Below are 57671 nucleotides of genomic sequence, written 5' to 3'. Positions count from 1 at the left end.
ACCGGCTTGTCGTCGATGAGAACGATATTTGCGAGATGGAGGTCGCCGTGGCAGCGCTTCACGTGCCCCTCTTTTGCGCGTTGCTCGAGCAGGGGACAGAGCCGTGTGAAGGCCGAGTGGCAAAGAGCGCGGAGTTCTTCGATCTGCGTAGCGTCAAATAGTGGGACGTTTCGAAAGCTGGCGACGAACGCGTCGATCCAGACTGGAAGCGACTGCGTCCACGCGTTGGACGGCATCCGGGTGGCCACGGCATGCGACGCCGCGATCGTCTCCGCCAGACGTTCGCCCAAGCCGATCTCCAATTGCTGGTGGCGAGCGAGGTGATCGAGTGTCCGGCTGTCATCGAAGCGACGCATCTCGACGGCATATTCGACCGGAGTGCCGGATCCATCGACTTCGAATGATCCGTCTGGCGCCTTGGTGATGGCGACGACACGCCGATAGATGTCTGGAGCAAACGGGTGATTCATCTCCATTTCCTTCGCGCACGCTGCCTTGCGCCGATCGAGCGTCGAATAGTCCAGAAATGGCAGCTGAACGGCGCGCTTGATCTTCAGAGCGCGGTCGCCGATCAGAAACACTGAAGCCGCGTGCGTGTCGATCCGGCGGACACCTGGATGTCGGGTGGTATTGCCCAAGAAGGAGAAGACCAGTTCCTGATCGGATGGTGATGCCATGGGCGGGGTTACCACATTCACTTCAAAAGTCCGGGATAAGCACCGCCGCGCCGACGACGTCACCCCGCCTCAGGCGGGCCAGAACGTCATTTGCGTCGGACAGCGGATAGGGCGTCGTATGGGTCCGTATCTGAGCCTGCTGCGCGACCTGCAGGAAATCGAGACCGTCCTGTCGCGTCAGGTTGGCGACGGACACCACTTGGCGTTCTCCCCAGAGAACGGAATAGGGAAACGTCGGAATGTCGCTCATATGGATACCTGCGCAGACCACCCGGCCACCCTTCCGAACAGCCCGCAGAGCGGCCGGAACAAGCTCGCCAGCTGGCGCATAGATGATGGCCGCGTCCAGAGCAACATCGGGACGCTGGCCCGCCGCTCCGGCCCATGTGGCGCCAAGTTGGCGAGCCAGATCCTGCGCAGCCTCGTCGTGCTCGCGGGTGAACGCATAGATCTGACGCCCCTGCCAGCGGGCCACCTGGGCAACGATGTGACCCGCCGCGCCGAATCCGTAGATGCCAAGCCTCTCGGCTTCCCCTGCCATGACCAGAGATCGCCAGCCGATCAGGCCGGCGCACAACAGTGGTGCGGTGGCGATGTCATCCTCCAGACCATCGAGCGGGAATGCATAATTTGCGTCGACGACGGTGTGGGTCGCATAGCCGCCATCGCGCGTATAGCCGGTAAACGTCGGCTGGTCGCAGAGATTTTCCATACCACGTGCGCAGAACGCGCAATGGCCGCATGTATGCCCCAGCCATGGAATTCCGACGCGTTCGCCGAGCCTGTGCGTCGTCACACCAGGACCAATCTGATCGACATGACCGACGATCTCGTGTCCGGGGATGAGCGGATACCGGATGTCGGGAAGCTCACCGTCGTACACATGCAGGTCAGTGCGACACACGCCGCATGCCCTGATCTTGACGCGGATCTCACCGGGACCAGGATCGGGGTCCGCGAGTGTCTCGGGCTGCAGAGGCGCTCCAGGCTTTCGCAGAACCATCGCTCGCATCGGAGAGCCTCCCGGACGAATTTGCAGGGTAATAAGATAATCAGCCCGGCAATCGTTTGATGCTCATCAAGGACTTGGTCCGAATACTGCGGCCTACCGAGCAGAACCGGCAGGCGCAGTCAGGGAACGCAGCGGGGTTGCATCCGTCACCATGCTGGGATGATAAGTCGCGCTAGACCGGCTGCGGATTGAAACTAAGATCAGTCTCCGGGATTCACCCGCCTTTCACCGACTGATGTTGGACGTGCAAATGTCGACCTACCGAATGCGGAACCTGCTTTTGCCACGCTCCATCGCTCTGATCGGAGGAAGTCCGCGACCGAACTCGGTAGGGAAGGCCATCCTCGACAATATCGTCAAGGCGCGGTTCGAGGGCAAGCTTGGCCTGGTCAATTCTCGCTATCGGGAAATATCCAATATCGCAGCCGTTGGCAGCCTCGCCGAACTGGCGTTTGTGCCGGAACTGGTGGTGATCACGACGCCCCCCCCTTCGATCCCGGATCTCATTCATCGCGCAGGCGCGTTGGGGACGGCAGGGGCTTTGATCATTACCTCGGGTCTCGGGCACGGAGAGGGGTCGCTCGCCGACCAGGCCGAGAAGGCGGCGCAGAAATACGGCATGCGTCTCATCGGGCCGAACTGTCTCGGAATCATGATGCCTACCATCAAGCTCAATGCGAGCTTTTCGGCACACATGCCGGTTGCAGGAAGCCTAGCGCTCATTTCCCAGTCCGGCGCTATCGCGGCGGGGATGGTAGATTGGGCTGCTCAGCGCGGTGTTGGGTTTTCTGGAATCGTCTCGATCGGCGATCAGTTGGACGTCGATCTCGCAGATCTTCTGGACCACTTCGCGTTGGACGGTGGGACCCGCGCGATCCTGCTCTACATCGAAGCCGTCAAGGACGCGCGAAAGTTCATGTCCGCGGCGCGAGGGGCGGCAAGGGTCAAGCCGGTTGTGGTCGTAAAGTCCGGCCGCGGTGCCGTCGGTGCGCAAGCTGCGGCGACACATACGGGCGCGCTGGCGGGAGCCGATGCCGTCTATGATGCGGCTTTTCGCCGGGCCGGCGTTCTGCGGGTCTCCGATCTGCGCGAGTTGTTCGACTGCGCCGAAACGCTGGGGCGGGTGGAGTCGCCCATGGGCAAGAGGCTCGCCATTCTCACGAATGGCGGCGGGATCGGCGTGCTCGCCGTGGATCGACTGGTCGAGCTCGGAGGCGTGCCTGCCGCACTTTCGCCGGTCGTACACGACAAACTTGACGCCATCCTGCCGCCGACCTGGTCCGGATCCAACCCGGTCGACATCGTCGGCGATGCCGATGCCGCACGCTACACGCTCGCGCTCGAAGCGCTGCTCGCCGATCAAGCCAACGATGCAATTCTCGTCATGAATGTTCAGACCGCGATTGCATCCGCGAGCGCCATCGCCACGGCTGTCACCGAGTTCGTCAGTACCTATCGAAAGCAGCACCGGCGCTGGGCAAAGCCGGTTCTGGCGGCATGGGTCGGCGCGGAGCAGCCGGTCATCGAGACCTTGAGCGGGGCAGGAATTCCGAACTATCCAACCGAGGATGATGCCGTTCGCGGCTTCATGCATCTCGTTCGTCATCGGGAGGTGGTCGAATCGCTTGCCGCTGTCCCGCCGGCCATGCCGAGCTCTTTTGCGCCCGACGTCGACGCAGCCCGCGGAATCATAGCGACAGCCCTTGCCGACGGGCGGACCTGGCTCGATCCGGTCGAGATCAGTCGCCTGCTGGAGGCTTACGATATTGCGATGGTGCCGACGTTCGCTGCGTCCTCGGTCGACGAGGCGGTCGGGTATGCGGAACAGTTGTTCGCTCAAGGCACAACTGTCGTTCTCAAGATTCTGTCGAGAGATATCATTCACAAATCCGACGTCGGCGGTGTCGTGCTCAATCTCACCACGGCCGAGGCCGTGCGTAACGCGGCGAACGAGATCATGGCCCGCGCGAAGGCCCTTCGGCCCGACGCACGGATTTCCGGCGTGATCGTGCAAGCCATGATCGTCCGCGCCAAGGCGCGGGAGCTGATCATGGGCATTGCCGACGATCCGATCTTCGGAACCGTGATCGTGTTCGGCAGGGGCGGTACCGCCGTCGAGATCATCAACGACAAGGCGCTCGGTCTGCCTCCGCTCGATCTCCATCTGGCGCGAAACCTCATCGAGCGGACGCGCGTCTCACGATTGCTGCGCGCTTATCGTGATGTCCCCGCGGTCAAGCCCGATGCAGTCGCACTGGTGCTGGTCAAGCTTGCGCAGCTTGCAGCAGACGTTCCCGAGATTCGCGAACTCGATATCAATCCGCTGCTCGCCGACGAGAGCGGCGTCATGGCCGTCGATGCGCGCGTCGCCGTCGGCAGGGTTCCGCCGAAATTCAAAGGCTCTGGTCCGTCGAATTTCGCCGTTCGGCCCTATCCGAGCCAATGGGAACGGCATCTCCAGGTCAAGGACGGCTGGCGGATCCTTGCGCGGCCGATCCGACCCGAGGATGAGCCAACCATTCATGAGTTCCTCAAGCATGTCACTCCGGAAGACCTGCGTCTTCGATTCTTTGCCCCCATGAAGGAGTTCACGCACGAGTTCATCGCGCGCCTGACGCAGCTCGACTATGCGCGCGCGATGGCTTTTGTGGCGCTCGATGAAGCGACAAACGAACTGGTCGGCGTCGTGAGGATTCACTCCGACTCGGTTTACGAGAGCGGGGAGTACGCAATCCTGTTGCGGTCGGATCTCAAGGGACGCGGACTCGGCTGGGCATTGATGCAGCTGATCATCGAATATGCCAAGTCGGAGGGCCTGAAGATGATCTCCGGTGACGTCCTGCAGGAGAATGTCGTCATGCTGGAGATGTGTAGGAACCTCGGTTTCGAGGTCAGAACCGATCCAACCGAGCGCGACCTTTGCAATGTCAAACTCAGGCTCTAAGCTTAGGTGTTTGGTGTCCTCTCACCGGATACATCGGTTCAGGTCGGATGGTGGTCGTCATTGGACGGTGGCCTCGCCGCCTCGCCTTCGGAGGCGCCATGCGAGCGGAGAGTTCTGATGATCATCGTCGCAATGGGAACGATGAGCAGCGGAATGAGGCTGTTGAGCGGATGGTTGACCACGCTCGATATCCGGGACTGCAAAGCTCGTGCTTCCAACTGCAGCGAGTCCATCGCCGAGGAGTGAATCTCGTTGGCTAGTTCGAGTTCCCGGCCGGACGGTGCACGGGATGCGATGATCAGGAGGATCGCCGCAATCGCGATATTGCAGGCTCCGAGTGCTGCGGCTGCCACGACCGCAGAGGTGATCTGGACCAACGCAAGATAGGCCGCCAGCTCGAACATCAGGAGGCCAAAGACGGCGATCAGCGCCGCAAAGGCCCGGAGGCCGAGCCCGACGAGCAGATGCCGGAGCCTGATGTCGGCAATGACCCGGTCCGTCCGCCAGAGAAGGCGCAAATGTTTAACGACATTTTCGGTATCCACTTAAGTTCTCCGCAGCAGGAGGCCAACCGCAAGCCCGAAGGCGAAGGCCGAAGCTGTCGCGACGATCGGACGATCCCTGATCATCCGCTCCACCTGAACGTCAGCCTCGCTTAGACGCATGTCTAGCGCCTCGATCGCTGCAGCGAGCATTCCAGCAGCTGGTTGCGCGTCCGGGTTGTCGCGCGGCGCACCCGCGCCCCGCAACAGCTGGCTTAGCTCACGCGTCAGGCTCTCCAACTCGGTCCGGAGCGTCGTCGGGTCGATGGCCATGTTTTGTCCTCGGCTCAAAATCACTGTAGAACGTAGCTCGGCACGATGCTTGATTTCGCTCAACCCGTGGCGTTGACGGGATTGACGCAGATCAAGCGAGGCAGATCGGCGCGATTTAGGAACGGGTGTGCCTCGGCACGCCGACTGAGGGAGACATCCAATTGCGTGCTCATCCGGGACTTACCGCCGCGACCACGGAGGATGTGCTCGAGCTTCGTCCGAGCGGATCATGGGTGTCCCTGAACGTGGCAGAGCTCGAGAGCTTGACCAGCTCTGTCGGCAACAGCATCAACAGCGCGACTGCCGTGAAGCTTGATCTTGGAGCCGTCAGCGAAATCGATACCGTGGGTGCTTGGTTGCTTGAGAAGCTCGGCCGCCGGGCTGCTGTTGGCGGTCGGCGGGTCGAGACGACCGGGGTGGCAGAAAACTACGTCGGCCTCGTCGAGGAGGTCCGGCAGGTCAATCGACGAGCCGTCGCGCCGGCACCGAGACTGAACCCGATCCTTGCCAAACTCACCGACCTCGGTCGTTCGAGTCTGGGGGCCGCCCAGGATATCAAGGTGTTTCTGGACATGTTGGCCGCGCTGTTCTTTGCGCTGCTGCGGACGCTGCGCCGGCCGCGATCTCTGCGCGTGACCTCCCTCGTCTATCAGATGTACCGCATCGGATGGCAGGCCATTCCAATCGTGGTGTTGATCACTTTCCTGATCGGCGCCATCATTGCCCAGCAGGGGATCTTCCATTTTCGACGTTTCGGTGCCGAGTCTTACGTCGTCGACATGGTCGGAATTCTGGTCCTGCGCGAGCTTGGCGTTCTGATCGTCGCGATCATGGTGGCAGGACGGTCGGGAAGCGCCTACACAGCCGAGCTTGGATCGATGAAGATGCGCGAGGAGATCGATGCGCTGGTGACGATGGGACTTGATCCTGTCGAGGTGCTGATCCTGCCCCGTATCGTTGCGTTGATCTTGACCTTGCCAATTCTCGCCTTCATTGGCTCGATGGCTGGCCTGTATGGAGGAGGGCTGGTGGCCCAGCTCTATGGCGGCATGGGACCGGCAATCTTCATCGCCCGGTTACACGATGCCATCTCGGTGACGCACTTCGAAGTGGGAATATTGAAGGCGCCGTTCATGGCCTTGGTGATCGGCATTGTTGCCTGCAGTGAGGGACTTCGTGTGAAAGGTAGTGCCGAATCGCTGGGGCAACAGACTACGACATCCGTGGTGAAATCCATTTTCCTGGTCATCGTGCTCGATGGTCTTTTCGCCGTGTTCTTTGCGTCCATTGGAATGTAGCAATGGATGATCTTGGCGTGTCCAGCGCGATCCGCGTGACCGATCTCGTTGTCGGGTTCGGCCGGCAGCTCGTTCTGAACGATCTTTCGCTCGACGTTCGTCGCGGTGAGATTCTCGGGTTGGTTGGCGCGTCAGGCGGCGGAAAATCCGTCCTGATGCGGACGATCATCGGGCTCATTCCTCGGCGCAGCGGGTCTATCGAGGTCATGGGGACAACCCTTGGGAGCGCCGAGGAGCGGACGACGCAGGCTGCAGCGAAGCGCTGGGGAATTCTGTTCCAGCAGGGAGCTCTGTTCTCGTCACTGACGGTCAAGCAGAACGTTCAGTTTCCGCTGCGCGAGAGCCTGCAGATGTCGCAGGAGTTGATGGATGAGATCGCGATAGCCAAGCTCGAAATGGTCGGCCTTCGCGCAGAGGACGGTGATAAATTCCCAGCCGAGCTATCCGGTGGCATGACGAAGCGCGCCGCGCTGGCGCGCGCCCTCGCTCTCGATCCGGCGATCGTATTTCTTGACGAGCCGACCTCCGGCCTCGATCCGATTTCCGCCGGCGACTTCGATGCCCTGATCAAGACGCTCCAGCTGACGTTGGGATTGACGGTGTTTATGGTGACCCATGACCTCGCCAGCCTCAACACGGTCTGCGACCGTGTCGCTGCGTTGGCCGATGGCAGGATCGTGGCGATTGGTCCTATGAGCGACCTCCTCCGATCAGAACATCCATGGGTCAAAGCCTATTTTCACGGCAAGCGATCCCAGATGCTGCAACCAAAAGCGAGTTGAAAGATGGAAACCCGTGCACCCTTCGCTGTCATCGGCGGCTTCGTGCTGGCGGCCATCGTCGCGATCTTTGGCTTCGTTTACTGGCTCAACAACACCGGAGGACTCGGTCCTCGCACGACCTATCACGTGCAGTTCGAGGGCTCGGTGCCCGGCCTGCTGGTCGGGGCTGCCGTTCTGTTCAATGGAATCCGGGTCGGCGAGGTGACCGAGCTCGGTCTGGCGGCGAACGATCCGCGTCGGGTCAACGCAACGATTTCCGTGGCCTCGACGACTCCCGTGCGCGCCGACACCAAAGTAGGGTTGGAATTTCAGGGGCTGACAGGAGTGCCGGTGATCGCGCTGGAGGGTGGCGCGTCGGCAGGAGCGGCGAGTGCCGTATCGACCTTGATTGCAGAACCGGGCGCCGGACAAAGCATGACGCAGGCCGCCCGGGACGCCCTGCGGCGTGTCGATGCAGTTCTTGCGGAGAATGCAGGGCCGCTCAAAGATACGATCGCCAACCTCAAGACATTCTCAGACGGCCTTGCGCGGAATACCGGCAAGCTCGATGGAATCGTCTCGGGTCTGGAGAAAATGACGGGAGGCGGTGCTCCAGCACAGAAAGTCACCTATGATCTGAGCGCGCCGCGAGAACTGGGGCCGGTCAACAAGACCATCAAGGGGCAGCTTGCGATACCTGAGCCCACGGCCGTGGCGATGCTGCAGACTCAGCGCATGCTATTCACGCCAACAAAGGATTACCCGGGGTTCGGTGATTTCCTGTGGGCTGACAGCATCCCCAAGTTGTTGCAATCACGTCTGATCGATGCCTTCGAGAATTACGATGTGGCCCACGCTCCGCTGCGGACATCCGATCTGGGCCAGCCGGATTTTCAGCTGCTGATTGATGTCCGCCGTTTCCGGATCAATGCCGATACCGCCGCGGTGGAGATCGGCCTGTCGGCTCGCCTCGTCGACAAGAACGGCAAGGCCATCGCGTCTCGGCTGTTTGACGAAAACCAGCCCGTTGCCCGGCTTGATCCTGCTGATGCCGTGTCCGCCTTCGACGAGGCCTTCGGCCGGATTGCCAAATCGATTTTGACCTGGACGATACAGGCGCTCTGAATCGACGGGGCTATTCCAAGCTCTTCAAATACGAGAGCAGATCGTGGATCTGCGGCGGCGCGAGCTGGAATTGGGGCATGGCCGGGTGACCAGTCATGATCCCCTCCGCGAGCGCTTCGCCCAACGATTCGATCGGGTAGCGGAGATGCAGGCTGCGGAACGGAGGGGCCGGTTCGAAGGGGCTCTCTCCCGTTCGACCGATGGCGTGACATCGTGCGCAGTGGGCCTTCGCGAAAGCCTGTCCGCGTTGCTCTGCTGTCGACGCTGCGTATGACGGTGTCGCCAACATCGTGGCGGCGAGAAGGTGGCACAGAACAAGCCGCTGCATTCACGATATCCATTGGTGTTGGGAGTGGCGGCCACGATAGGGCCCGGATTGTTGGTTCGTTTGATTTGAATCAATCGGAACTTCGAGCGTCCGTTAGAATGCAACCATTCGCTTTGCGCTTGGCCCACCGGAGCCCTCGTATGAAGACGTCTCTTGTTGCAATCGATTTCCACGGGCAGGCCTGTGCCGATTGTGCCGTGCGGGGATTCAGTGTCTGTGCGTCGCTCGACCAGTTTGAGATGCGCGAATTCGAGCACCTCAGCCGCCGAGCCCATTTTGCGACCTGCGAGACGGTTTTCGCGCAAGAAGATACGTCGTCCTGTTTCTACAATTTATTGGATGGGGTCATGAGGCTCTACAAGCTTCTCCCCGACGGACGCAGGCAGATCGTCGGATTTGCGCTGCCCGGCGACTTCGTCGGCATGACGACGGAGGAACGGCACGGATTTTCGGCTGACGCGATCGGTCCCGTCACCGTCTGCCAGTTCGCGAAGGGACCGTTCGGACGCTTTGCCGAGGACAAGCCGAATCTGCTGCGCCGGATGAACGAACTGGCCGTGCAGGAGCTGAATCAGGCGCGTGATCACATGGTACTTCTCGGACGCCGATCAGCCGAGGAGAAGGTCGCGACATTCCTCGTTGGCTGGAGGGATCGGCTGGTGGAGCTTCGGGGGGCCTCTAACATGGTACCGTTGCCGATGAGTCGGCAGGATATCGCCGACTATCTCGGGCTCACCATCGAGACCGTCAGTCGAACGTTCACGAAGCTCGAACGGGAGGGCATCATCGCGATCCTGCCCGGGGGCGTCTCGCTTCGGGACTCGGCGCGAGCTGAAGCAATGGCTGCTGCCTGACATCGCGGGCGAAATCCGCATTGCATTGATCTGGATCAAGGACTGTCGCGCAGCCGATAGGGAACTGTGTCTCAAACTCGAACAGGGGGGAGAGAGACATGCCGCTGGACGCTATGATGGTCAGCTTTGCAGTTGTGGGGGTTTTTGTCGGGTTCGCTGCGGTCCTGCTTTGGGCTGATTCACAGACAAGGCATCGGGTGTGAGGTACAGGCTGCCCTTGGGCTGCGGCATCTTGCGCTCAGAAGAGTAGCGCTGCCGGTCCGACGGGGCGGCTGGACGACTCTCACGCGTTGCACAATGTATGCAGGGCCCGTCCCGGCGGCGTAAACGCCTCCGGCGTCGATTGGCACATGGCTTCGCCGTTGAGCGTTCGCCGCATTTTCTTGGACAATCCGCCGATCTGCCGTATTCCGAGATGCAATGAAATCGAGGATCGGTGGTCGCAAGTCCGAGGGATCGTTTTTGCTGGTGGCTGTAGGCGTGTCCATAGTCCCCTGACATCCGCGGGGCCTTGGCCACCAGCTTTGGACATTTCCCTTGGGCGGCGGTATTCGGACGCCTGGGAGATGCGGTGTGACTGAGGAAAAGCGGGCGAGCGTCCGACCTACCAATAACGGCAAACTGTCGGTGCTGCGTCAGCATCCGATTTTTCGTGAGCTCGAGGCTGATGCGGTCGATCAGCTCTGCCGCTACGCCAAGCCGACATCGCTCAAGCGCGGTGCAACCATCTTCTCAAAAGGCGATCCTGGCTCGAGCTTATATGCCGTGATCAGTGGCACCGTCAAAATCAGTGTCTCGTCGCCCGACGGCCGCAATGCCATCCTGAACCTGATCAGCGCGGGTGAGATATTCGGCGAGGTCGCCGTGCTCGACGGACGAGAACGCACAGCCGATGCAACGGCCAACACGAATTGCGAGATACTGGTCATCGATCGGCGCGAATTCCTGCCGTTCGTGAAGAGCCAACCGGTGCTGGCAATGAAATTCATCGAGCTGCTTTGCGATCGGCTGCGCTGGACCAGCGACCAGGTCGAGCAGGTCATCCTTCAGGATCTTCCTCGCCGCCTTGCCAGTGCACTGCTCGGCCTGACCGACAAGCGCAAGCTGGATGCCGCGAGCCGCACCATTGCCATCACTCAGCAGGAGATCAGCGAAATGGTCGGCATGACGCGGGAGAGCATCAACAAGCAATTGCGTGCGTGGGCCGCGCGGGACTGGGTCCGCCTCGAGCACGGGGCGATCGTTCTTCTGAATCCCGAGCCGCTACGCGGATTGGCAGAGACCGGTCAAGACGAGGACGAGTAGGGGCCGAGAGGCATTTTCCGGCGTCCTGCTGAACCGATGATGGCCGCATCCGGCCAGCGATCGATCGTGATCTTGACCGCATCCTTGGCTGGAACCTGCCGGCTGTGGGGATGGTCTTCGCGATAGGCGAACACGGTACAGAGCAGGATCCGCGAGAAGCCGAGCAGCAGTCCCGGGAATATACCCGCCATGAGCAGCGCGCTGATCGAGAACGCCCCACCGGTCGCGAGCGAGTACAGGACGGCGTTGTGGCTTGGTGGCGCCAGTACAACAGGACGGCCATCGGTTCGGGCCAGAAGGTCGCGCTGTTCAGGACGTAGGCGCGTGAAGACCGCCCAAAGGATGAGGGCTGAGATCAGCACGAGCGCCGTCACGCCCGCGATGACGCAGGCGAGATGCAGCGCATCCATCGCCGGAGATGAAGTCCGGCCATCGTAAGCCTCCCGATCGTCCGAACCGAGCGCGCGGTCTACGCGATGTCCTGAATGCGCTTGATCAGTTCTTGGTGCTTCGGACCGTATTTGTCCCAGACCGGCTTTACGGCCTTCTGGAACGGCGCCTTGTCGGCGATTTCGACGATTTCGGAGCCGGCGGCCCTGGCCTTCTCCGTCGCTTCCCGCTCGTAGACCTTCCAGAGTTCGCGTTCCTCCATCTGTGCTTCGCGTGCGAACTTCTTGATCAAGGTCTGGTCGTCGGTCGACAGGTTCGCCCAGGCGCGCTTCGAGAACGCGAGGACTTCTGGAATGACGAGATGCTGGGTGAGCGAATAGTACTTCGCGGCCGTGTAGTGATTGCTGAAGACGTAGCTCGGTAGATTGTTCTCGGCCCCGTCGATCACGCCGGTCTGCAGCGCGCTGAAGACCTGATCGTACCCCATCGCGACGCCGTTGCCGCCGAGCGCGTTCATCATGTCGATGAAAATAGGATTGCCGATCACGCGAATCTTCAGCCCCTTGACGTCCTCCACCGTCCTGATGGGCTTCTTGGTATTGTAGATGCTGCGCGCACCCGAATTCATCCAGCAGAGTGCGACGAGATTTGCGCTGGCATTGGCGCTGACGCGGTCCAGAAGGTCCTGACCGATCGGACCGTCCATCATCTTTTCCGAATGTTCGATGCTCTTGAACAGGAAGGGCATGTTGACGACGTTGACGTCATCGACGATCGGGCCGAGCGCGCCGGCGCTGACCCGCAGCATCTGGATCGCCCCGATCTGGGTCTGCTCGATGGTCTCTTTCTCGCCGCCGAGCTGAGCGGACGGATACATCTGGATCGACAGCCTGCCGCTGGTGGCCGCCGCAAGCTTCTTGCCGAGGTTTTCTGTTGCTGCAACCGTCGGATACCCCGGCGGCTGAACGTCGGATGCCTTGAACACCGCCTTCGATTGCGCAAGGGCGGCCGAGATCGGCGGCAGCGTTGCAACGCCCGCAAAGCCCACGCTCAGTCTGATGAAATCGCGTCTTTTCATGGCGTCTCTCCGCCGAAGTGATCGTGTCGCCGCAAGGTTCGATGCGATCATCTCGTTAGCTTGGTTGATCGAAATACTCTGGATTCTTGGTCTGAATTTCAGAGATGTCGTCGAGCAGGCGTTCCAGATGACTCGCCATGGCAGCCCGGGCACGATCCGGATCGCGCCGTTCGATGGCCTGAAGGATTGGTTCGTGCTCTGCGATCACTTCGGCCATCCGTCCGATCTGCGGCAAGGTCAGGCGGCGATAGCGGTCGACGTGAACCTTGACCTGAACGATCAGCTTCCAGATACCGGGATAGCCGGCGACCTCGGCGATGCCAGCGTGAAACATCTCGTCGGCCTGGTGGAAGGCTTCGCGATCCTTTGCGGCGCAGGCCTCGCGCTGACGTTCGAGGGTCGCATGCAGGTTGAGCAACTGGCTCGATGTTGCATGCTCGGCCGCCATCCGTGCGGTGGTCTCTTCGAGAGACTTTCGGATGATGATGGTCTCGGGGAGTGCTGCGACCGGAATGCGCGAGACGAAGATGCCGGACTGCGGAAAGATCTCGACCAGCCCTTCGTCCGAGAGTTTCAGAATGGCCTCGCGGACCGGTGTCCTGCTGACGCCATAGGCCGTCGCGATCTGCGCTTCCGAAATCGGTTCGCCCGGCAGGCGCACGAGCGACACGAGTTCCGACCTGAGATCGGTGTAGATGCGTGACGCTGCTGTCGCGCCGCGGGGTCGACCATTGCGGCGCATGCGGGCCACCACGGGCCGTGGCGCTGCGGCCAATTTCCTCGGGGGGCGACCGGACATTTTCGTTTCCTCAACTGATATATTAATATATGAAACTCGCTTTGCAATCGAAATTGCCGTCAGCTGAGGGCTCGTGATGGTGCGCTGCGATGTAGACCGTCGCAGGCAGCAAACACGAGCACGCAACAAAGCCTATCGTCTTTTCTTGCCGTCTTCATCTCGCCCCTAACGGCGGATCAGCCGTCGTCGGCGGCGACTTGTCCACGTCCAGAACCAGATCTGCGGTGATGCGGACACGTACGAATCTTGTTCATGCGAATGCCTCGCGAATGCTCTCGGCGGATGCATTCTTTGATGCTACCAATCGGGCATGAACCAGCAGACCCGCGTCGATATCCGCCATTCCACCTGCCCGCACGATTGTCCGTCCGCCTGCGCGCTCGACGTCGAAGTGCTCGATCGGAAGACGATCGGCCGCGTTCGCGGCTCGAAACGGCAGACCTATACGGCTGGCGTGGTTTGCGCCAAGGTCGCGAGATATGCCGAGCGGATTCATCATCCTGAAAGGCTGATGCATCCGATGCGTCGCGTCGGTCCGAAAGGATCAGGGCATTTTGCACGCATCTCCTGGGACGAGGCATTGGACGAGATCGCGGAGCGGTTTCTCCAGGCGGAGCGGGATTTTGGCGCTCAGTCGGTATGGCCGTATTATTACGCAGGCACGATGGGTCTCGTGATGCGCGACGGCCTCAATCGTCTCACCCATGTGAAGAAGTATTCGCGATTCTACTCGACGATCTGCGCCAATGTCGCGCGTATCGGCTTTGCCATCGGCACCGGGAAGATCGCCGGCGTCGATCCGCGGGAAATGGCGCTCTCGGACCTGGTCGTGATCTGGGGCACGAACCCGGTGAACACGCAGGTCAATGTCATGACTCATGCCGCGCGCGCCCGAAAAGAGCGGGGCGCCAAGATCGCCGCGATCGATGTCTACGACAATGAGACGATGAAGCAGGCCGACATCAAGATCATCCTGCGCCCGGGCACCGACGGCGCCTTTGCCTGCGGCGTGATGCACGTGCTGTTTCGCGACGGCTTTGCCGACCGCGCCTATATGGAGAAGTACACGGACTGCCCTGCGGAACTCGAAGCGCATCTGCAGACGCGGACGCCGCAATGGGCATCGCAAATCTCTGGCGTTCCCGTGGCCGAGATCGAGGCGTTCGCCCGTCTGGTCGGAGAGACGAAGCGCACCTTCTTCCGGCTGGGTTACGGCTTCACCCGTAGCAGGAACGGTGCCACGCAGATGCATGCGGCATCCTGCATTCCCGCGGTGACGGGCGCCTGGCAGTACGAAGGAGGCGGGGCCTTCTTCAACAACGCCGCGCTTTGGCACTTCGATGAGTCGATCATCGAGGGCCATGACGCCGTGGATCATTCCACCCGCTTCCTCGATCAGTCCCAGATCGGGCGCATCCTGACGGGAGACGCGGTGGCCCTCTGTGGAGGCCCGCCAGTCAAGGCGATGCTGATCCAGAACACCAACCCGATGACGGTGGCGCCCGAGCAGGAGCTGGTTCGCAACGGATTTGCGCGCGAAGACCTTTTCGTCGCCGTCCACGAGCAGTTCATGACCGAGACGGCGCAGATGGCGGACATCGTGCTGCCCGCCACGATGTTCATGGAGCATGACGATCTCTATTACGGCGGCGGCCATCAGCACATCTCGGTCGGACCGAAGCTGATTGATCCACCGGGTGAGTGCCGCTCCAACCACGAGGTGCTGCAAGGCCTGGCGCGGCGGCTGCGGGCTGTGCATCCGGGCTTCGAGATGTCGCCGCGCGAGCTGATCGATGCGACGTTGAAGAAGAGCGGCCATGGCGATATCGCCGGGCTCGAGGCCGATGTCTGGCGTGACCTTCAGCCGGACTTCCGCACGTCGCACTATCTCGACGGCTTCGCGCACAGGGACGGCAAATTCCACTTCAAGGCCGACTGGGCTCATCCGCCATTCGGACGCGTCATGGGCAATCCGGAGCGCATGCCGTCATTGCCCGACCATTGGGCGGTGACCGAAGAGGTCGATCAGCAGCATCCGTTCCGGCTTGCAACCAGTCCCGCACGCTCGTTCCTCAACACCTCCTTCAACGAGACGCCATCGTCGCAGGCGCGGGAAGGGGCCCCCTCCGTCATGATCCATCCGCTGGATGCAGCCCCGCTCGGCATCGTCGACGGCGACATCGTCACGCTCGGCAATGAGCGCGGACAGACCTCGCTTGCGGCCCGGCTGTTCGACGGAGTCCGGCGCGGAGTGTTGATCGCCGAATCGATCCATCCCAATCGCGCCCATGTCGGGGGACGCGGCATCAACGTGCTCACCGCCGCCGACACCGTCGCCCCGATCGGGGGCGCGGCCTTCCACGACAACAAGGTCTGGCTGCGCAAATCGGCAGGCTGACCCACTGGGGCAAGCCGAGTTATCGAAAATCCCTTCTGATTCGAGGGCCCTAATTGCCCCTCACGCCGAGGGGCGGCGCCTCGCAGGATCATTTTACCCTTCTTTGACGTTTTACATTCTCTTCTTGAGCGCCGCTCAAAAGCGCGATATATATTTTGAGCGTTGCTCAAAATATGGAGAAGTCTCATGCAGGTTCTCGACTCTCGCGCTCCCCATTTTTTTTTCGACCAATGCGCCGACAGGACTGAACGGTCTCGCGCGGTTCGCGTCTCACCTTTTGACGGCGCGCGTCGAGCGGATCGCAAATGCTTGTGATGTTGCCGGTCTGCTGGCTGCGCGGCGAACGAGGCGGCTGGCGGGACAACGTCTGTTTCGTGCCGCCGGGCGCGAAGGGCACCGGCTGCGCCGTGGCGGCCTGTTCGGCTGCTTCCACTACCTGAGCGAACTGACCTGACCTCGTCTCAAATCCCGATCTGATGCGCAACGAAGCGGTCACCATGTCCTCGCGTCCCACCCCCTCCGTCCCGTTGCCATCGGTCTGGATAAGCCTTTTGCACACGACCTTCGCGCTATTTTCCATCCTGGTCGGCGACCAACAACAGAACGCCTAACCGCATGACCGCGTCTAACGGGATGCATCGCCGGCTCCGCCTCATTTCATCACCAACCTTCAAGACTCTTGCGATCCTTGCGGCCAAGCCGCTGCAGCACATCAGGAATCGATCATGATCAAGCAGTTGATGTCGTCGCGCCGTTTTGCCCCGCTGTTCTGGGCTCAATTCTCCTCGGCGCTGAACGACAACGTCCTGAAGAATGCGCTGGTCATCATGCTGCTCTATGGCGCCGTGGCAACGCATGGCGACGCGCTTGTGACCGTGGCGGGCGCCGTCTTCATCTTTCCGTTCTTCATCCTGTCCGGGCTCGGCGGCGAGCTGGCGGATCGATATGTTAAGGGAATCGTGGCGCGCCGGCTCAAATTCGCGGAGATCTTCGCCGCAACCTTTGCGGCGCTGGGCTTCTTTCTGCATTCGATCCCGCTGCTGTTCGTCGCCCTCGGCATGTTCGGTGTCATTGCCGCGCTGTTCGGTCCCGTGAAATACGCCATGCTGCCCGATCAACTGACGGTCGGTGAGCTCGCAACCGGCAACGCGCTGGTCGAAGGCGCGACCTTCATGGCCATCCTGATCGGCACCATCGCCGGCGGCCAACTCGTCTCCGGCTCGTCGCACATGGGATGGGTCGCTCTCGCCGTCATCGGCCTCGCGTTGATCTCCTGGGCGTCGGCCTCGCGCATTCCGCACACGTCGCCGTCGGCCCCCGATCTGCGCATCACGGCCAATCCCTGGACCTCGACCTCGCACCTTCTCAAGTCGCTGTACGCCGCGCCGCGGCTGTGGGACGGCATGGTGATCGTGTCCTGGTTCTGGCTGGTCGGCGCCGTCGTGCTGTCGCTGCTGCCGGCGCTGGTCAAGGATGTCGTCGGCGGCACCGAGGGCGTGGTCACTCTCTGCCTCGCCATCTTCGCGATTGGCATTGCCATCGGCTCGCTGTTCGCAGCGCATCTCAGCCACGTCAGGCCGAATCTCGCGCTGGTGCCGATCGGCGCCATCCTCATGGGCGTGCTCGGCCTCGATCTGTCCTGGGCGATCGGGACGACCGAGGCCGCAAAGGGCCTCACGCCGCTCGCCTTCGTCGGCTCTTGGGCGGGCGCGCGCATGCTGATCGATTTCGCCGTTTTCGCCTTTGGCGGCGGCCTGTTCGTGGTTCCGGCGTTCGCCGCCGTGCAGGCCTGGTCGGAGCCGACCGAGCGCGCCCGGGTCATCGCTGCCGGCAATGTGCTGCAGGCCGCCTTCATGGTGGTCGGCTCGCTGGGCGTAGCCGGCCTGCAGGCCGCGGGCGTCTCGATCGCCTGGATCTTCTTCGGTCTGGCTTTGGCCAGCTTCGGCGCCGTCTGGTTCGTGCTCAACAAATGGGGCAGGGAGGGCGTGCGCGATTTCGGCGCGATGCTGTTCCGTGCTCTGTTCCGCACCGAAGTGCGCGGCCTGGAGAACCTGCCGCCAGCCGGCACCCGCATGCTGATCGCGCCGAACCATGTCAGCCTGATCGACGGTCCGCTGCTACACGCGGTGCTTCCGATTGATGCGACCTTCGCCGTGGACACCGGGATCTCCAAGGCCTGGTGGGCGAAGGTCTTCCTGAAGCTGGTGAGCCACATCACGATCGACCCGACCAAGCCGCTCGGTGCTCGCGACCTGATCAAGCTGGTCGCCAGCCAGGAGCCGGTGGTGATCTTCCCCGAGGGCCGCATCACTGTGTCGGGCTCGCTGATGAAGGTCTATGACGGCACCGCAATGATCGCCGACAAGGCCGACGCCATCGTGGTGCCCGTTCGCATCGAGGGCGCGCAGCGCTCGCATCTCAGCTATCTCAAGGATGGCCAGATCAAGCGCTCCTGGTTTCCCAAGGTGACGGTGACGATCCTGCCGCCGGTGAAGCTCACCATCGATGCGGCTCTCAGGGGCAAGACCCGCCGCAATGCGGCCGGCGCGGCGCTGCAGGACGTGATGATCGACGCCATGGTCAAGAACGCCATGCTGGATCGGACGCTGTTCGAGGCGCTCGCCCATGCCCATCGCGACCACGACACCGGCAAGGTGATGATCGAGGATCCGCTCGGCACCAAGCTGACCTATCGCAAGCTGCTGCTCGGCTCGCAGGTGCTCAGCCGCAAGCTCGAGCAGGGCACGATGGTGGGCGAGAACATCGGCCTGTTGCTGCCGAACTCCGCCGGCGTCGCCGTGGTGTTCATGGCGCTGCAGTCGATCGGCCGCGTGCCGGCAATGCTGAATTTCTCCGCCGGCCCGGTGAATGTGCTGGCGGCAATGAAGGCGGCGCAGGTCACGACCGTTCTGACGTCGCGGGCCTTCATCGAGAAGGGCAAGCTCGACAAGCTGATCGCGGCGATCGAAGGACAGGCCCGCCTGGTCTATCTCGAGGACGTCAAGGCCTCCGTCAGCCTGGCCGACAAGATCAAGGGGATGATCGACGGCACCAAGCCGCGCGTCGCCCGCAATGCCGACCATCCGGCGGTGATTCTGTTCACGTCCGGCTCCGAAGGCACCCCGAAGGGCGTCGTCCTGTCCCATCGCAACATTCTCGCGAATGCCGCGCAGGCATTGGCGAGGGTCGATGCCAACGCTAACGATCTTGTGTTCAATGTTTTGCCGGTCTTTCACTCCTTCGGCCTCACTGGCGGCATGATGATGCCCATGTTGGCGGGCATCCCGATCTACATGTACCCGTCGCCGCTGCATTACCGGATCGTGCCCGAACTGATCTACCAGACCGGCGCCACGATCCTGTTCGGCACCGACACCTTCCTGACCGGCTACGCGCGCTCCGCTCATGCCTACGATTTCCGCACCCTGCGGCTGGTCATTGCCGGCGCCGAGCCGGTCAAGGATCGGACACGGCAGATCTACATGGAGCGTTATGGCATCCGCGTTCTCGAAGGCTATGGCGTCACCGAGACCGCGCCGGTGCTGGCGATGAACACGCCGATGGCCAACCGTGTCGGCACCGTCGGCCGCCTGTCGCCGCTGATGGAGTATCGGCTCGACAAGGTGCCGGGCATCGAGGAGGGCGGACGGCTTTCGGTCCGCGGCCCCAACGTCATGCTCGGCTATGTCAGGGCCGAAAATCCCGGCGTGCTCGAGGCACTGCCGGAGGGCTGGCACGACACCGGCGACATCGTCACCATCGACGCGCAGGGCTTCATCACGATCAAGGGCCGCGCCAAGCGCTTTGCCAAGATCGCCGGCGAGATGGTGTCGCTGACGGTGGTCGAGCAGATCGCCGCGGCTTTGTGGCCGCAGGCAGCCTCGGTCGCGGTGTCGATCCCCGACCAGCGCAAGGGCGAGCGCATCGTGCTGATCACGACGCAGAAGGATGCCGAACGCTCCGCGATACAGCGTCAGGCCAAGGCGCAAGGCGCGCCGGAGCTTGCGGTGCCGGCCGTCGTGATGGTGGTCGACAAGATCCCGCTGCTCGGCTCGGGCAAGACCGACTATGTCGGCGCCAAAGCGCTTGCCGAGGCGAGTGCGGCAACCGCTACGACGGAGCGCGAGCCGGAGGAGCGGGAAGTCGCGTGATCGCATCGCTGCGCCGGCGTTCTCAGCACAGTGGCCCCCGCGACGCGGGGGGTGTGCTGCTGCATGGCATCGCCGGCCGGTCATTGATGCTGCGTCCGCTGGAAAAGCGGTTGCAGCGCGCAGGTTTTGCGACGCTGAACCTCGACTATGAGAGCCGCAAGAAGCCGCTCGAGTTTCTTGCTGACGACATCCGCCCGGCGATCGCCGATTTCGCCGCCGGGATCGACGGTCCGGTCCATTTCGTCACCCACTCGATGGGCGGGCTGCTGGCACGGGTCGCGATCGCGAAGCATCGGCCGGCGCGGCTCGGCCGTGTCGTCATGCTCGGAACGCCCAATGGCGGCAGCGAGCTCGCCGACCGGCTGCAGAACGTCGGGCTGTATCGCGCCTATTTCGGGCCGGCAGGCCTGCAACTGGTGACCACGAAAGACGTCACGCTCGCCTCCTTGCCGGCCGCCGACTACGAGATCGGCGTGATCGCCGGCAACCGTTTCCTCGACCCGATCGCCGGGCTGTTCCTGCTGCCATGGCCGAACGACGGCCGCGTCTCGGTCGAGAGCTGCAAGCTCGTCGGGATGACGGACTACACGACCGTCAAGGCCTCGCACGTGGGACTGCTGGTGCATCCGACGTCGTTCCGGCAGACCATCGCGTTCCTGCGTACCGGCCAGTTCGAGCCTGCGCGTCCGCTGCTGCGCGGCGTCATCGATGAGATCGGCCGCCGCGCGGCCTCCTGACGCAAGTTTTCCTTGCTCCTCGCGGCTATCCCGCGACAATCTCGCATCCGACAGCAAGCGACAGGCAAGGCGATGACCGACGACAGCGTGATTCTCGACAAGCGTGGGCAGGCCCTCTGGATCACCATCAATCGTCCGGAGAAGCGCAACGCGCTGAATGGCGACGTCATCGCCGGCATCTCGCGCGGCTATCGCCAGGCGCATGACGATCCCGGGGTGCGCGTGATCGTGCTGACGGGGGCGGGCGACAAGGCGTTCTGCGCGGGCGCCGACCTGCAGAACTCCGGCGCGGCGTTCGCGATGGATTTCTCCCGTCCCAATGTCGACTATGCCGATCTGCTCAGGCTGTCGCAGAATGCCACCAAGCCGGCGATCGCGCGGGTCGGCGGCGTCTGCATGGCCGGCGGCATGGGCCTGCTGTGCATGACCGACATGGCGGTCGCGGCCGATCACGTCCTCTTCGGCCTTCCGGAGGTGAAGGTCGGCGTGTTCCCGATGCAGGTGCTGAGCCTCTTGCAGAGCATCGCGCCGCCGCGGCTCGTCAACGAATGGGCGCTCACGGGCGAGCCGTTCGACGCCAAGGTCGCGCAGGCCGCCGGGCTGCTCAACCACGTCGTTCCCGCCGCCGAGCTCGACGGCAAGATCGACTGGCTGATCGGCCGTCTCGTCGACAAGTCGCCGACAGCCATCCGCCGCGGCAAATACGCCATGCGCGCCATCGCCTCGATGTCGTTCGACGAGTCCATCGCCTATCTCGAAAGCCAGATTGCGCTGCTCGCGATGACCGAAGACGCCAAGGAAGGCCTGAAGGCATTTGCCGAGAAGCGCAAGCCGGTGTGGCCGGGGAAATGATTTCGCTCGTATGATGAGGTCGTCATTCCGGGGCGCGCGTAGGGCGAGCCCGGAATCCATACTCCCGATGGCGGTTATGGATTCCGTGCCCACGCGTTGCAGGCGCCGTCCGGAATAACGCTGGTGGAGACGTGCGCGTGTTCTCAACATCGTCGCCATCGTCAAGCAACAGAATATATTCGTCAGCAATCTCGCGGCGCCGTGCGCCCGAGTCCCGTTCTGGTCTCAGCACTCAGAGATGAAGAGGGCGCAGGGCAGGTGAATCGGCTTATACGTGATCTCTCTGGTGCCCCGGGCTTTCTGGTCACCGTCACGTGCGTGCGGCCTGCCGTCTTTGAGGAGCACCTGTTCCTCGGCTAGCGTGCAACTCTACGCCCGCCACGGGGACCCACTCCCGGCGCTCGTTTCTGCACAGGCCAAGCGCTCTGAGCGGCATCAATCGGATCATGGGTGACGAGATCAAGGATCTCGTTGTTGGCGAAGCCGATCGCCATGGGGCGCACCACGTCTGCCACCACGCCCAGATCGTAGAATTCGGTTACCGCCCCGTCGATCCGAAACCAGTTTTCGCAGACACCGGTATCGAGATTGATCAATTGGATTCCGCACCACGGTTCGGAATCGGTTTCGGCTAACCGGCGATCCAGTGCGAGACCCTCGAACCGCTCATAGCGAGGTTTCGACAAGCCAACGAAGGCATAGTTGCCGAAAAACGCGAGCCCGCGCACGAAGCCGGGACAGAAGGCCAAAACCTGGAACGTCGCGCCGGCTGCTGAATGCGCGATCCACCCGATCTCCCCTGTGCCCGAGTTAAGCACCCACAATCTCCCGCGATAGAGTCGGGGGGAATGAGGCATCGAGAGACCGCCGATCACTATCTCGTTGGAGTGCACGTCGACGACGATGCCGCCATCGGAGCGACGGTCGCGCCAGCCATCGACGGTATCCGATTTGCTGATCGCGGTAACGTAGCGAGGGGTGCCGTCTTCGATGGCAAGTCCGTTCAGGTGACATCGGTCCTCCTTGACGATCTTCGAAATGAATGAAGGCTTCCACAGCGGCGTGAAGCTGTGCCGTTCCGATATTGAAGCAAGACAATTGTAAAGCGTGTTGACGAAGACGATGCGGCCATCGCTCAGCACCCCGACGTCGTGAACATCGAGCTCGCCGGTGGTGAATATCTGGCGCGGGACATAACAGGCATCGTGCAGATCGTTGATCCGCTGGCCGGGCGCAAGCACGTTCCTGAATTTCAGGATTTGGAACATCGTGGCGAGCAGAATCGTGTCTCTGTCCACGACGCAGAGTCCCATAGCCTTGTGAAAGAGGCGCTCGTGGACCAAGAGCCCGCCATCGACGTTCTGACCGAGGAAATAGAGTTTGCCGGATTGATAGGACGAACCCACGATGGCGATGCGCTGAGAACCAAGAAACTCGGGCAGTCCGGGGGACATGGAGTACCGAAGCGCCTCCCCGCCGGCTTGGCCGACCTGTTCCGCGGGAAGGCGCAGGCCAGTTTGATCGGCGGGCAAAATCTCGTTTGATTCGAATGTCGGCACATCGTCACGACAGCACATGGATGCTTCCCCAAACGGCGGTGGACCCGACAAGAGGCCGCGCCTCTTCAGCGCGGCCCAGGAGAGCGCCTCGAAAGACGGGATCGACCTACGACTTTGTGATCGAAGTGCGGCATCTCCTGGTTGTCGAGTGATTTTTGACATATAAAGGTTGAATTTCCCAGCCCAAGGAGGGGGGCGCTTGTCCGACAGGTCTCTATGCCGGCAGCTGGTGCTGTCGTCTTCGATGCTGGTGGGTGCTGTTTCCGGCTATAGCCGCCGGGCCTACTCTGCTTGCGCCAATGTGGGCGGTTCCAATTGGGAATGCTCGGGGGCCAGCACCGCCCAGACGATTTCGGGCGCCAACGCGCACGTGACTGCGCTATCGGGATTCCGCATTACCACTGTCTCCGCGAATGCCCTCACGATCACCGGCGCTGGCGACCTTTCATATACCGACACGAACTCCTCTCCGTTTACCGCGAGCGCCGGTAACGGACTCAATATGACGACGACAGCCGGCGTTCTGGGCAGCATCACAGTCAATACCAACGGTGATATCACCGCCCTCAACTACGGCATTCGGGGCCGCAACCAGGGCACCGGCGCGCTCAACATCACGACCAATGGCGATGTCGTCAGCACGGGCACAACCGCGGTATCGCGGGGAATCGTGGCGATCAATTTCGGCACTGATCTGACCGTGACAACCGGCGCGGGCTCCAACGTTAGTGGCGCACGCTACGGAATTCTGAGCCGCAACTACGGCACTGGATCGACGACCGTGACGGTCAATGGTGACGTCACAGCCGCCGGCACGACCGGCAGCGATTTCGCGCTTCTCGCGAGAGGGAACGCGGATGTCACGGTGACCACAACCGCCGGAACCGCCGTGAGCGGCCAGGAGAGCGGCATCTTTGCGCGGAGCGATGGTAATGGCGCGGTAAAGATTACCATCTCGGGCGACGTCACAGGAACCAATACGACGGGCATATATGCGAGAAGCGGAACGAGCGGATCGATTGCGATTGCGATCGGTGCCAGAAGCCAGGTGACCTCGAATGGTACGGGGGCGGATGGTTTCGCCATTGATACATCGAGCCTCGTCGTCAGCCCCACGACTCTCACTGTGGCCGGCACGCTCAACGGCGGTGCAGGCGGCGCGGCGCGATTTCATGGTTCGGCGAACCGGCTTGAGCTTCATCCAACCGCTGTGATCAACGGCAACGTCTTCGGCGGCGGCAGCGACACCCTTGCACTGGGCGGCACGGGTACAGCGAGCTTCAACGTCGCAACGGTCGGTGCAGGCCTGCAATACCAGGGCTTCGGGACGTTTCTCAAGGAGGGCAGCAGCCACTGGACGCTTACGGGCGCCACTCCGCTTATCTCCAGCTTTGCCGTGAGTGGCGGCCTGCTCGAGGTTGACGGAAGCATGCCAAACACCTCGGTCACGGTGAATAGCGGCGCACTGCAACTCGGGAATGGCGGCAGCGGCGGCTCGATCGGCGGCAACGTCAACGACAATGGCACCTTCGCGATCAATCGTTCCGACAGCTACACGTTCGGTGGCATCATTTCGGGCACCGGGACGTTCCAACAGCTTGGCTCCGGCTCGACCATCTTCTCTGGCGCGAACACTTATACCGGCGGCACCACCGTCAGCGCTGGGACGCTGCAACTCGGGAATGGCGGCACCAGCGGCTCGATCGTCGGCGACGTGATCAACAACGGAATCTTGGCCTTCAATCGTTCCGACAATTACACCTTCGGTGGAACGATCTCGGGCCCTGGTACCCTTGAGCAGAACGGCAGTGGCACGCTCGTCCTGAGCGGGGACAGCAGCTATACCGGTCCGACGTTCGTCAACGGCGGAATACTGGACGTCACGGGGAGGCTTGCATCGACCGTGTTCGTCAACTCCGGGACCCGGCTCACGGGCAATGGCACGATCGGGGGGCTCGGTGTCGCGAGCAGCGGAGTCGTTGCGCCAGGCAATTCGATCGGGACGCTTAATGTCTCCGGCGATCTATCCTTTGCCTCTGGCTCCGCCTACGAAGTCGAGACCAACGCGACCGGGGCCGCAGACCGGATCGCGGCGACCGGCACGGCAAGACTCAATGGCAATGTTGTTGTCCTGCCGCAAAGCGGTGCCTATGGCTTCCGTACGACCTACAATATTCTCAATGCCGCCGATGGCGTCATTGGTACCTTCTCTGGGGTGAGCAGCAACTCTGCGTTCCTGTTTCCCAGCCTGAGTTATGATGCCAACAACGTGTTCCTCTCGCTGACCCAGTCGACCTTCTTTCCGAGCGTCGCGCGGACGGCAAACCAGCTGGCCGTAGCCACCGCTCTCCAGGAAAGCTCGCCGGACAGCCGGCTTTTCGGCAGCGTTATCTTCCAGACGGCGGCCGGCGCGCAGCAGGCGTTCGACGCGCTATCGGGCGAACTTCATGCCAGCGCACGGACGTCCATTGTTGAAGACGGCCATTACGCCCGGGATGCCGTCCTCGGACGCTTGCGTCAAACTTCGTTTGAGGACCGTTTTGGGGCCTTTGCGGGTTTTGGCTCCGAAGGTCCGGCCGTTATCTACGGTGATGCCGATCGATCCCCGCCGAAGCACCTGGCCTATGTCGATACGGGCAGGCACATTTTCCGCGCTGGCAGCATTCCTTTGTCGGCCAACGCATCCACATCGCGGAATATTGCCTGGTGGGCTCAGGGAGTGGGGGCTTGGGGCACGGTTCATGGTGACGGGAGTGCTGCTGGTATGAGCAGACGCCTGAGCGGCTTCTTCAGCGGAGTAGACGGGCGGCTGGGAGACAACTGGCGGGCAGGCGTTGCACTCGGCTACACCAATTCGAGGATGAGCATCGATGCCCGTGGGAGCTCGGCCGATATCGAGAGCGCATTTTTCGGCGTCTATACAGGGTTGGGCGTGGGTGCCTGGAACGTCCGCTCGGGGGCACTTCTGAGTTTCAGCACGATTGGGAGCGCTCGCTCGATCAGCTATCCCGGTTTTCTCGAACGGGCGACCGGGCGCTATGGCGCGTTCAGCTCACAATTATTTGGTGAGATTGGGTATGATCTAAACCTCGCGAATGCTGTTGTCGAGCCATTCACAGGTTGGTCCTGGATCCATCTCCATACCAATGGCTTCGATGAGGCCGGTGACGTTGCCGCACTTTCCGTCGCATCGCGCGAGGAGGACGTGGGTTATACCGCGATCGGGTCGCGCGCGTCGGCGGTGATTGGATTGTCGGGCGGAATGGCGCTCAAACCTTCAGCATCGCTCGCTTGGCAACACGGGTTCGGCCAGCTTAAGCCGGAAGACTACCTGCTTTTCAGAAGCACGGGCGCTCGATTCGACATCGCCGGGGTGCCGCTCGCCCGCGATGCCGCCCTGGTGCAAACCGCGCTTGATCTGCGCACAGGCGCCAATACTGTCATAGGATTGTCCTATCGCGGCAATCTTTCGACCAGCACCCAGGATCATTCGGTCGAGGGGCACATCAAAATTCAATTCTAGCTCTATCCGGCAAAAAGATATTCGGAGCGATGCACGAGGCGATTCGGCATCTTATCGAGACGTGCCTACGATTTGCCCGCGACTGCGCAGCACACTTTCGAGCGTTGCCTGGTTTTGTCCTTGCCGCAGATGAACAATGAGCTTGGATGATCTTCGTTTGCGACTGAAACCTTACAGCAGAATTGGCTACGCAGGTTGCTCCGAGCTTCGCACGGCGTCATGATTGATAGATGCTGCGGCATTCGGATCGAGGAGAACATGACGCCATCGGCCGGACATCCCAACGCTGACGGCCTGCGCATCCGGCCGATGCGCCCGGACGAGATTTCGCTCGCCATCGATTGGGCGGCGGCCGAGGGCTGGAATCCCGGCCGGTCGGATGCGGCCTGTTTCGCCGTGGTCGATCCCGGCGGCTTTCTGATTGCCGAGCGTGAGGGCGTGCCGGTCGCAACCGTGTCCTGCGTGAACTACGACGACCGCTTCGCCTTTCTCGGCTTCTACATCGTCCGTTCCGAGTTGCGCGGGCACGGCTACGGCTTGCGGCTCTGGCAGGCGGCGATGGCCCATGCGGGTTCGCGGGTCGTCGGGCTCGACGGCGTGGTCGCGCAGCAGGACAACTACCGGAAATCCGGCTTCAGCTATGCGTATGCCAATATCCGCTACGGCGGGCGACCCGTAGCCCTGCCGCAGTCGGTGGAGCGATCAGGTGTCGTCACTCTGGGCGATGTGTCGTTCGCCGAGATCGAAGCGTCAGACGCGACCGTGTTTCCTGCCCCGCGCCGTGCATTCCTGCGGGCCTGGATCGACACGCCCGGTCATGTCGGCCGGGCGCTGATCCGCGACGATACGCTAGCCGCCTGGGGTGTGATCCGTCCGTGCCGCATCGGCTACAAGATCGGTCCGCTGGTTGCCGAGAGGCGCGACGATGCCGAGGCCGTGGTCGCGGCTCTGTTGAGCACAGTCGGCGAGGCCGAGGTATTCCTCGACGTGCCGGCGATCAATTCCGCGGCGGTGGCGCTCGCCGAGAGCCTCGGCCTCAAGCCGGTGTTCGAGACCGCGCGGATGTACACCGGGCCGATCCCGCCGCTACGGATCGAGCGGGTGTTCGGCGTGACCACCTTCGAGCTCGGTTAGCCCAGCGGCCGCGCGAAGCTCAATTCATGACCATCGGGATCGGTGAGGTGGAAATAGCGCTCACCCCACTCGGCGTCGCGCGGTTCGGTCGAGGGCGTGAAGCCGGCGCCGAGCGCTTTCGCGTAGATGGCGTCGACATCGGCGACATGGAAGATGATGCGGCCCCACCAACTCCATTGCTTGTCCTGGGGCATCGCGATCAGGTTGAGATAACCGGACCCAACGCGGAAGCTCGTGAATGGGGTGTCCGCTCCGCCATGGGCGATCTCGTCAAAGCCGAGCGCGCGATAGAAAGTGACGGCGCGCGCCATCTCGTGGGTGGCGATAGTGATCGCGCTGATGCTCTCGATGGTCATGGAGGCGCCCCGAGCCCGAGTGGAAGCCGCGTTGCAAGAGAAGCGCATCTTGCCGGTGTCGCGCAAGGGCAGCGTCGCGGCTCACCGCCAGCGCCGTCGGCTCATGGTCGCGCCCAACGCAAAAAAGACCGCAGCGCCGAGCGCGACCGTCAACGCGCGCGCGACATCGCCGGGCACCAGCATGGCCTGCTGTGCCGCGCCGCGGCTGAACGAGCCGCGGGTACGATGCAGGCGGGTCACCGGGTGGTCGAGATTGTCGTTGCGGTCGGGCACCAACGGCACGTCGGTCTGCTGCCCGGCAATCGCCTTGGCGGCGAGGTAGCGGTCGAGCAAAGCGGGCGCCACGGCATTGCCGAGGATGGTGAGCAGCGTTGGCCAGCCGATCCAATATTCGCGGAAGCCGCCGTCGGCAACGCGATAGACGGCGTCCGCGATCACCTCGGGCTCCACCGGCCGGCCCATCGGGCGTGGCGTATGCGCAAGGTGCGCGCGGGCCCAGTCGAATTGCGGTGTGTTCACCGCGGGCAGATCGACGCTGCTGAGCGTGATGCCTGAGCGCTCGTGCATCAGCTCGGCACGCAGCGAGTCGGTGAAGCCCCGGATCGCGTGTTTGGCGCCGCAATAGGCCGCCTGCAACGGAATGCCGCGATAGGCGAGCGCCGACCCGATCTGGATGATGCGGCCCTCGTCGCGCCGGCGCATCGAGCGCAGCGCCGCCATCGTGCCGTGCACGAAGCCGAGATAGGTGACGTCGGTGACGCGGCGGAATTCCTCCGGCGTGATGTCGGCCACGGTCGAGAACACCGTCTCCATGGCGTCATTGATCCAGATGTCGACCGGACCCAGGCGCTGCTCGAGCCGCTCGGCCGCGTCGAACAGGGCCTGCGCATCGGCGACATCGACGGCCTCGTATTCGGCATGGGCAAACCGCGCCTGCAGCTCGCGCTGGACGTCGCGCAGCGCTTCCTCGTCGCGCGCGATCAGGCCGATGCGATCGCCGGCCTCGCCGAAACGCTTCGCGATGGCACGGCCGACGCCTGCGGAGGCGCCAGTGATGATGATGGTGCGAGTTCGTCTGCGAGGCATGTCCGGTTTCTCCACGCGCCCCTTGGTACAAACGTGCGGCGGCCGGCAATGTTTCGGGCCGGTCAAGCCGGCCGAATGAATTCTCCGTCAGCTTTTGACGGCGCCGGGGAGTTCGACGCGCGATCCACCGAGCTCCGAGAGGGCACGCCAGTCCCCTCGAGATCGTTGGAACGGTAGAATTCGCAGAGCTTTGCTGTGCGACCGAGCTCAGCCCGCATTGGCCTTGAGGCCGGCGGCTTCGATGCCGGCGACCGCGCAGATCTCGTCATTGTCGGAGGTATCGCCGGAGACGCCGACGGCGCCGACGAGCGTGGTGCCGTCCATGATCAGCACGCCGCCGGGCACCGGGACCATGCGCCCCTGGGCCAGCGTGTTCACGGCGTCGATGAAATAGGCCTGCTCCTGCGCGCGCTGGAACAGGGCGCGGGAGCCGAGGCCGAGCGCGAGCGCCCCATAAGCCTTGCCGTGCGCGACCTCGGCCCGCATCAGGCTGGTGCCGTCCTGCGCGGCGGCCGCTTTCAGGCAGCCGCGGGCGTCGAGCACCATCACGGCGAGCGGCTTGAGCTTCTTTTCAAGGCCTTTGGCGAGGGTGGCATCGAGGATCTTGCGGGCGGTGTCGAGAGAGAGGTCGGCCATGTCTGTGAGTCCCTGTGTCATTAACTCAAACGAAGCTGCGTAGGGTGGGCAAAGCGTAGCGTGCCCACCATCTTGCGAAGCGGAAGGTCCGCGGTGGGCACGCTTCGCTTTTGCCCACCCTACGGACTACGTAGATGCTCGCCCTCGCTCCAGGCTCATCGCCAGGAGCTGCGCGGCGTGAACGGCGCCACGATTGGCGCCGTCCTGGATCTGGTGGCGGCAGGAGGTGCCGTCGGCGACGATGAACGTTGCAGCGTCGGCCTTGCGCACGGCTGGTAGCAGCGACGCTTCCGCCATTTGCAGCGAGACCTCGTAGGTCTCCGCGCCATAACCGAAGGCGCCGGCCATGCCGCAGCAGGAGGATTCGATGGTCTCGACCTCGAGCTCCGGAATCAGCCGCAGCACCTGCTCGACAGGCTTGAAGGCGGCGAAGGATTTCTGATGGCAATGGCCGTGCAGCAGCGCCTTGCCGGGCAGGGGGGCGAGCGGCAGCGCGAGCCGGCCGCTCTCGGCCTCGCGCGCCAGAAACTCCTCCAGCAGCAGCGCATGTGCGCTGATCGTTTTCGCGGTCGCGTCGTTGCGCAGCGACAGCAGCTCGTCGCGGAGCGTCAGCAGGCAGCTCGGTTCCAGGCCGATGATCGGCACGCCGCGCGATGCGAACGGCGCGTAGGTTTCGACCAGGCGCTGCAGCTCGGACTTGGCTTCGCCGACGAGGCCGGCGGAGAGAAAAGTGCGGCCGCAGCACAGCGGGCGGCCACCATCCGTCGGCTTCGGCACATGCACGCGATAGCCGCCGGCGATCAGCACGCGCAGCGCGGCGTCGAGGTTTTCGCGCTCGTAGACGCGGTTGAAGGTGTCGCCGAACAGCACGACCTCGCGGCCATCAGCCGGACCGAACGCGTCGGCGTCGACACGGAAGGTGTCGCTGCGGAAGGCCGGCAGCTTGCGCCTGGCGCTGATGCCCGCGACGCGCTCCATCAGTGCGCGCAGGGGCGCGACGTGATTGCGCAGGTTCACGAGCGGCGCGAAGCGGGCAGCCATATCGGCATAGCGCGGCAGATAGGCGACGAGCCGGTCGCGCAAGGTGAGGCCATGCGTGGTCGCGCGGGCCGCCAGCACCTCGATCTTCATCTTGGCCATGTCGACGCCGGTCGGGCACTCGCGGCGGCAGGCCTTGCAGGACACGCAGAGCTTCAGCGTCTCCATCATCTCGTCGGACGACAGCGCGCCGGGACCGAGCTGGCCGGAAATCGCGAGTCGCAAGGTGTTGGCGCGGCCGCGCGTGACATCCTTCTCGTCGCGGGTGGCGCGGTAGGACGGGCACATCACGCCGCCGTCGAGCTTGCGGCAGGCGCCGTTGTTGTTGCACATCTCGACCGCGCCCTGGAAACCGCCGGCGGCGCCGGGATAGGCCGACCAGTCGAGTACTGTCTTGATGTCGTCGACGCGGTAGTCCGGCGGATAGCGGAACAGCGAGCGGTCGTCCATCCTGGGCGGATCGACGATGCGGCCGGGATTGAGCACGTTCGCCGGGTCGAAGCGCCGCTTCACTTCCTTGAAGTCGGCGACGATGCGGCTGCCGAACATCTGCTCATGGAATTCCGAGCGCACGATGCCGTCGCCATGCTCGCCGGAATGCGAGCCCTTGTACTCGCGCACCATCGCGAAGGCTTCCTCGGCGATCGCGCGCATCGCCTTCACGTCCTTCTCCAGCTTCAGGTTCAGCACCGGACGGACATGCAGGCAGCCTTCGGAGGCATGCGCATACATCGTGCCGCGCGTGCCGTGCTTGGCGAAGACCTCGTTGAGGCGCGCGGTGTAGTCGGCGAGATGCGGCAGCGGCACCGCGCAGTCCTCGACGAACGACACCGGCTTGCCAGCCTCCTTCATCGACATCATCACGTTGAGGCCGGCGGCGCGGAAGTCGGCGACGGCGGTCTGCAGCGCGGGCTCGGTGATCTCGACCACGCCACCCCATTTGCTTATCTCGTTGCTCCAGGAGAAGCCGAGGTCGCCCATCAGCTCGGAGAGCTGTTTGAGCTTGGCGAGATTCTCGTCCTTGGTCTCCTCGGCGAACTCCACCACCAGGATCGCGTCGGGATCGCCCCGCACGGCCGCCGCGATCACCGGCTGGAACATCGCGATGTCGCGGCCCAGCCCGATCATGGTGCGGTCGACCAGCTCGACGGCGATCGGCTTCAACTTCACCAGATGCTGGGCCGCATCCATCGCCTGATAGAAGCTCCCGAAATGGCAGACTCCGAGCACTTTGGTGCGGATCAGCGGCCACAGCTTGAGCTCGATCCGGGTGGAGAACGCGAGCGTGCCTTCCGAGCCGACCAGCAGGTGGGCCATGTTGTTGGCGGCGTTGCGCGGCGTCAGCGCGTCGAGATTGTAGCCGCCGACGCGGCGCTGCACCTTGGGAAACTTGTCGGCGATCTCGGCCGCCTCGCGCTCTCCCAGCGCCAGCATGTCGCGGAACAGCGCGCGGGCGCCGTCGGGCGCGCTGACGTCACCAAGGTCGCGCGGCACCTCGCCGAAACGCGCCAGCGTGCCGTCGGCCAGCGCGGCGTCGATCGCGATGGTGTTGTCGCGCATGGTGCCGTAGCGCAGCGAGCGGCCGCCGCAGGAATTGTTGCCGGCCATGCCGCCGATCGTGGCGCGCGACGCCGTGGAGACGTCGACCGGAAACCACAGGCCGTGCTTCCTGAGCTGGCGGTTGAGATCGTCGAGCACGATGCCCGGCTCGACCACGCAGGTCCGGGCCTCGACATCGAGCGAGACGATGCGGTTCAGGTGCTTGGAAAAATCGACGACGATCCCCTCGTTGACGGTCTGGCCGCATTGCGAGGTGCCGCCGCCGCGGGGCGTGACGATGCGGCCGTCGTCGCGGGCGATGGCGAGCGCAAGCAGCGCCTCGTCCATCGTGCGCGGCACGACCACGCCCGCCGGGATGACCTGGTAGAACGAGGCGTCGGTGGCGTAGCGGCCGCGGTTGAAGCGGTCGAAGAAGACGTTGCCCGTGATCTCGGCGCGGAGCTTCTGTTCGAGCCTGGACGGACCGGCTTTGGCGTTCGGCATGGTGATCCCTGGTCGGGCCCGGCTGTCGTCCGGCGGGCGCTGTTCCGCCCGGTGTCATTCATTTCCGCAAATGCGTCAATCTGATTGCATGCAAATTTGCGCAATCCCGGGCGTTATTCGACCTTGTCCGGCTTGGCTCCCGCCAGCGGCGGCTGGCCCTCTGCGAAGTAGGCGATCGCAGCCGCGCCCTTGTTGCGCAGATGCTGGAACAGGATGTCCGACAGCTCGCTTCCGGCGCGGCGGCGCAGCGCATCGAGGATCAGCTCATGCTCGCGCATGGCCTCGCTCCAGCGCTCGCGCTTGCGGGCGAAATTGGCGGAGAAGCGCACCCGGCGGATGCGGCCCGCCAAGCTCTCATAGGTCGCATGAAGGGTGGCATTGGCGGCGGCGTCGACGATCGCGCGGTGGATCAACTGGTTCATGCGGAAATAGCCCTGCATGTCCTGCCGCATGTAGAACCCGTACATATCGTGATGAAATTGCTCGATTTCCGCGATCGCTTCATCCGAAATCTTCTCGCAGGCGAGGCGCCCGGCGAGGCCTTCCAGGCCTCCCATCAGGTCGAACAATTCATGGATGTCGGCGGCGCTGAGAGGGCGCACCCGGGCGCCGCGATTGGGCAGTAGCTCGACCAGCCCTTCGGCTGCGAGCACCTTCAGCGCTTCGCGCAAGGGCGTGCGGGATACCCCCAGCATTTCGCAAAGCTGGCGCTCGGACAGGCGTCCACCGTCGGCGACGTGGCCCTCGACGATGTAGTCGCGCAGCCGTGCCAGGATCTCGTCATGCAGCGAGGTCTCGTCCCGCGCGGGCACGGATCGACCGCTTGGCCCAGCCAAGGGTGGCGTCTCGATATCGGGAATCGTGGAATTCATCTTACCCATTGTAGCGGTAGTTACAGATGTGGTCGACCTCATCCGTGAATGCGTTTAAGCTCTTGCACGTCAAGAAATTGAATGCAATCATGGGTGCCAGAATGCCGTCGTCTCCCTGGAGTTCTGCCGTGACCCGTCCCCAAGGCCGTCATTTCCTGCATATTCCGGGCCCAAGTCCGGTGCCCGAGCGGGTGCTGCGGGCCATGGACATGCCGGTGATCGATCACCGCAGCGCCGAGTTCGCCGAGCTGGGGAGGGCCGTGCTCAGCGGCTCGCAAACAATCTTCAAGACCACCAGCCCGGTGATCATCTACCCCTCCTCGGGCACCGGTGCCTGGGAGGCTGCCATCGTCAACACGTTGTCGCCGGGCGACAGGGTGCTGATGGTCGAGACCGGCCACTTCGCCACGCTGTGGCGGCAGATGGCGGCGCGGTGGGGCATCGAGGTCGACTTCATTCCTGGCGACTGGCGCCGTGGCGTCGATCCCTCTGTCATCGAGGAGAAGCTGGTCGCCGATGCCGGCCATCGGCTCAAGGCGGTGATGGTCGTGCACAACGAGACCTCGACCGGCGCGACCAGCCGGGTCGGCGAGGTGCGTGCCGCCATGGACCGCGCCAAACATCCGGCGCTGCTGATGGTCGACACCATCTCTGGTCTCGCCTCGGCCGACTTCCGCTTCGACGAGTGGAAGGTCGATGTCGCCGTATCCTGCTCGCAGAAGGGTTTCATGCTGCCGCCGGGGCTCGGCTTCAACGCCATCTCGGACAAGGCGCGCCTCGTTGCCAAGGGCAACAAGATGCCGCGCTCGTTCTGGGACTGGGAGGACATGCTGAAGCTGAACGCGAATGGCTTCTTCCCCTATACCCCGGCGACGAACCTGCTCTATGGCCTGCGCGAAGCGATTGCCGTGCTGCTCGAGGAGGGGCTCGATCAGGTGTTCGCGCGCCACCAGCGCCTTGCGGCCGCGACCCGCGCCGCGGTCGAGCATTGGGGCCTCGAGGTGCTGTGCCAGGAGCCAAAGGATTTTTCGCCGGTGCTGACCGCCGTGCTCATGCCGCCGGGCCATGACGCCGATCAGTTCCGCCAGGTCGTGCTCGATAAGTACAACATGTCGCTCGGCTCGGGCCTGTCCAAGGTCGCGGGCAAGGTGTTCCGCATCGGCCATCTCGGCGAGTGCAACGCGCTGACCTTGATGGCTGCGCTGAGCGGTGTCGAGATGGGGCTGCGCGCGGCCGGCGTGCCGCATCGCGCCGGCGGTGTCGATGCCGCGATGGCCCTGCTCGACGAGCCATCGCAGGGCAATGCGCCGAGTCATCTTGCGGCGGTGACATGAGGCCAAATCGCGTGCCGCAAGCCGGGGTGCCCCGCTATGCCGCACTGCACAGAAGAAGGGGATTTGTGTGCATCTGAGGGATGTCAGCCCGGAGCGATCGGTGCTTGCGTCTTCTTTATTGACGCCAGCGGTCTGGCGGGAGAAAAGCGCGGCGAGCGCGTGGCATGCCACGTCCGCGCACCAACCAAATGACCGGGGATGGACGCCAATGACTGTGCACACGGGACGGCATTTTCTTCAGATTCCGGGGCCGACCAACGTACCCGACCGCGTGCTGCGCGCGATGGACATGCCGACCTTGGACCATCGCGGTCCTGAGTTCGCCGAGCTCGGCTTCGCGGTGCTGGCGGCCAGCCAGCGCATCTTCCGCACCAAGCAGCCGGTGATCATCTATCCGTCGTCGGGAACCGGCGCGTGGGAAGCCGCGATCGTCAACACGCTCGCGCCCGGCGACAAGGTGCTGATGGTTGAGACCGGCCAGTTCGCTGTGCTGTGGCGGGGCATCGCCGACAAGTTCAAGCTCGACGTCGACTTCATCCCCGGCGACTGGCGTCATGGCGCCGACATCGCGGCGATCGAGCAGCGTCTGGTCGACGACAAGGCGCACAAGATCAAGGCCGTTTGCGTCGTGCACAATGAGACCTCGACCGGCTGCCTGACGCCGCCGCTCGAGGTGCGCAAGGCCCTCGACCGGTCCGGCCACCCGGCGTTGCTGATGGTCGACACCATCTCCGGCCTCGGCTCGATGGAGTATGAGCACGACGCGTGGGGCATCGACGTCTCCGTCGCGGGCTCGCAGAAGGGCCTGATGCTGCCGCCGGGCCTCGGCTTCAACGCCGTCTCGGAGAAGGCGCTCGCCGCCGCCAAGGCCAATCCCGGCATGCGCTCCTACTGGGACTGGCAGGAGATCATCACCTTCAACAAGCTCGGCACCTTCCCGTACACGCCGGCGTGCAATCTGTTGATGGGCCTCAACGAGGCGCTGAAGATGCTGGAGGAGGAGGGCCACGAGAACGTGTTCGCGCGCCACCGCCGCCACAGCCTCGCGACGCGGGCTGCCGTGAAGGCCTGGGGCCTCGACACGCAGTGCCAGGACCCGCAGGCGCATTCGCCGGCGCTGACCGGCGTGGTGATGCCCGAAGGCCATGATGCCGATCAGTTCCGCAAGACGGTGCTGGAAAACTTCGACATGTCGCTCGGCACCGGCCTGAACAAGATCAAGGGCAAGGTGTTTCGCATCGGCCATATCGGTCACTTCAACGACCTGATGCTGATGGGCACGCTTTCCGGCGTCGAGATGGGCCTTGCGCTCGCCAACGTCCCGCATCGCGCCGGCGGCGTGCTCGCGGCGATGGATGTCCTGAAGGCGCGCGAAGCTGCGCCGATTCCGAAGGTGGCCTGATGACCGCACCTGTGACCGGCTCCGACGATCTCATCTATGCCGTCGACGACGGCATCGCCAAGATCACCTTCAGCCGGCCGCAGGCGCGCAACGCGATGACGTTCGCGATGTACGACCAGATGGCCTCGATCTGCGAGGCCATCAATGGCGATCGGTCGATCAAGGCGCTGATCCTGACCGGGGCCGGCGACAAGGCCTTCGCTTCCGGCACCGACATCTCACAGTTCCGCGCCTTCAAGACCGCGCAGGATGCGCTCGACTATGAGGCGCGGATCGACCGCGTGCTCGGCACGCTGGAACTGTGCCGTGTGCCGGTGATTGCGGCGATCGCGGGCGCCTGCACCGGCGGCGGCGCCGGCATCGCCGCCTGCTGCGACATCCGTATCGGCACCGAGACCACGCGCATCGGTTTTCCGATCGCGCGTACGCTCGGCAACTGCCTGTCGATGTCGAACATTTCGCGCGTGGTCTCGCTGATTGGGCCTGCGCGCACCAAGGATCTCATCTTCAAGGCGCGGCTGGTCGAGGCGCCCGAGGCGCTGGCGCTCGGTCTGCTCAACGAGATCGTGCCTGACGTCGAGACGCTGCAGACGCGCGCGCTGGAGACCGCGAAGCTCATCGCCTCGCACGCGCCGATCACCCTCGAGGTGACCAAGGAGGCGGTGCGCCGCATCCGCCGGACCCTGTCGCGGGACGAGGGCGAGGATTTGATCCTGCGCGCCTATATGAGTGAGGATTTCCGCGAGGGCATGGAGGCGTTCCTCAACAAGCGGACGCCGAACTGGAAAGGCAAGTAGTCCGATGCCGTGCTTGCGACCTTATGCCGAGGAACATGAGGCCGCATCGTGCTTGTGTTCTTGAACTGACCACAATAAGCCAGCAGTATCCTGGTAGGATGCAAGCTGGCGTTTCGAACGGGGAAGAAAACACGTGCGCAAACTGATCAAGATCGCGGCCGCGACGGCGGCCATTTTCACAAGCGCTCCGGCCTTTGCCGGCTGGGAGCCGACCAAGCCGGTCGAGATCGTCGTCGCCGCGGGCGCCGGCGGTGCATCCGACCAGATGGCGCGGATGATGCAGGCTGCCATTCAGAAGAACAATCTTCTGAAGCAGCCGGTTGTCGTGTCGCTGAAGGGCGGCGCGTCGGGCGCCGAAGCCCTGATGTACATGAAGTCCAGCGACGGCGATCCGAACAAGATCCTGATCGCCTATTCGCTGATCTACATGCTGCCGCTGTCGGCCAAGCTGCCGTTCGACTGGCACGAGCTGTCGCCGGTTGCGGTGATCGCACTCGACCAGTTCGTGCTGTGGGACAACGTCAACGGCCCAAAGACGGTGAAGGAGTTCATCGATGCCGCCAAGACGTCGGCCTCGCCGTTCAAGATGGGCGGTACCGGCTCCAAGCGAGAGGACCACGTGCTGACCGTCTTCATGGAGAAGAAGACCGGCGCCAAGTTCTCCTATCTGCCTTACAAGTCGGGGGGCGAGGCCGCGACCCAGCTGGTCGGCGGTCACACCGAATCCAACGTCAACAATCCGTCGGAAAATCTCGAAGTCTGGCGCGCCGGCCAGGTGCGTCCGCTGTGCGTATTCGACAAGGAGCGCATCTCCTACACGACGAAGGTCACCGAAACGCAGTCCTGGAACGACATTCCGACCTGCAAGGAGCAGGGGCTCGACGTGCAGTACCTTATGCTGCGCGGCATGTTCCTGCCGGGCAAGGTGACGCAGGAACAGCAGGAGTTCTACATCGACCTGTTCAGCAAGCTGGTGCAGACATCGGAGTACAAGGACTACATGGAGAAGCAGGCGCTGAAGCCGATCTTCCTCACTGGCAAGGACATGCTGCAGTTCCTCGAAGAGGATGGCTCGCTCAACAAGCAGCTGATGACGGAAGCGGGCTTCGTCGCCAAGTAAGGCTGGACGGGGCGAGGGGATGAGGAGGATCGATGTCCAACGCTGAGCTCGAGATTGCCGTCGACGATCCGACCGCGCCGGAGGAGAATTCTCCGGCCGTCACCTCTACCGGGACCGTCGACGTCGCGGTGTCGCTGCTGCTGCTCGCGCTCGCGGTCGTGCTCGCCTGGGACAATTGGCGGACCGGTGCGTCCTGGGACTCGACCGGTCCGGAGCCCGGCTACTTTCCGTTCTATCTGTCGGTGATCCTCGGCGGCGCCAGCCTTTACGGGATCGGCGCCGCCTTCCTGTCGAGCAAGGAAGCAGTCGAGACCTTCGTGACGCGCGCGCAACTGCGCCGCGTGATGGCCGTGTTCGTGCCGACCTTGTTGTTCTGCATCGCGATGCAGTTCCTCGGCATCTATGTCGCGAGCTTCCTGCTCATCGCCGGGTTCATGCGCCTCGTCGGCAAGATCGCGATCTGGAAATCGCTGCTCACGGCGTTCCTGTTCAGCGCCGTGATGTTCGTGACGTTCGATGTCGTGTTCGACGTGATCATGCCGAAGGGCCCGCTCGAAGCGGCGTTCGGGTACTGATACCGGTCTCTCCCCGTCATTGCGAGGAGCGAAGCGACGAAGCAATCCAGGGCTGCGCATTCGACTCTGGATTGCTTCGCTGCGCTCGCAATGACGGCAAAATAGCTGGAATGGAATCATGGAAGCCTTGGGTCTGCTGCTGCACGGGTTCGCGGTCCTCCTGACCTGGAAGACGCTGCTCTTGATGATGGTCGGGCTGGTGCTCGGCGTCTTCGTCGGCGTGCTGCCCGGGCTGGGCGGCCCCAACGGCGTCGCCATCCTGCTGCCGCTGACCTTCTCGATGGACCCGACCTCGGCCATCGTGATGCTGTCCTGCATCTACTGGGGCGCGCTGTTCGGCGGCGCCATCACCTCGATCCTGTTCAACATTCCCGGCGAGGCGTGGTCGGTGGCGACCACTTTCGACGGCTATCCCATGGCGCAGCAGGGCAAAGCAGCGGAAGCGCTGACCGCCGCCTTCACCTCGTCGTTCATCGGCTCGCTGGTCGCAGTGATGCTGATCACCTTCCTGGCGCCCTGGATCTCGTCGTTTGCGCTGAAGTTCGGTCCGCCTGAATTCTTCGCCGTATATCTCCTGACCTTTTGCTCGTTCGTGGGCCTGGGACGCGAGGACAAGCACAAGACGGTCATTGCGATGGCGCTCGGTCTGCTGCTTGCCGGCGTCGGCATGGACACCGTGTCCGGTCAGTTGCGGATGACCTTTGGCTCGACCGATCTGTTGCGCGGCATCAACTTCCTGGTCGCGGTCATCGGCCTGTTCGGCATCAGCGAGATCCTGCTGACGATGGAGGAACGCCTGGCGCTGCGCGGTCACGCCGCCGCGATCTCCTTGCGCACGGTGCTCGCCGTCTGGAAGGATCTGCCGAAATACTGGATGACGCTGCTGCGTTCCTCAGTGATCGGCTGCTGGCTCGGCATCACGCCGGGCGGCGCGATTGCGGCCTCCTTCATGGGCTACAACCTCGCCAAGCGCTTCTCCAAGAACCAGGATAGTTTCGGCAAGGGCCGTATCGAGGGCGTGTTCGCACCCGAGACCGCAGCGCATGCCTCGGGCACCGCGGCGCTGTTGCCGATGCTGGCGCTCGGCATTCCCGGCTCGGGTACCGCGGCGATCCTGCTCGGTGGCCTGATGGTGTGGGGCCTCAATCCCGGCCCGCTGCTGTTCGTGGAGCACAAGGACTTCGTCTGGGGCCTGATCGCCTCGATGTATCTCGGCAATGTCGTCGGCCTCGTGCTGGTGCTCTCGACCGTGCCGATCTTCGCCTCGATCCTGCGCGTGCCGTTCGCGGCGGTGGCGCCGATGATCGTGGTGTCCTGCGCGATCGGCGCCTACGCCATCCAGAACGCGATGTTCGACGTGTGGCTGATGCTCGGCTTCGGCGTCGTCGGCTATGTCTTCAAGAAGATCAAGATCCCGCTGGCGCCGTTCACCTTGGCGCTGGTGCTCGGTAGCCGTGCCGAGGATGCATTCCGGCAGTCGATGATCATCTCCGGCGGCAACATGAAGGTGTTCTGGGCCAACGGTCTCGTCGGCACCATCACGACGCTGGCGATCCTGCTGCTGTTCTGGCCGCTGATCGATCGGCTGGTGGCGAGCTTCGGCAAGTCCAGCGCGCCTGCGGCGAAGGCCGAGGCGTAGGGCAAGCTGGCCGCGACGTATTGGGCCTCATAATTCGAGACGCGCCGCGCTCGACCGTTGCCATTTTCGTTGGTCTGGGCGCGGCGCTCCTCACCATGACGGGCTAGGGACCGAGCGGCCGCCTTACACGAGGCCATGAACACGCCGACCGCGTATTCATGGAGAGGATCTTGATCGCGCCGCGGATTCAGACCTCGTCCTGAGGAGCCCGCCCCTTGGCGGGCGTCTCGAAGGACGGGCGCGGGAGAGGTGAGCGCCGCGCCAGCTCTCACCACGCGTAGCGCACGGTCCCTTTGCCTGCATAGGAGCGCGTGACGTTCGAGAGCTCGCTCTCCAGTGTGGCCATTGCGCTCCAGCCGTTCAGCCAATTCATCTCGATCGATGTGGTCGCTAGCGCGGAATCGCGCGCCTGCGCTGCGCCGTTCACGACGAAGCTCGCGCCCGGCAGCGTCTGGAAGGTCGCGGCGACTGAACGATCGGGATTGAAGTCGTGCGCCCAGGCGAGTCGGCCGCGCAGGGTGAGTGTGCCATCGCTCAAGGCATAGGACTTGTCAGTCCGCAGGCCGAGCTCAGTGCGCGTATCAGCGACCGTCTTGCCGTTGTAGCTCAGCGCGAACGTCGAGGCCCCGGCGACGGCTTGCTCGACGTAACCGGGCAGCCGCAGGCTCGTGACCTGCGCCGCTGCGTACGGCGTCAATCCGATGCCGCCGACCGGCGCAAGGAAGCGGGTGCCGCCCTCGATGCGGCCGGTCCAGGCGTGGGCCTGATAGGTCGCGCGCAGCCGGTCGGCGCCGGCGATGGTGACGGCACGGTCGGTGGTGACGTCCTGCCAGCCATAGGCCAGGGCGGCTCCGAGATAGCTCGGGCCGATATGATGATGCAGATAGGCGCCGGCTTGGAACAGGTCGGAACGGCCGGAGCCGAGGCCGCCGACGCTGAAGTTGGTGCCGCCGCCGCCGAGCGCGAAGCCTGCAAAGGTCTGCGGCGCGATCCGGTAATCGGCGCCGACAGCGGTGCCGGCGATGCGGCTGGTGGTGTCGCTGGAGCCGACGCCCGCATTGCCGCTGGTCGATTGTGAGCCGCCGAAGCCGGCCGCCCAGACATTCCAGCGCTGCGCGAAGTCCGCCGGCCTGTCGTCGGTCAGCATCGCAAAGGCATCGGTGCGCTTGCGCGTGGGGTCCGCGTAGCTGCTCGCGCTGCCACTGCCGGTACCGCCGCCAGCACGCTGTGCGAACGGATCGGTCAGCAGGCCCGCGAACTGGCTCATCGCGTTGAACGTCGTCTGCTGGCTCCCGGTCGCGCTCTCACCGGACGCCTGTGTCAGCCCGGCTTGATTCATCTTGCCGAACACGACCGGAATGTCGCCGGTTCGGTCGAAGAAGACCGAGAGCGTGTCGCCGACCGCTTTCTGATTGCCGTTGAGCCCGCCGGGCAGGGCGAAGGCGAGGATCAGATCGAGATAGACGTTGTTGGCGTCGTAGCTCAGGCTGGTCTTGAAGCCGGAGGGCAGGTTGGTCTTCACCACCGAGCCGAAGCTGCCCGTAATGCCGCCGCTCGTCGTCAGAATGGTGTAGCGCTTGTCGACATAGCCGCCGGCGTCGAACTCGGCCTTGACGGTCGCGCCGCCGAGCGTGGCCGATCCGGTCACGCTCACGAACGTGGCCGTCGTCGGATCGAGCTGCACCAGATAGAAGGCGCCGGACTGCAACGCGAGGTTGCCGACGATGGTCATCGACGAGCCGGCTGCGCCATTGCCGGGCGCCAGCGTGCCGCCATTGTTGATGCTGACTGTCATCGGCGGATCGACCAGGCCCGCGCCCATCAGCGTGCCGCCGGCATTGACGGTCACACCGGACGTATTGGTGATCGCGCCCTCGACGTCGAGCACGCCGCCGTTGATGGTGGTCGCACCGGTGTAGCTGCTGGCGCCGGTGAGAGTCATCCGGCCGCTGCCGGCCTTGGTGAAACCGCCGCTGCCGGAGATCGTGCCTGAGAAGGTCGTATTGCCATCGTTGCCGCCCGCCGTCAGCGTCGCCGCGCCGAGCAGGACGCTTCCGTTCCCCGCCAGCGAGCCGATGCTCTGATCGAAGCCGTTGAGATCGAGCGTCGCACCCGGCGCGATCATGAACGCGCTGGCCGAGGCGAGCACGCCGGAGGCGCCGGCCTGCAAGGTGCCGGCGCCGATCGTGGTCGCGCCGGTGTAGCTGGTCGGCCCGTCGAACCGCATCGTGCCGGTGCCGACCTTGGTGAAGCCGCCGCTGCCGGAGATCGTGCCGGTGTAGCTCGTGCTGGCGTTGTCGCCGCCTGACGTCAGCGTGCCCGCGCCGAGCAGCACGGCGCCGCCGCCCGTCAGCGAGGCGATCGTCTGATTGAAGCCGTTGAGATCGAGAGTGCCGCCATTGTCGACCTCGATGGAGCTCGAGGGGGCGAAGGCGCCGGCCGCGCCGGCGCGCAGCGTGCCGCCATCGACGATGGTCGCCCCGGTGTAGGTGTTGGTGCCGCCGAGTGTGAGCACGCCCGGGCCGCTCTTGACGAAGGTGCCACTGCCCGAGATCGTGCCCGAGAACACGGTGGCGCCGCCATTGTCGCCGATCGCCAGCGACCCGTTGGTTCCGAGGAGGACGCTGCCGCTGCCGCCAAGTCCGCCGATGGTCTGGCCCGTGCCATCGATGTCGAGCGTCGCACCGCTCGCGATCATGTAGCTGCTGGCGACCGAGAGAACGCCGGACGCACCGGTCCGCAGGGTGCCGCCGCTGATGACGGTGTCGCCGGCAAAAGTGGTCGTCCCGGTCAGCGTCAGGGTGCCCGCGCCGAGCTTGGTCAGTCCGCCGCTGCCGGTGATCGTGCCGCTGAGCGTGGCGTTGTTGCCGTTGGTGTCGAAGCTGCCGCCGCCGGCATTGAGCGTGATGTTGCGGCTGGAGCTGAAGCCCGCGAGATATTGCAACGTGCCGCCGCCGAACGAGAGCCCGCCGGAGGCCGCGCCGAGGCTGGCGTCGGAGGAGACCGCGAGCGCACCCTGGTTGATGGCCCAGGGCGTGACGGCGGTCGTGGTGCCGGTCAACGTCCAGGTGCTCGTGCCGGTCTTCACGAAGCTCGAGAAGCCTTGATACTGCGCCGAGGCGCCGATCGTGGACGCGTCGAAGGTGCCGTTCACAGCGCCGCCGAGCCGGAAGGTGTCGCTGCCGGTGCCGACCACGTTGCCGTTGATGATCGAGCTCGCCCAGATCTCCAGCGTGTTGCTGCCGCCGGTGAAGGTGATTGCGTTGGCGCTGGTCACGGCGACGCCGCCGGTATTGAACCCGGCCGAGATCGTGCCGCTGTTGATGATGGTGAGATTGGCGCCGGTGACGCCGGCCCCGGCCGGACGGTAGTCGCCGTCGTTCGCATTTGGGCCAACGCCCTTGTTTCCTGAAGCGCCACCGCTGATGCTCCCGGAGTTGATCAAGGTTCCACCGGCTGCGAAGACCGCGCCTGCACCGCCATTGCCGCCATCGCCACCGGCGTGGAATTGGATGCTGTTGGCGGTGTTGCCGCCATCGCCGCCTACGCCACCGAAAATCGCGCCAGAATTGACCAGGATACTGGTGCCGGTCAGATAGACGCCGTAACCACCATCGCCGCCGTCGCCTCCACGACCAGTGCCGTTGGCGACGCCGCCGGGACCGCCGCCACCAGCAGTGATCACCCCAACGTTCGTGTACGTCAGGCCGCTGCCATCCACGACCACCCCGTAGCCGCCCGCTCCACCGCCGCCGGCTCCGAAGCTGAGGCTGGTCGAGCCGCCCCGTCCGCCATTGCCGCCGGTTACGGTTGTCGAATTGACGTCGTTCGTGATGACCACCGCGCCATGAGCGCCACCACCGCCACCGCCGCCGCCGGTGCTCCCGCTGCCGCTTTCGCCGGCATGTCCCCGCTCGCCCGCGCCGATGCCGCCTTGGCCCCCCAGGGTCTGGCCCGTGCTGTCACCTCCGCCGTTGCCGCCGTTCACACCCGCGCCGCCGCCGCCGCCTCCTTGCGCAATGTTGGCTCCGGCACCACCATCGCCGCCCGAACCAGTGGCCGAACTCGTGCCGCCATTCCCAGTCGCTGCGCCGCCGTCGCCGCCACTCGTCGCCTGGGCGAGGACTGGGCTGGCGAGCATGACGGTGAGTAGCGCTGTCGTCGCTGTCAGCCAACGCAACTGAGTACGTCGGAGTGAATCGGCCGATGTCTCGTTCTTCAATCTGCCTGGGATCAGCACTTCAGCCCTTCGCGCGACTCGATATCAGGCCGGTACCGATCGACGGACGCAGGCCGTCGTCCAAAGCACGCAAATTTGCGGGGGCGGGAATTGTGACTTTTTGGGTGAATTGAGCGGCAGTGCAGATCGTAATCGGACTGTGGCACCGCCGACACGTTTACGAGAGGCCGGATCGGCAGCGACGGACCGTTGTTCGAATCGCTTCCGCGCTTCTCCAGAGGTTGTGTCTTTGCGATGACAGCATTTTAGGCAGCACAGTGGTAGGCTTCATTCATGGGCAGACGTCGTGCTGCTCACGCGCGGTGCCTGATCTTTGGTCATCGCGCCCTGATGTTTCCTCCCGAGACGATCACCTTGCCCGGCGCGTGCGTCGGGCTTTTTTTTGCATTCGGTGGATCAGGGTTCGCAGCTCATCCCGTCACCCTCGAAAGGAAAAAGCCTCCGTCCGGCTTTTCGGAACGAAGGCTTCGAGCAAAGGTGATGTAGGTCAGCGAGGACGCGAACCCGAGGCAGGTCAGCCTCAGTTGGCCTTCTCCGCGACCGGCATGTGGTACCAGTCGGACTCGTTGTCCAGCATCGTCTCATCGAAGGGCAGCGCGCCGTCGTGATTCAGAGCGGCGGCGTTGACGTCGCGGACGATATCCATCGCCGACAGAAACTCGTTCAATTCCGATGCGCTCATGACCCGCTACTCCTCACGCCCGCGGGCCCCAGGGGTCCGCGTCAACTGATGAGAAGAGGTTAACGCGGTCTCGCTCTGGCCTCAATCCCGCCCAGGTCGAAGTTCCAACGTGGTGACATCTGGGCCACAGCGGCGGGATGCCGCGGCTTGGTCATATTGCACCTGCTCACACGACGCGATGCAGCCGGAGATCGGCGATCTCGCCGTCGGTAAAGCCGAACTCGGAGAGAATCTCCTCGGTCTGCTCGCCGAAGTCCGGCGGCCGCGCCGCCATCCGGCTCGGCGTCCGCGACAAGGTGAAGGGCTGCGCCACCAGCGTGATGTCGCGGCCGTCGTCGCTGGCGACCTGCTGCGCCATGCCGAGATGCTGGACCTGCGGGTCTGCGAACATCTGATCGATGGCATAGATCGGGCCGCACGGCACCCCAGCGGCGTTGAGCTCGGCAACCCATTGCTCGCTCGTCTTTGCCAGCGTGCGCGCGTTGATCTCGGCGTTGAGCGCGTCGCGGTTCTTCGAGCGCGCCGGCGCGGTGGCGTAGTCCGGATTGTCGATCCATTCGGGCGCGCCGAGCGTCTGGCACAGCCGCTCCCAGATCCGCCCGCCGGTCGCGGCGATGTTGATGTAGCCGTCGGAGGTCTTGAACACGCCGGTGGGGATGCTGGTCGGATGGTTGTTGCCGGCCTGAGGCGCGACGTCCTTCTCCATCAGCCAGCGCGCGGCCTGGAAGTCGAGCATGAAGATCTGCGCCTGCAACAGCGAGGTCTGGACCCACTGGCCTTCGCCGGAGACCTCGCGCTCGAGCAGCGCGGTGAGAATGCCCATCGCGCAGGACAGGCCCGCGGAGAGATCGGCGATCGGGATGCCCGCGCGCATCGGCCCCTCGCCGGGCGCGCCGGTGATCGACATCAGCCCGCCCATTCCTTGCGCGATCTGATCGAAGCCGGGCCGCTTGGCATAGGGGCCGTCCTGGCCGAAGCCGGAGATGCTGCCATAGACGATGCGCGGATTGACCTTGCGCACCGCCTCGTAGTCGATGCGGAGCTTGGTCTTGACGTCGGGGCGATAGTTCTCGATGACCACGTCGGCCTGCTTCGCCAACCGCATGAACACGTCGACGCCTTTGGGATCTTTCAGATTGAGCGTCATCGCGCGCTTGTTGCGATGCAGGTTCTGGAAGTCGGAACCGCGGCGCGGGCCGCCGAGCGCCTCGCCGCCGTCTTCCATCATGGCGTCGATCTTGATCACGTTGGCGCCCCAATCGGCGAACTGCCGCGCGCAGGTCGGGCCGGCGCGCACCCGCGTCAGATCGAGCACGGTGAAGCGGGACAGGGCTTTGGACGCGCGCGGAAAGGCCATGCGGACGAACTCCGAGAGACGGGACATGGCTGTATAGGAGAGCGCGCGTGATGCGACAATTGCGTGGGGGCGGTGCGCGCCGCCGCGCTCATGCCGCTGGTGCAGGGCTTCCCGCTACGGGGACAATGAGAGGAATTCACCGCTCGTCGGCGATCACCTTGCCGTCGTTGGGCAGCGCGCCCGGCGCGACCAGCTCGATGCTGCCGCCGAGCTTGGTGATGTTGCGCAGGCTGGCGGCGAGCGCGTCCTGCAGGCCATCTGACGGCGAGGCGCATTCCGCCTTCAGCGTCATCGCATCGGTCTCGCCGGCGCGGGTCACGACCAGCCTAAGGCGGCCGAGCTCCGGGTGGCGCTTGCCGATCTCGGCGACCTGCTCGGGGCGCACGAACATGCCCTTGATCTTGGTGGTCTGGTCGGCGCGGCCCATCCAGCCCTTGATGCGCATGTTGGTGCGGCCGCAGGCGCTGATGCCGGGCAGAGCGGCGGTGAGGTCGCCGAGCGCGAGGCGAATCCAGGGATGGTGGGGATCGAGCGAGGTCACGACGATCTCGCCGACATCGCCTGGCGCCACCGGATCGCCGGTGCCGGGGCGGACGATCTCGAAGATCAGGTCCTCGTTGACGACCATGCCGTCGCGCGCTGCGGTCTCATAGGCGATGATGCCGAGATCGGCAGTGCCGAACGCCTGATAGGCATCGATGCCGCGCGCCTTGATCTCGGCCTGCAGCGACGGCGGGAACGCCGCGCCCGACACCAGCGCGCGCTTGAGCGAGGAGACGTCGCGGCCGGCGCTGGCGGCGGCATCGAGCAGGATCTTGAGGAAGTCGGGCGTGCCGCTGTAGCCGATCGGGCGATAGGCCTCGATCAGCTCGAACTGCGCCTCGGTGTTCCCTGGTCCCGCCGGAATGACAGCGCAACCGAGCGCGCGCGCCGAGGCATCGAAGATGAAGCCGCCCGGCGTCAGATGATAGCTGAAGGTGTTGAGCACGACATCGCCACTGCGCAAGCCCGACGCGAACAGCGCGCGGGCGCCGCGCCAGGGATCGTTGTGCGCTGCCTCCGGCTCGAAGATCGGTCCGGGCGATGTGAACAGGCGCGAGAACGCGCCGGGCGCCTGCGCGACGAAGCCGCCGAACGGCGGGGCAGCTTTGTGCAGGGCAGGCAGTTCGGATTTGCGCAGCACCGGCAGCTGCGCCAGCGCGGCGCGGCTCGTGATTTCTCCGGGATCGATGCCCTGCAGCAGCGCCGCATACGCCGGCGCCGTCGTCGCCGCGCGCAGCACGTCGGGCAGGCGGCCGAACAGCTCCTGCTCGCGGGCTGCGGGATCACGGGTTTCGAGGGCGTCGTAGTGGGTGGTCATTGCTCGTGTCCTGGCACGTCATTCCGGGACGGTTCGCTGCGCGAACTGGCGAAGCCATTTGGCGCACTGGACCGAACCCGGAAATCTCGAGATTCCGGGTTCGCGCGTGCCGCGCGCCCCGGAATGACGGAGTGTGACGTTCACAGCCACCGCTTCCGCCGCTTGAAGCTCTTCAGGTTCTTGAAGCTCTTGCGCTGGTCGCCGGCGCCGCCGAGGTAGAATTCCTTGACGTCCTCATTGTCGCGCAGGCTGTCGGCGGTGCCGTCGAGAACCACCTTGCCCTGCTCCATGATGTAGCCGTGGCTGGCCACCGACAGCGCCGCGCGCGCGTTCTGTTCGACCAGCAGGATGGTGACGCCGAGATCGCGGTTGATCTCCTTGATGATCGCGAACACTTCCTTGACCAATAGCGGCGACAGTCCCATCGACGGCTCGTCCATCAGGATCATCTTCGGCCGCGCCATCAGCGCGCGCCCGATCGCCAGCATCTGCTGCTCGCCGCCGGAGAGATAGCCGGCGAGGCCGGTGCGCTCCTTCAGCCGCGGGAAATAGTTGAACACCATCTCGATGTCGCTTGCGACCTCGCGATCGGAGCGCGTGAAGGCGCCGAGCTTGAGGTTCTCCAGCGACGTCATGTCGGAGACGATGCGGCGCCCCTCCATGACCTGGAAGATGCCGCGGCGGACGATCTTCTCCGGATCGATGCCGTCGATGCGCGCGCCGTCGAACATGATCTCGCCGCGCGTGACCTCGCCGTCCTCGGTCTTCAACAGGCCGGAGATCGCCTTCAGCGTCGTCGACTTGCCGGCGCCGTTGGCGCCGAGCAGCGCGACGATCGCGCCCTTGGGCACATCGAGGCTGAGCCCGCGCAGCACCAGGATGACGTCGTCATAGACGACCTCGATGTTGCGGACGGAGAGCAGGGGGGCTGCTGTCGCGCTGGCTGCGCCGGTTCGCGGAGTGTCGAGTGTTTCGGTCATTGTGGCTGTCCACCGCTGTCGTCCCCCGCGCAGGCGGGGGACCCAGTATTCCAGAGACGCCGATGCTTGATCGATGAGCCGCGGCGTACTGGATCCCCGCTTTCGCGGGGATGACGATCGTGTGTGGGGCGACTGCTGAGTTCACTCAACCGTCGCCGATCAACTTACCAACCAGCCCATTCCGCCTTGCGCGGCAGCTCGATGGTCTTGACCTTCTCGAGCTTGATCACGCCCTTGGCCATGAGGTCGTTGAGGTCGCCATCGGTCGGACCCGTCACGCGGGCGCGATAGAGGTCGACCTTCATGGTGCCGCGGTGGTCCTTGTCCGTCCAGGTCGACGGGCTGCAGACGCCCTCCATCCCGGCCGGCACCCAATCTTTCTTCTGATAGAAGCCCTTGGCAACGTTCTCGCCGGTGGCACCGCCGTTCTTCGCAGCCCACTCGATCGCCTCCTTCATGTAGAGCGAGGAGCAGACCGCGGCGACGTAGTGCACCGGGCGGTAGACCTTGCCGGTCGGGTCGGACATCTTCGAGATCTCCTGCACCGTCTTCATGCCCGGCGCATCGCCACCCCAGGCCACCGAGGTGCGCAGCGGGAAGATCACGCCGTCGGCGGCAGCGCCCGCGGTCTTGGCGGCGTTCTCGTCCATGCCCCAGACGTTGGACAGGAACTGCACGTCGACGCCGGCATTCTTGCAGGCCTTCATCACCGAGATGTTGGAAGCCGCGGTGTTGCCGAGATAGGCGTAGTTGGCGCCGGAGCTCTTCAGGCTCAGGCACTGGGCGCTGTAGTCGCCGGGCGCCAGCGCGAACACCAGCGGCGGCAGCACCTCGAAGCCGAGCTCGGTGGCGAGCGCCTCGCCGGCCGCCTTCGGCGCGTTGGGGTAGGGGTGGTTGGCGCCCATGTGGACGAATTTCGGCTTGCCCGGCTTGCCCTTGGCCTTCCAGTCCTCGGCCGCCCAGGTCAGCTCGGCGCGCAGCGCATCCGAGTAGCTCGGGCCGTAGAAGAAGTTGTACGGCGCCGGCTTCGCCTTGCCGCTGGTGCCTTCCGGATCGGTCAGCGCGGCGGCGTAGGAGCCGGACATGTCCGGGATCTTGTCGTTGGCGAGGAAGCCGGTCAACGCCTCGGTGTCGGCGGTGCCCCAGCCCATGATCGCCGCGACCTTGTTGTCCGGTGCCGACCACTTCTTGTACAACGCGATCGCGCGCGGCACCTGGTAGCCATAATCGTTGCTGTCGACTGCGAGCTGCTTGCCGCCGATGCCGCCGTTCTTGTTGACCCAGGCGAAGGTGTCCGCGACGCCCTGGCCGTAGGGCGTGCCGACGTCGGACGTGCCGCCTGAGAGATCCTGCAGATGGCCGATCGCGATCTGCTGCGCCTGCGCCGAGGGGGCGAATGCGCCCGCCAAGAGCGCCAGTGCCGCCGAGCCGAGCCATGATTTGATCGTCATAGTGCTTCCTCCTGTGGTGGGTTCGGGCCGGATTGCCGCCGGTCCCTGTTGGTTGGAATCAATGTGAGAACGGATAGAGCTTCCAATAGGTCTTGATCTGGCGCCAGCGATGCGCGAGCCCGTCGGGCTCGAACATCAGGAAGCCGATGATGATCAGGCCGATCGCGATCTCGCGCAGAAAGGTGATGTTGTTGTTGAGCGCGAGCGCCTTGTCGATCGCGCCGCCCTTGAGGAGATGGCTGAGCCACTCCATCGATTCCGGCAGCAGAACGACGAAGGCGGTCCCCATCAGCGTGCCCATGATCGAACCGGTGCCGCCGATGATGATCATCGCAAGGAACAGGATCGAGCGCTCGATGCCGAAACCTTCCTGCGAGATCACCAACTGGTAGTGCGCATAGAGGGCGCCTGCAATGCCGGCGAAGAACGCGGCGAGGCCGAACGACAGCGTGCGATATTTGGTCAGGTTGATGCCCATGATCTCGGCCGAGAGATAATGGTCGCGGATCGCGATCAGCGCCCGGCCGTCGCGGGTGCGCATCAGGTTGGTGACCAGGAGATAGCAGACCAGCACGTAAGCGAGCACGACGTAGAAATATTGCCGGTCGCCGCGCAGCGTGTAGCCCAGAATCGAGAACGGATTGGCCGAAGCCGGCACCGAGCCGCCGGAGAACCATTCGGCCCGGGAGAAGAAGTCGAGCAGGATGTATTGCGCAGCGAGGGTGGCGATGACGAGATAGAGCCCCTTCAGCCGCGCCGCCGGAAGGCCGAAGACCAGACCAACGAGGGCCGTGATCACGCCGGCGAGCGGGATCGCGAAGAACACCGGGATGGCATAGGCGTTGTTGATGTAGGCCGAGGTGAAGGCGCCGAGCAGGAAGAAACCGGCCTGGCCGATCGAGATCTGGCCGGTGAAGCCGACCAGGATGTTCAGCCCGAGGGCCGCGATCGCGAAGATGCCGATCTGGATCGAAACCGACAGCCAATATTCGGAGAACACCTGCGGCGCGAAGCACAGCAGGATGACACCGGCGATCGCGAAATTGCGGCTGGTCCTGGTCGGGAAGATCGTGGTGTCGGCCGCGTAGGAGGTGCGGAAGTCACCGGCGGGTATCGTGGAACGTGCGACCATGGTTCAGATCCGCTCGATGTCTTTGGTGCCGAACAGGCCGTAGGGCTTGATCATCAGGATGATGATCAGGACGTAGAACGGCGCGATCTCGTACAGATTGCCCCAGTGCAGATACTGGCTGTCGACATATTGCGCGATATTCTCCAGGAGGCCGATGATGATGCCGCCGAGCACGGCACCGCCGACCGAGTCGAGGCCTCCGAGGATCGCCGCCGGAAACACCTTGATGCCGTAGGCCGACAATCCCGAGGACACGCCGTTGACGACGGCGACGACCACGCCGGCCACGGCGGACACGGTCGCCGAGATCGCCCAGGCCATCGCGAACACGCTCTTGACGGAGATGCCGAGCGATTGCGCGACCTGCTGGTTGAAGGCGGTGGCGCGCATCGCGAGGCCATATTTGGAGGCCTTGAAGAACCAGGCCATGCCGAGCATCATCAGCAGCGACACGACGAGGCTCATGACGTAGACCGTCTGGATCTGCAGTCCGAACAGGTCGACGGACGTGCTTGCGAACACTGGCGGGAACGGCTGCGGATTGACGCCAAACATCCATTTCAGCGCCGCCTGGAACACGGTCGACAGGCCGATCGTGACCATGATGACGGAGATGATGGGCTCGCCGATCATCGGCCGGAGGATCACAACCTGGATCGCGATGCCGAACGCGAACATGAAGACCAGCGTCAGCGGCATGCCGACCCAGAACGGCACCTGATATTTCGTCAGCAATGCCCAGCACACCCAGGCGCCGATCAGGAGCAGCTCGCCTTGCGCGAAATTGACGACCTGGGTCGCCTTGTAGATGAGCACGAACGACATCGCGACCACGCCATAGAGCGTTCCGACGACGAGGCCGTTGACCAAGAGCTGGATGAGGAAGGCGGTGTTCATGATCGTTCTCACTCGTCATCGCCGGGCTTGACCCGGCGATCCAGCTTTGTCGGAAGAGGATGGATGCGCGGGGCAAGCCCGCGCATGACGATTGGGTGTGCCGAGCCGGCGTGGCTCTTACCCTCTCCCCTTGTGGGAGAGGGTGGCTGCGCGCAGCGCAGCCGGGTGAGGGGCTCTCTCCGCGGGCGAGCGAGAGGAGAGGGACCCCTCACCCGACCGCGTTTGCGTTGACCGGCCGAGATGCCCTCTCCCACAAGGGGAGAGGGCGCAGTCATGCGCAGTAACCTTCGCTGCGGCTCAAGCCGCTGCTCGTCATCGCCGGGCTCGACCCGGCGATCCATCGCTCTCGCAAGAAGATGGATGCGCGGGTCAAGCCCGCGCAGGATGACCGAATATGACGATAAGCACATCACTCTGCGGCCTCCGCCATGGGGCCGTGGCTGTCCAGGTCCACCACCTTCAGCGTGGTGCGGATGCGCTGGGTGGTGCCGTCCTGGAAGCGGATGACCGTGTCGACGGGGATCGCCGGCTTGCCGCCATAGATGCCGTCGATGATATCGGCGTACTTCTCGTTGATGACGCTGCGGCGCACCTTGCGCGTACGTGTGAGCTCGCCGTCGTCGGCATCGAGTTCCTTGTACAGCAGCAGGAAGCGGGAGATGCGCTGCGCCGGCGGCAGGTGGGCATTGACGGTCTCGACCTCCTTCTGCAGCAGCGCATAGACCTCGTTGCGCGAGGCGAGATCGGAATAGGTGGTGAAAGCGATGCGGTTCTTCTCGGCCCATTTCGAGATGATCGAATAGCGGATGCAGATCATCGCGGCGAGGTGCTCGCGGCCGGCGCCGAGCACGACGGCCTCGGCGATATAGGGTGAGAACTTCAGCTTGTTCTCGATATATTGCGGTGAGAAGCGCTCGCCGCGCGCGGTCTCGGCGAGGTCCTTGATGCGGTCGATGACGACGAGCTGCTTCGCGTCGTTGAAATAGCCGGCGTCGCCCGAATGCATCCAGCCGTCCTTGACGTCGGCGGTCGAGGCTTCCGGGGCCTTGTAGTAGCCCAGGAACATGTTCGGGTGGCGTACCAGGATCTCGCCGATGCCCTGGCTGTCGGGCTGGTCGATCCTGATCTCGATGTCGTCAGCCATCGGCACGCCGGTCGTGTCGGGATCGACCTTGTCGTCCGGATGCAGCGTGTAGGCCCCGAGCAGCTCGGTCTGGCCGTAGAGCGTGCGCAGCGGCACGCCCATGGCGCGAAAGAACTTGAACGTATCGGGCCCGAGCGCGGCACCGCCGGTGGCAGCCGAGCGCAGCCGGGTGAAGCCGAGCCGGTCGCGCAGCGCACGGAACAGCAGCATGTCGGCAAGGCTCGAATGCCGGCCCTTTTCCAGGGCCGCAAGGCCGGTCGACATGCCCAGATGGTAGAGCCGTTGCTTCAGCGGCGAGGCGTCCATGACGGCGGCACGGACGTCGGCCGCGATCTGCTCCCACACCCTTGGTGCAAACAGTACGAAGGTCGGCGCGATCTCGCGGAAGTCGTTCATCATCGTGTCGGGCTCTTCGACGAAGTTGATCTTCATCCGGCAGAGCAGTCCTTTGCCGAGCACGTAGACCTGTTCCATGATCCAGGGCAGCGGCAGCACCGAAACGTATTCGTCCTCCGGCCCCTTCGGATCGAACGCGAGATAGGTCGCGCAGTGCTTGAGCACGCGCGCGGCCGAGAGCATCGCGAGCTTCGGATGCGAGGTCGTGCCCGAGGTGGTGCAGAGAATGGCGACGTCGTCGCCGACGGTCGCATCGACCATGCGGTCGTACAGATCCGGCTCGCGCGCCGCCCGATTGCGGCCGAGCTCAGCGAGCTTGTCCGCCGGCATCAGCCTGGGATCGTCATACTTCCGCATGCCGCGCGGATCGGAATAGACGATATGCTCGAGCGCCGGCACGCGCTCGGCGAGGTTGAGCAGCTTGTCGACCTGCTCCTCATCCTCGGCGAACACCAACCGAGCCTCGCCGTAATTGAGCAGGTAGGCGGCCTCGTCGTCGAGCACATCGCGATAGAGCCCGAGGCTGTAGCCTCGGATCGCATGCGTTGCGATCTCCGCGGCAACCCAGTCCGGCCGGTTGTCACCGATGATGCCGATCACGTCGTCCTTGCCGAGCCCAAGCTCGACCATGCCGAGCGTGAAATCGCGCACGCGCGCCTGGTAGTCGGCCCAGGTGAAGGTGCGCCACAGCCCGAGATCCTTTTCGCGCAGCGCGATCTCCGTCCCGTGCTCTTTCGCGTTCAGCCGCAGCAGCTTCGGATAGGTGTCGGCCTGCCGGACGCGACCCGCATAGTCCATCATGCCGCGTCCTCCGCGATGGACGGCGCCTCGTCGGGATCGACCAGCAGTTCGTCCTCCTCGCCGAGATAGGCGCGCTTGACGTGGGGATCGGCGAGCACCGCGGCCGGGTCGCCCTCGGCGATCTTGCGGCCGAAATCCAGCACCATGACGCGGTGGGAAATGTCCATCACCACGCCCATGTCGTGCTCAATCATCACGACGGTCATGCCGTATTCCCCGTTGAGGTCGACGATGTAGCGCGCCATGTCCTCCTTCTCCTCGAAGTTCATGCCGGCCATCGGCTCGTCGAGGAGAATGAGATGTGGCTCCAGCGCCATGGCGCGGGCGAGCTCGACGCGCTTGCGCAGGCCATAGGAGAGCGTGCCGGCCGGCGCCTTGCGCACCGACTGCAGGTCGAGGAAGTCGATGATCTGCTCGACCTTCTCGCGGTGCTTCAGCTCCTCGCGCCGCGCGCCGGTGAGCCAATACAGAGAGCCGGTGAGGAAGTTGTTCTTCAAGAGGTGATGGCGCCCGACCATGATGTTGTCGAGCACGCTCATGTGGTGGAAGAGGGCGAGGTTCTGGAAGGTGCGGCCGATGCCGATATTTGCGCGCGCGCTCGGCGGCAGGCCGGTGATGTCGCGGCCGCGATGGAACAGGCGGCCCTCGGTCGGCTTGTAGCGGCCGGAGATGCAGTTGACGATCGAGGTCTTGCCGGCACCGTTCGGGCCGATGATCGAGAACAACTCGCCCTCGCGCACGCCGAAGCTGACGTCGGTCAGGGCCCGCACCCCACCGAAACGCAGCGACACTCCGCGCGCTTCCAACGTATAGTCCAAGTCGTCCTCCCGAATTGTCTTGGGCGCTTGGCGCGCTCTTCAAGGCATCGTGTCGCGCGACGTTGAGCTCGTCGCGTCGGCTGCAATCCTATCCCGGGCATCGGCTCCGCGCCATCCGACGAATGACGGGCCACCCGGGCGGGCGCATTTTGCCGCATCTCGGATGCACCTCATCGGAGGCGCGAGTCGAGAGCAGTGGCCCTCGATAGGGGAAAGCGCTATCAGGAACTGTCTTGCGCCTGACATTTCCCAGGCTAAATTCACCGCTGGATTGTTGCGATGCAATATGGCTGCCGCGAGCTTCGACGAGACGAGATGACGGCTTGATCTCTCCCGATACCCTTCTGCGCATCGCGCCCTGGTCCCGCCATTTGAAGCCCGAGGAAATCGACACGGCCGCGGCCGGCGTCGTCGAGCGGTCGTTTGCGGCCAACGAACACATCTTCGTCCGCGGCGACCAATTCGACTACTGGACCGGGATCGTCACGGGTCTGGCGCGCATGAGCACGGTGTCGCGCGGTGGCAAGGCGACGACATTCGCCGGCATGTCGGCCGGCGCCTGGTTCGGCGAGGGCAGCGTGCTGAAGAACGAGCCGCGCCGCTATGACGTCGTGGCGCTGCGCGATACGCGCGTCGCGCTGATGGAGCGGCCGACCTTCATGTGGCTGTTCGAGAACAGCGTCGGCTTCAATCGCTTCCTCGTCACCCAGCTCAACGAGCGGCTCGGCCAGTTCATCGGCCTGGTCGAGGTCGGCCGCACGCTGGATGCGACGGCACGGCTCGCCCGCAGCATCGCGTCACTGTTCAATCCGATCCTCTACCCGAATACGACCCGCCACCTGGAGATCACCCAGGAGGAGATCGGCGCGCTGTCGGGCCTGTCCCGGCAGAACGCCAATCAATGCCTCAAGACGCTGGAGCGGGAGGGCCTGCTGCGCGTCGAATATGGCGGGGTGACCGTGCTCGATCTCGACCGGCTGCGCTGCTACGGGGACTAGATCCCGCCTTGCGTCGCGCCGATACGGGATTGATCCAACGCCTTGTTTTCCGTCGAGCTTGACCGGCGGCTTCGGCTGTGGACTGCTCGCCGGGAACTTCGGCCCGAGGGGGCGCGACGGTGTTGGAGTGAGTATGGCGGGGAAGGATTGCAGCGGCCGCGTGGCCCTGATCACGGGCGTCACGGGCCAGGACGGCGCCTATCTGGCCGAATATCTGCTCGGCCTTGGCTACACTGTGCACGGCATCAAGCGGCGGTCATCGTCCTTCAATACCGCGCGGGTGGATCATCTCTACCAGGATCCGCACGAAGGCAACGTCCCGTTCCTGCTGCATTACGGCGACATGACCGATTCCACCAACCTGATCCGGCTGGTGCAGCAGATCCGCCCCGACGAGATCTACAATCTCGCGGCCCAGAGCCATGTCGGCGTCAGCTTCGAGAGTCCGGAATACACGGCCAATGCCGACGCGCTCGGGGTTCTGCGCTTGTTGGAAGCCATTCGCATTCTCGGCATGGAGAAGCAGACGCGGTTCTACCAGGCCTCGACCTCGGAGCTGTACGGCCTGGTGCAGGAGATCCCGCAGCGGGAGACGACACCGTTCTATCCGCGCTCGCCCTATGGCTGCGCCAAGCTGTACGGCTACTGGATCACGGTGAACTATCGCGAGGCCTATGGGATGTTCGCCTGCAACGGCATCCTGTTCAACCACGAGAGCCCGATCCGTGGCGAGACCTTCGTGACCCGCAAGATCACCCGCGGCGTCGCCCGCATCGA

The 57671-nt window shown here is 64.0% G+C and carries 45 protein-coding genes (2 of these 45 cut by a window edge); 20 read left to right on the top strand and 25 right to left on the bottom strand.

Annotation, left to right across the window (positions count from 1 at the left end):
• A protein-coding gene (locus QX128_RS26405; RefSeq protein WP_316238937.1) for an AAA family ATPase crosses the window boundary here: on the bottom strand, nucleotides 1-677 show its 5' end (the start). It extends 868 nt beyond the left edge of the window; only the first 677 of its 1545 coding nucleotides appear in the window; the start codon lies at nucleotides 675-677; the stop codon falls past the left edge of the window.
• 22 nt (nucleotides 678-699) lie between these two features.
• Nucleotides 700-1689 (bottom strand): zinc-dependent alcohol dehydrogenase family protein, encoded by a 990-nt coding sequence (locus QX128_RS26400; protein ID WP_316238936.1) that lies wholly within the window; start codon nucleotides 1687-1689, stop codon nucleotides 700-702.
• A 250-nt stretch (nucleotides 1690-1939) separates the two neighbouring features.
• On the opposite strand from QX128_RS26400, the gene QX128_RS26395 reads away from it, so the two are divergent.
• Entirely contained in the window at nucleotides 1940-4633 is a 2694-nt protein-coding gene (locus QX128_RS26395; RefSeq protein WP_316180043.1) for a bifunctional acetate--CoA ligase family protein/GNAT family N-acetyltransferase, read from the top strand.
• Between the two features lie 38 nt (nucleotides 4634-4671).
• On the opposite strand, the gene QX128_RS26390 is transcribed toward QX128_RS26395, so the two are convergent.
• Nucleotides 4672-5178: a phage holin family protein gene (locus QX128_RS26390; protein ID WP_316216921.1), complete on the bottom strand. Its 507-nt coding sequence runs from the start codon at nucleotides 5176-5178 to the stop codon at nucleotides 4672-4674.
• A complete protein-coding gene (locus QX128_RS26385; RefSeq protein ID WP_316238935.1) occupies nucleotides 5179-5448 on the bottom strand; it encodes a hypothetical protein in 270 nt (89 codons plus the stop codon).
• 161 nt (nucleotides 5449-5609) lie between these two features.
• Between QX128_RS26385 and QX128_RS26380 the strand changes: the two genes are divergently transcribed.
• Genes QX128_RS26380 through QX128_RS26370 form a run of 3 tightly spaced genes read left to right on the top strand, consistent with a single transcriptional unit; the run spans nucleotide 5610 to nucleotide 8632 of the window.
• Entirely contained in the window at nucleotides 5610-6746 is a 1137-nt protein-coding gene (locus QX128_RS26380; protein ID WP_316238934.1) for an ABC transporter permease, read from the top strand.
• A 2-nt stretch (nucleotides 6747-6748) separates the two neighbouring features.
• A complete protein-coding gene (locus tag QX128_RS26375) occupies nucleotides 6749-7528 on the top strand; it encodes an ABC transporter ATP-binding protein (protein WP_315803589.1) in 780 nt (259 codons plus the stop codon).
• A 3-nt stretch (nucleotides 7529-7531) separates the two neighbouring features.
• Nucleotides 7532-8632, top strand: a complete 1101-nt coding sequence (locus QX128_RS26370) for an ABC-type transport auxiliary lipoprotein family protein (RefSeq protein ID WP_316180045.1) — start codon at nucleotides 7532-7534, stop codon at nucleotides 8630-8632.
• A 10-nt stretch (nucleotides 8633-8642) separates the two neighbouring features.
• Here the strand turns inward: QX128_RS26370 and QX128_RS26365 are convergent, their stop codons facing one another.
• Nucleotides 8643-8960 carry a cytochrome c gene (locus QX128_RS26365; protein WP_315803587.1) on the bottom strand — a complete coding sequence of 106 codons (318 nt, stop codon included), beginning with the start codon at nucleotides 8958-8960 and terminating at the stop codon, nucleotides 8643-8645.
• A gap of 140 nt (nucleotides 8961-9100) precedes the next feature.
• On the opposite strand from QX128_RS26365, the gene QX128_RS26360 reads away from it, so the two are divergent.
• Both QX128_RS26360 and QX128_RS26355 read left to right on the top strand, forming a co-directional pair.
• On the top strand, nucleotides 9101-9814 hold the full coding sequence (locus tag QX128_RS26360; RefSeq protein WP_315803586.1) for a helix-turn-helix domain-containing protein: 714 nt from the start codon (nucleotides 9101-9103) through the stop codon (nucleotides 9812-9814).
• 573 nt (nucleotides 9815-10387) lie between these two features.
• Nucleotides 10388-11119: a Crp/Fnr family transcriptional regulator gene (locus QX128_RS26355; RefSeq protein ID WP_315803585.1), complete on the top strand. Its 732-nt coding sequence runs from the start codon at nucleotides 10388-10390 to the stop codon at nucleotides 11117-11119.
• Here QX128_RS26355 and QX128_RS26350 read toward each other — a convergent pair.
• From QX128_RS26350 to QX128_RS26340, 3 genes are read right to left on the bottom strand one after another with little or no spacing between them, the layout of a single operon-like run.
• Nucleotides 11101-11529, bottom strand: a complete 429-nt coding sequence (locus QX128_RS26350; protein ID WP_316216920.1) for a TRAP transporter large permease subunit — start codon at nucleotides 11527-11529, stop codon at nucleotides 11101-11103. The genes QX128_RS26355 and QX128_RS26350 overlap by 19 nt on opposite strands.
• A gap of 59 nt (nucleotides 11530-11588) precedes the next feature.
• The gene (locus QX128_RS26345) at nucleotides 11589-12587 is read right to left on the bottom strand and encodes a TRAP transporter substrate-binding protein (RefSeq protein ID WP_316238933.1); all 999 of its coding nucleotides are present in this window, start codon (nucleotides 12585-12587) and stop codon (nucleotides 11589-11591) included.
• 55 nt (nucleotides 12588-12642) lie between these two features.
• Nucleotides 12643-13329, bottom strand: a complete 687-nt coding sequence (locus QX128_RS26340; RefSeq protein ID WP_316180167.1) for a GntR family transcriptional regulator — start codon at nucleotides 13327-13329, stop codon at nucleotides 12643-12645.
• A gap of 367 nt (nucleotides 13330-13696) precedes the next feature.
• On the opposite strand from QX128_RS26340, the gene QX128_RS26335 reads away from it, so the two are divergent.
• Nucleotides 13697-15784, top strand: a complete 2088-nt coding sequence (locus QX128_RS26335) for a molybdopterin oxidoreductase family protein (RefSeq protein WP_315803581.1) — start codon at nucleotides 13697-13699, stop codon at nucleotides 15782-15784.
• Nucleotides 15785-15968: 184 nt separating this feature from the next.
• On the opposite strand, the gene QX128_RS26330 is transcribed toward QX128_RS26335, so the two are convergent.
• A complete protein-coding gene (locus QX128_RS26330) occupies nucleotides 15969-16283 on the bottom strand; it encodes a hypothetical protein (RefSeq protein ID WP_316238932.1) in 315 nt (104 codons plus the stop codon).
• Nucleotides 16284-16509: 226 nt separating this feature from the next.
• Here QX128_RS26330 and QX128_RS26325 point away from each other — a divergent pair, with 226 nt between their 5' ends.
• From QX128_RS26325 to QX128_RS26315, 3 genes are all read left to right on the top strand, one after another.
• Entirely contained in the window at nucleotides 16510-19935 is a 3426-nt protein-coding gene (locus QX128_RS26325; RefSeq protein ID WP_316238931.1) for an acyl-[ACP]--phospholipid O-acyltransferase, read from the top strand.
• The gene (locus QX128_RS26320) at nucleotides 19935-20672 is read left to right on the top strand and encodes an esterase/lipase family protein (protein ID WP_316238975.1); all 738 of its coding nucleotides are present in this window, start codon (nucleotides 19935-19937) and stop codon (nucleotides 20670-20672) included. Before QX128_RS26325 ends, QX128_RS26320 begins: the two co-directional genes overlap by 1 nt.
• Nucleotides 20673-20744: 72 nt before the next feature.
• Nucleotides 20745-21524: an enoyl-CoA hydratase/isomerase family protein gene (locus tag QX128_RS26315; protein WP_315803578.1), complete on the top strand. Its 780-nt coding sequence runs from the start codon at nucleotides 20745-20747 to the stop codon at nucleotides 21522-21524.
• Between the two features lie 356 nt (nucleotides 21525-21880).
• Here the strand turns inward: QX128_RS26315 and QX128_RS26310 are convergent, their stop codons facing one another.
• Complete coding sequence (locus QX128_RS26310; protein ID WP_315803577.1) at nucleotides 21881-23101, bottom strand: TIGR03032 family protein; 1221 nt, start codon at nucleotides 23099-23101, stop codon at nucleotides 21881-21883.
• A 181-nt stretch (nucleotides 23102-23282) separates the two neighbouring features.
• On the opposite strand from QX128_RS26310, the gene QX128_RS26305 reads away from it, so the two are divergent.
• Together QX128_RS26305 and QX128_RS26300 are read left to right on the top strand one after the other, a co-directional pair.
• Nucleotides 23283-26606 (top strand): autotransporter domain-containing protein, encoded by a 3324-nt coding sequence (locus tag QX128_RS26305; RefSeq protein WP_316238930.1) that lies wholly within the window; start codon nucleotides 23283-23285, stop codon nucleotides 26604-26606.
• A 258-nt stretch (nucleotides 26607-26864) separates the two neighbouring features.
• Nucleotides 26865-27740: a GNAT family N-acetyltransferase gene (locus QX128_RS26300; protein WP_316238929.1), complete on the top strand. Its 876-nt coding sequence runs from the start codon at nucleotides 26865-26867 to the stop codon at nucleotides 27738-27740.
• On the opposite strand, the gene QX128_RS26295 is transcribed toward QX128_RS26300, so the two are convergent.
• The 5 genes from QX128_RS26295 to QX128_RS26275 all read right to left on the bottom strand — a co-directional run bounded on the left by QX128_RS26295 (nucleotide 27737) and on the right by QX128_RS26275 (nucleotide 33771).
• On the bottom strand, nucleotides 27737-28096 hold the full coding sequence (locus tag QX128_RS26295) for a VOC family protein (protein ID WP_316238974.1): 360 nt from the start codon (nucleotides 28094-28096) through the stop codon (nucleotides 27737-27739). The two genes, QX128_RS26300 and QX128_RS26295, sit on opposite strands and share 4 nt — an antisense overlap.
• Nucleotides 28097-28177: 81 nt before the next feature.
• A complete protein-coding gene (locus QX128_RS26290; protein WP_316238928.1) occupies nucleotides 28178-29182 on the bottom strand; it encodes an SDR family oxidoreductase in 1005 nt (334 codons plus the stop codon).
• Nucleotides 29183-29389: 207 nt separating this feature from the next.
• Entirely contained in the window at nucleotides 29390-29818 is a 429-nt protein-coding gene (locus tag QX128_RS26285) for a GlcG/HbpS family heme-binding protein (protein WP_315803573.1), read from the bottom strand.
• 126 nt (nucleotides 29819-29944) lie between these two features.
• Nucleotides 29945-32899 (bottom strand): FAD-binding and (Fe-S)-binding domain-containing protein, encoded by a 2955-nt coding sequence (locus tag QX128_RS26280; RefSeq protein WP_316238927.1) that lies wholly within the window; start codon nucleotides 32897-32899, stop codon nucleotides 29945-29947.
• A 113-nt stretch (nucleotides 32900-33012) separates the two neighbouring features.
• Nucleotides 33013-33771, bottom strand: a complete 759-nt coding sequence (locus tag QX128_RS26275; RefSeq protein WP_316180066.1) for a GntR family transcriptional regulator — start codon at nucleotides 33769-33771, stop codon at nucleotides 33013-33015.
• 128 nt (nucleotides 33772-33899) lie between these two features.
• On the opposite strand from QX128_RS26275, the gene QX128_RS26270 reads away from it, so the two are divergent.
• The 6 genes from QX128_RS26270 (at nucleotide 33900) to QX128_RS26245 (ending at nucleotide 40638) form a co-directional block, all read left to right on the top strand.
• A complete protein-coding gene (locus QX128_RS26270) occupies nucleotides 33900-35105 on the top strand; it encodes an alanine--glyoxylate aminotransferase family protein (RefSeq protein WP_315803570.1) in 1206 nt (401 codons plus the stop codon).
• Nucleotides 35106-35313: 208 nt separating this feature from the next.
• Nucleotides 35314-36507: a pyridoxal-phosphate-dependent aminotransferase family protein gene (locus QX128_RS26265; protein WP_316238926.1), complete on the top strand. Its 1194-nt coding sequence runs from the start codon at nucleotides 35314-35316 to the stop codon at nucleotides 36505-36507.
• Nucleotides 36507-37304: an enoyl-CoA hydratase/isomerase family protein gene (locus tag QX128_RS26260; RefSeq protein WP_316238925.1), complete on the top strand. Its 798-nt coding sequence runs from the start codon at nucleotides 36507-36509 to the stop codon at nucleotides 37302-37304. The genes QX128_RS26265 and QX128_RS26260 overlap by 1 nt, the downstream gene beginning before the upstream one ends.
• 133 nt (nucleotides 37305-37437) lie before the next feature.
• Nucleotides 37438-38424, top strand: a complete 987-nt coding sequence (locus QX128_RS26255; protein WP_315803567.1) for a Bug family tripartite tricarboxylate transporter substrate binding protein — start codon at nucleotides 37438-37440, stop codon at nucleotides 38422-38424.
• Between the two features lie 32 nt (nucleotides 38425-38456).
• Nucleotides 38457-38999 carry a tripartite tricarboxylate transporter TctB family protein gene (locus QX128_RS26250; protein ID WP_315803566.1) on the top strand — a complete coding sequence of 181 codons (543 nt, stop codon included), beginning with the start codon at nucleotides 38457-38459 and terminating at the stop codon, nucleotides 38997-38999.
• Nucleotides 39000-39117: 118 nt separating this feature from the next.
• On the top strand, nucleotides 39118-40638 hold the full coding sequence (locus tag QX128_RS26245) for a tripartite tricarboxylate transporter permease (RefSeq protein WP_316180076.1): 1521 nt from the start codon (nucleotides 39118-39120) through the stop codon (nucleotides 40636-40638).
• Between the two features lie 268 nt (nucleotides 40639-40906).
• Here the strand turns inward: QX128_RS26245 and QX128_RS26240 are convergent, their stop codons facing one another.
• The 10 genes from QX128_RS26240 to QX128_RS26195 form a co-directional block, all read right to left on the bottom strand.
• Complete coding sequence (locus tag QX128_RS26240) at nucleotides 40907-44818, bottom strand: autotransporter domain-containing protein (protein ID WP_316238924.1); 3912 nt, start codon at nucleotides 44816-44818, stop codon at nucleotides 40907-40909.
• A 580-nt stretch (nucleotides 44819-45398) separates the two neighbouring features.
• Nucleotides 45399-45560, bottom strand: a complete 162-nt coding sequence (locus tag QX128_RS26235; protein ID WP_315803563.1) for a hypothetical protein — start codon at nucleotides 45558-45560, stop codon at nucleotides 45399-45401.
• Between the two features lie 166 nt (nucleotides 45561-45726).
• Nucleotides 45727-46917: a CaiB/BaiF CoA-transferase family protein gene (locus QX128_RS26230; protein WP_316238923.1), complete on the bottom strand. Its 1191-nt coding sequence runs from the start codon at nucleotides 46915-46917 to the stop codon at nucleotides 45727-45729.
• A gap of 136 nt (nucleotides 46918-47053) precedes the next feature.
• Nucleotides 47054-48277: a phenylacetate--CoA ligase family protein gene (locus QX128_RS26225; protein ID WP_316180082.1), complete on the bottom strand. Its 1224-nt coding sequence runs from the start codon at nucleotides 48275-48277 to the stop codon at nucleotides 47054-47056.
• 140 nt (nucleotides 48278-48417) lie between these two features.
• A complete protein-coding gene (locus QX128_RS26220; protein ID WP_316180084.1) occupies nucleotides 48418-49257 on the bottom strand; it encodes an ABC transporter ATP-binding protein in 840 nt (279 codons plus the stop codon).
• A gap of 164 nt (nucleotides 49258-49421) precedes the next feature.
• Entirely contained in the window at nucleotides 49422-50708 is a 1287-nt protein-coding gene (locus QX128_RS26215; protein ID WP_315803559.1) for an ABC transporter substrate-binding protein, read from the bottom strand.
• A gap of 58 nt (nucleotides 50709-50766) precedes the next feature.
• A complete protein-coding gene (locus tag QX128_RS26210; RefSeq protein WP_315803558.1) occupies nucleotides 50767-51840 on the bottom strand; it encodes a branched-chain amino acid ABC transporter permease in 1074 nt (357 codons plus the stop codon).
• 3 nt (nucleotides 51841-51843) lie between these two features.
• On the bottom strand, nucleotides 51844-52737 hold the full coding sequence (locus QX128_RS26205; protein WP_315803557.1) for a branched-chain amino acid ABC transporter permease: 894 nt from the start codon (nucleotides 52735-52737) through the stop codon (nucleotides 51844-51846).
• A gap of 409 nt (nucleotides 52738-53146) precedes the next feature.
• Nucleotides 53147-55078, bottom strand: coding sequence for a long-chain fatty acid--CoA ligase (locus QX128_RS26200; protein ID WP_316238922.1), 1932 nt, complete (start codon nucleotides 55076-55078; stop codon nucleotides 53147-53149).
• Nucleotides 55075-55896 (bottom strand): ABC transporter ATP-binding protein, encoded by an 822-nt coding sequence (locus QX128_RS26195; protein WP_316238921.1) that lies wholly within the window; start codon nucleotides 55894-55896, stop codon nucleotides 55075-55077. Before QX128_RS26195 ends, QX128_RS26200 begins: the two co-directional genes overlap by 4 nt.
• Nucleotides 55897-56219: 323 nt before the next feature.
• Between QX128_RS26195 and QX128_RS26190 the strand changes: the two genes are divergently transcribed.
• Together QX128_RS26190 and gmd are read left to right on the top strand one after the other, a co-directional pair.
• A complete protein-coding gene (locus QX128_RS26190; RefSeq protein ID WP_315803554.1) occupies nucleotides 56220-56894 on the top strand; it encodes a Crp/Fnr family transcriptional regulator in 675 nt (224 codons plus the stop codon).
• Between the two features lie 160 nt (nucleotides 56895-57054).
• Nucleotides 57055-57671: the 5' portion of a GDP-mannose 4,6-dehydratase gene (gmd, locus tag QX128_RS26185; RefSeq protein WP_409997946.1), read on the top strand. It continues 439 nt past the right edge of the window; only the first 617 of its 1056 coding nucleotides appear in the window; it begins with the start codon at nucleotides 57055-57057; its stop codon lies beyond the right edge, outside the window.

The organism is Bradyrhizobium sp. SZCCHNR1015 (assembly GCF_032489875.1).
Lineage (GTDB): Bacteria > Pseudomonadota > Alphaproteobacteria > Rhizobiales > Xanthobacteraceae > Bradyrhizobium.
The sequence above is the reverse complement of the archived record's forward strand: the minus strand, read 5'-3'. Positions and strand labels throughout refer to the sequence as shown.

Coding starts and splice junctions, on each gene's coding strand:
- QX128_RS26285 (WP_315803573.1), bottom strand. CDS start 29,818: ATGGCCGACCTCTCTCTCGACACCGCCCGCAAGATCCTCGATGCCACC.
- QX128_RS26365 (WP_315803587.1), bottom strand. CDS start 8,960: ATGCAGCGGCTTGTTCTGTGCCACCTTCTCGCCGCCACGATGTTGGCG.
- QX128_RS26310 (WP_315803577.1), bottom strand. CDS start 23,101: ATGTGCTGTCGTGACGATGTGCCGACATTCGAATCAAACGAGATTTTG.
- QX128_RS26375 (WP_315803589.1), top strand. CDS start 6,749: ATGGATGATCTTGGCGTGTCCAGCGCGATCCGCGTGACCGATCTCGTT.
- QX128_RS26250 (WP_315803566.1), top strand. CDS start 38,457: ATGTCCAACGCTGAGCTCGAGATTGCCGTCGACGATCCGACCGCGCCG.
- QX128_RS26315 (WP_315803578.1), top strand. CDS start 20,745: ATGACCGACGACAGCGTGATTCTCGACAAGCGTGGGCAGGCCCTCTGG.
- QX128_RS26295 (WP_316238974.1), bottom strand. CDS start 28,096: ATGACCATCGAGAGCATCAGCGCGATCACTATCGCCACCCACGAGATG.
- QX128_RS26205 (WP_315803557.1), bottom strand. CDS start 52,737: ATGAACACCGCCTTCCTCATCCAGCTCTTGGTCAACGGCCTCGTCGTC.
- QX128_RS26360 (WP_315803586.1), top strand. CDS start 9,101: ATGAAGACGTCTCTTGTTGCAATCGATTTCCACGGGCAGGCCTGTGCC.
- QX128_RS26325 (WP_316238931.1), top strand. CDS start 16,510: ATGATCAAGCAGTTGATGTCGTCGCGCCGTTTTGCCCCGCTGTTCTGG.
- QX128_RS26230 (WP_316238923.1), bottom strand. CDS start 46,917: ATGGCCTTTCCGCGCGCGTCCAAAGCCCTGTCCCGCTTCACCGTGCTC.
- QX128_RS26265 (WP_316238926.1), top strand. CDS start 35,314: ATGACTGTGCACACGGGACGGCATTTTCTTCAGATTCCGGGGCCGACC.
- QX128_RS26340 (WP_316180167.1), bottom strand. CDS start 13,329: ATGCGCCGCAATGGTCGACCCCGCGGCGCGACAGCAGCGTCACGCATC.
- QX128_RS26385 (WP_316238935.1), bottom strand. CDS start 5,448: ATGGCCATCGACCCGACGACGCTCCGGACCGAGTTGGAGAGCCTGACG.
- QX128_RS26210 (WP_315803558.1), bottom strand. CDS start 51,840: ATGGTCGCACGTTCCACGATACCCGCCGGTGACTTCCGCACCTCCTAC.
- QX128_RS26200 (WP_316238922.1), bottom strand. CDS start 55,078: ATGATGGACTATGCGGGTCGCGTCCGGCAGGCCGACACCTATCCGAAG.
- QX128_RS26220 (WP_316180084.1), bottom strand. CDS start 49,257: ATGACCGAAACACTCGACACTCCGCGAACCGGCGCAGCCAGCGCGACA.
- QX128_RS26225 (WP_316180082.1), bottom strand. CDS start 48,277: ATGACCACCCACTACGACGCCCTCGAAACCCGTGATCCCGCAGCCCGC.
- QX128_RS26260 (WP_316238925.1), top strand. CDS start 36,507: ATGACCGCACCTGTGACCGGCTCCGACGATCTCATCTATGCCGTCGAC.
- QX128_RS26330 (WP_316238932.1), bottom strand. CDS start 16,283: ATGGTGACCGCTTCGTTGCGCATCAGATCGGGATTTGAGACGAGGTCA.
- QX128_RS26395 (WP_316180043.1), top strand. CDS start 1,940: ATGTCGACCTACCGAATGCGGAACCTGCTTTTGCCACGCTCCATCGCT.
- QX128_RS26245 (WP_316180076.1), top strand. CDS start 39,118: ATGGAAGCCTTGGGTCTGCTGCTGCACGGGTTCGCGGTCCTCCTGACC.
- QX128_RS26370 (WP_316180045.1), top strand. CDS start 7,532: ATGGAAACCCGTGCACCCTTCGCTGTCATCGGCGGCTTCGTGCTGGCG.
- QX128_RS26215 (WP_315803559.1), bottom strand. CDS start 50,708: ATGACGATCAAATCATGGCTCGGCTCGGCGGCACTGGCGCTCTTGGCG.
- QX128_RS26400 (WP_316238936.1), bottom strand. CDS start 1,689: ATGCGAGCGATGGTTCTGCGAAAGCCTGGAGCGCCTCTGCAGCCCGAG.
- QX128_RS26345 (WP_316238933.1), bottom strand. CDS start 12,587: ATGAAAAGACGCGATTTCATCAGACTGAGCGTGGGCTTTGCGGGCGTT.
- QX128_RS26290 (WP_316238928.1), bottom strand. CDS start 29,182: ATGCCTCGCAGACGAACTCGCACCATCATCATCACTGGCGCCTCCGCA.
- QX128_RS26275 (WP_316180066.1), bottom strand. CDS start 33,771: ATGAATTCCACGATTCCCGATATCGAGACGCCACCCTTGGCTGGGCCA.
- QX128_RS26280 (WP_316238927.1), bottom strand. CDS start 32,899: ATGCCGAACGCCAAAGCCGGTCCGTCCAGGCTCGAACAGAAGCTCCGC.
- QX128_RS26300 (WP_316238929.1), top strand. CDS start 26,865: ATGACGCCATCGGCCGGACATCCCAACGCTGACGGCCTGCGCATCCGG.
- QX128_RS26335 (WP_315803581.1), top strand. CDS start 13,697: ATGAACCAGCAGACCCGCGTCGATATCCGCCATTCCACCTGCCCGCAC.
- QX128_RS26350 (WP_316216920.1), bottom strand. CDS start 11,529: ATGGATGCGCTGCATCTCGCCTGCGTCATCGCGGGCGTGACGGCGCTC.
- QX128_RS26235 (WP_315803563.1), bottom strand. CDS start 45,560: ATGAGCGCATCGGAATTGAACGAGTTTCTGTCGGCGATGGATATCGTC.